The 54,378-nt window shown below is 66.9% G+C and carries 60 protein-coding genes and 2 tRNA genes (1 of these 62 running past the window's edge); 21 read left to right on the plus strand and 41 right to left on the minus strand.

Annotated elements, in window-relative coordinates; genetic code table 11:
• Window positions 1-19: 19 nt before the first annotated feature.
• The 3 genes from ACLB0R_RS13020 to dnaN form a co-directional block, all read right to left on the minus strand.
• On the minus strand, window positions 20-613 hold the full coding sequence (locus ACLB0R_RS13020; RefSeq protein ID WP_416643274.1) for a response regulator: 594 nt from the start codon (window positions 611-613) through the stop codon (window positions 20-22).
• An 86-nt stretch (window positions 614-699) separates the two neighbouring features.
• Entirely contained in the window at window positions 700-1,467 is a 768-nt protein-coding gene (locus tag ACLB0R_RS13025) for a Coq4 family protein (RefSeq protein WP_416643273.1), read from the minus strand.
• Window positions 1,468-1,706: 239 nt separating this feature from the next.
• A complete protein-coding gene (gene dnaN / locus ACLB0R_RS13030; RefSeq protein WP_416643272.1) occupies window positions 1,707-2,819 on the minus strand; it encodes a DNA polymerase III subunit beta in 1,113 nt (370 codons plus the stop codon).
• 258 nt (window positions 2,820-3,077) lie between these two features.
• On the opposite strand from dnaN, the gene ACLB0R_RS13035 reads away from it, so the two are divergent.
• Both ACLB0R_RS13035 and ACLB0R_RS13040 read left to right on the plus strand, forming a co-directional pair.
• Window positions 3,078-3,722: a histidine phosphatase family protein gene (locus tag ACLB0R_RS13035; protein ID WP_416643271.1), complete on the plus strand. Its 645-nt coding sequence runs from the start codon at window positions 3,078-3,080 to the stop codon at window positions 3,720-3,722.
• Complete coding sequence (locus ACLB0R_RS13040; protein ID WP_416643270.1) at window positions 3,719-4,207, plus strand: hypothetical protein; 489 nt, start codon at window positions 3,719-3,721, stop codon at window positions 4,205-4,207. Before ACLB0R_RS13035 ends, ACLB0R_RS13040 begins: the two co-directional genes overlap by 4 nt.
• Before the next feature lie 134 nt (window positions 4,208-4,341).
• Here the strand turns inward: ACLB0R_RS13040 and ACLB0R_RS13045 are convergent, their stop codons facing one another.
• From ACLB0R_RS13045 to rpsU, 3 genes are all read right to left on the minus strand, one after another.
• Window positions 4,342-4,962, minus strand: a complete 621-nt coding sequence (locus ACLB0R_RS13045) for an FKBP-type peptidyl-prolyl cis-trans isomerase (protein ID WP_416643269.1) — start codon at window positions 4,960-4,962, stop codon at window positions 4,342-4,344.
• Window positions 4,963-4,964: 2 nt separating this feature from the next.
• A complete protein-coding gene (locus ACLB0R_RS13050) occupies window positions 4,965-5,591 on the minus strand; it encodes an FKBP-type peptidyl-prolyl cis-trans isomerase (protein WP_416643268.1) in 627 nt (208 codons plus the stop codon).
• Window positions 5,592-5,807: 216 nt separating this feature from the next.
• Complete coding sequence (gene rpsU, locus ACLB0R_RS13055; protein ID WP_010162663.1) at window positions 5,808-6,014, minus strand: 30S ribosomal protein S21; 207 nt, start codon at window positions 6,012-6,014, stop codon at window positions 5,808-5,810.
• A gap of 143 nt (window positions 6,015-6,157) precedes the next feature.
• Between rpsU and cysS the strand changes: the two genes are divergently transcribed.
• From cysS to wecC, 5 genes are all read left to right on the plus strand, one after another.
• Window positions 6,158-7,588: a cysteine--tRNA ligase gene (gene cysS, locus ACLB0R_RS13060; RefSeq protein WP_416643267.1), complete on the plus strand. Its 1,431-nt coding sequence runs from the start codon at window positions 6,158-6,160 to the stop codon at window positions 7,586-7,588.
• Between the two features lie 203 nt (window positions 7,589-7,791).
• A complete protein-coding gene (locus tag ACLB0R_RS13065; protein WP_416643266.1) occupies window positions 7,792-8,802 on the plus strand; it encodes a phytanoyl-CoA dioxygenase family protein in 1,011 nt (336 codons plus the stop codon).
• A complete protein-coding gene (locus ACLB0R_RS13070; RefSeq protein WP_416643265.1) occupies window positions 8,799-9,734 on the plus strand; it encodes a D-2-hydroxyacid dehydrogenase in 936 nt (311 codons plus the stop codon). The genes ACLB0R_RS13065 and ACLB0R_RS13070 overlap by 4 nt, the downstream gene beginning before the upstream one ends.
• Before the next feature lie 196 nt (window positions 9,735-9,930).
• Window positions 9,931-11,520 (plus strand): class II 3-deoxy-7-phosphoheptulonate synthase, encoded by a 1,590-nt coding sequence (locus tag ACLB0R_RS13075; protein ID WP_416643264.1) that lies wholly within the window; start codon window positions 9,931-9,933, stop codon window positions 11,518-11,520.
• A gap of 292 nt (window positions 11,521-11,812) precedes the next feature.
• Entirely contained in the window at window positions 11,813-13,129 is a 1,317-nt protein-coding gene (gene wecC / locus ACLB0R_RS13080) for a UDP-N-acetyl-D-mannosamine dehydrogenase (RefSeq protein WP_416643263.1), read from the plus strand.
• 138 nt (window positions 13,130-13,267) lie between these two features.
• On the opposite strand, the gene ACLB0R_RS13085 is transcribed toward wecC, so the two are convergent.
• Window positions 13,268-14,602: a metallophosphoesterase gene (locus ACLB0R_RS13085; protein WP_416643262.1), complete on the minus strand. Its 1,335-nt coding sequence runs from the start codon at window positions 14,600-14,602 to the stop codon at window positions 13,268-13,270.
• A gap of 119 nt (window positions 14,603-14,721) precedes the next feature.
• Here ACLB0R_RS13085 and ACLB0R_RS13090 point away from each other — a divergent pair, with 119 nt between their 5' ends.
• Window positions 14,722-15,858, plus strand: a complete 1,137-nt coding sequence (locus tag ACLB0R_RS13090; protein ID WP_416643261.1) for an aminotransferase — start codon at window positions 14,722-14,724, stop codon at window positions 15,856-15,858.
• A 143-nt stretch (window positions 15,859-16,001) separates the two neighbouring features.
• Here ACLB0R_RS13090 and ACLB0R_RS13095 read toward each other — a convergent pair whose 3' ends face one another.
• The gene (locus ACLB0R_RS13095; RefSeq protein ID WP_416643260.1) at window positions 16,002-16,772 is read right to left on the minus strand and encodes an alpha/beta hydrolase; all 771 of its coding nucleotides are present in this window, start codon (window positions 16,770-16,772) and stop codon (window positions 16,002-16,004) included.
• Between the two features lie 141 nt (window positions 16,773-16,913).
• On the opposite strand from ACLB0R_RS13095, the gene ACLB0R_RS13100 reads away from it, so the two are divergent.
• Entirely contained in the window at window positions 16,914-17,240 is a 327-nt protein-coding gene (locus ACLB0R_RS13100) for a PilZ domain-containing protein (protein ID WP_416643259.1), read from the plus strand.
• Window positions 17,241-17,305: 65 nt separating this feature from the next.
• On the opposite strand, the gene mtnA is transcribed toward ACLB0R_RS13100, so the two are convergent.
• The 4 genes from mtnA to mtnB form a co-directional block, all read right to left on the minus strand.
• Window positions 17,306-18,337, minus strand: a complete 1,032-nt coding sequence (mtnA, locus tag ACLB0R_RS13105; protein WP_416643258.1) for an S-methyl-5-thioribose-1-phosphate isomerase — start codon at window positions 18,335-18,337, stop codon at window positions 17,306-17,308.
• The gene (gene mtnC / locus ACLB0R_RS13110) at window positions 18,334-18,972 is read right to left on the minus strand and encodes an acireductone synthase (protein ID WP_416643257.1); all 639 of its coding nucleotides are present in this window, start codon (window positions 18,970-18,972) and stop codon (window positions 18,334-18,336) included. Before mtnC ends, mtnA begins: the two co-directional genes overlap by 4 nt.
• A gap of 139 nt (window positions 18,973-19,111) precedes the next feature.
• Window positions 19,112-19,663 (minus strand): 1,2-dihydroxy-3-keto-5-methylthiopentene dioxygenase, encoded by a 552-nt coding sequence (locus tag ACLB0R_RS13115; protein WP_416643256.1) that lies wholly within the window; start codon window positions 19,661-19,663, stop codon window positions 19,112-19,114.
• On the minus strand, window positions 19,660-20,286 hold the full coding sequence (gene mtnB / locus ACLB0R_RS13120; RefSeq protein WP_416643255.1) for a methylthioribulose 1-phosphate dehydratase: 627 nt from the start codon (window positions 20,284-20,286) through the stop codon (window positions 19,660-19,662). Before mtnB ends, ACLB0R_RS13115 begins: the two co-directional genes overlap by 4 nt.
• A gap of 89 nt (window positions 20,287-20,375) precedes the next feature.
• On the opposite strand from mtnB, the gene ACLB0R_RS13125 reads away from it, so the two are divergent.
• A tRNA-Glu gene (locus tag ACLB0R_RS13125) sits at window positions 20,376-20,451 on the plus strand.
• Between the two features lie 47 nt (window positions 20,452-20,498).
• On the opposite strand, the gene ACLB0R_RS13130 is transcribed toward ACLB0R_RS13125, so the two are convergent.
• The 10 genes from ACLB0R_RS13130 to hisG form a co-directional block, all read right to left on the minus strand.
• Window positions 20,499-20,574 (minus strand) — tRNA-Phe (locus ACLB0R_RS13130).
• 31 nt (window positions 20,575-20,605) lie between these two features.
• Entirely contained in the window at window positions 20,606-20,794 is a 189-nt protein-coding gene (locus ACLB0R_RS13135; RefSeq protein WP_416643254.1) for a DNA gyrase inhibitor YacG, read from the minus strand.
• A gap of 5 nt (window positions 20,795-20,799) precedes the next feature.
• A complete protein-coding gene (locus ACLB0R_RS13140; protein WP_416643253.1) occupies window positions 20,800-21,774 on the minus strand; it encodes a ribonuclease in 975 nt (324 codons plus the stop codon).
• The gene (locus ACLB0R_RS13145) at window positions 21,771-22,373 is read right to left on the minus strand and encodes a Maf family protein (RefSeq protein WP_416643941.1); all 603 of its coding nucleotides are present in this window, start codon (window positions 22,371-22,373) and stop codon (window positions 21,771-21,773) included. Before ACLB0R_RS13145 ends, ACLB0R_RS13140 begins: the two co-directional genes overlap by 4 nt.
• On the minus strand, window positions 22,370-22,615 hold the full coding sequence (gene infA, locus ACLB0R_RS13150; RefSeq protein WP_416643252.1) for a translation initiation factor IF-1: 246 nt from the start codon (window positions 22,613-22,615) through the stop codon (window positions 22,370-22,372). Before infA ends, ACLB0R_RS13145 begins: the two co-directional genes overlap by 4 nt.
• A 441-nt stretch (window positions 22,616-23,056) precedes the next feature.
• Window positions 23,057-25,225, minus strand: coding sequence for a sodium-translocating pyrophosphatase (locus tag ACLB0R_RS13155; protein WP_416643251.1), 2,169 nt, complete (start codon window positions 25,223-25,225; stop codon window positions 23,057-23,059).
• Between the two features lie 311 nt (window positions 25,226-25,536).
• Window positions 25,537-26,442, minus strand: coding sequence for a thiamine-phosphate kinase (gene thiL / locus ACLB0R_RS13160; protein WP_416643250.1), 906 nt, complete (start codon window positions 26,440-26,442; stop codon window positions 25,537-25,539).
• Complete coding sequence (gene nusB, locus ACLB0R_RS13165) at window positions 26,443-26,910, minus strand: transcription antitermination factor NusB (RefSeq protein ID WP_416643249.1); 468 nt, start codon at window positions 26,908-26,910, stop codon at window positions 26,443-26,445.
• A 186-nt stretch (window positions 26,911-27,096) separates the two neighbouring features.
• A complete protein-coding gene (gene hisD / locus ACLB0R_RS13170) occupies window positions 27,097-28,392 on the minus strand; it encodes a histidinol dehydrogenase (protein ID WP_416643248.1) in 1,296 nt (431 codons plus the stop codon).
• Window position 28,393: 1 nt separating this feature from the next.
• Window positions 28,394-29,041: an ATP phosphoribosyltransferase gene (gene hisG / locus ACLB0R_RS13175; protein ID WP_416643247.1), complete on the minus strand. Its 648-nt coding sequence runs from the start codon at window positions 29,039-29,041 to the stop codon at window positions 28,394-28,396.
• Window positions 29,042-29,249: 208 nt separating this feature from the next.
• Here hisG and ACLB0R_RS13180 point away from each other — a divergent pair, with 208 nt between their 5' ends.
• Together ACLB0R_RS13180 and ACLB0R_RS13185 are read left to right on the plus strand one after the other, a co-directional pair.
• A complete protein-coding gene (locus ACLB0R_RS13180; RefSeq protein ID WP_416643246.1) occupies window positions 29,250-30,350 on the plus strand; it encodes a DUF2332 domain-containing protein in 1,101 nt (366 codons plus the stop codon).
• 107 nt (window positions 30,351-30,457) lie between these two features.
• Window positions 30,458-30,814 (plus strand): endonuclease domain-containing protein, encoded by a 357-nt coding sequence (locus tag ACLB0R_RS13185; RefSeq protein ID WP_416643245.1) that lies wholly within the window; start codon window positions 30,458-30,460, stop codon window positions 30,812-30,814.
• Here the strand turns inward: ACLB0R_RS13185 and ACLB0R_RS13190 are convergent.
• From ACLB0R_RS13190 to ACLB0R_RS13210, 5 genes are read right to left on the minus strand one after another with little or no spacing between them, the layout of a single operon-like run.
• Entirely contained in the window at window positions 30,811-31,698 is an 888-nt protein-coding gene (locus tag ACLB0R_RS13190) for an alpha/beta fold hydrolase (RefSeq protein ID WP_416643244.1), read from the minus strand. The two genes, ACLB0R_RS13185 and ACLB0R_RS13190, sit on opposite strands and share 4 nt — an antisense overlap.
• A gap of 32 nt (window positions 31,699-31,730) precedes the next feature.
• On the minus strand, window positions 31,731-32,978 hold the full coding sequence (locus ACLB0R_RS13195; RefSeq protein ID WP_416643243.1) for an MFS transporter: 1,248 nt from the start codon (window positions 32,976-32,978) through the stop codon (window positions 31,731-31,733).
• Window positions 32,979-33,028: 50 nt separating this feature from the next.
• Entirely contained in the window at window positions 33,029-33,934 is a 906-nt protein-coding gene (locus ACLB0R_RS13200; RefSeq protein WP_416643242.1) for a pirin family protein, read from the minus strand.
• Window positions 33,931-34,389, minus strand: coding sequence for an NUDIX hydrolase (locus ACLB0R_RS13205; RefSeq protein ID WP_416643241.1), 459 nt, complete (start codon window positions 34,387-34,389; stop codon window positions 33,931-33,933). The genes ACLB0R_RS13200 and ACLB0R_RS13205 overlap by 4 nt, the downstream gene beginning before the upstream one ends.
• The gene (locus ACLB0R_RS13210; RefSeq protein WP_416643240.1) at window positions 34,389-34,688 is read right to left on the minus strand and encodes a BolA family protein; all 300 of its coding nucleotides are present in this window, start codon (window positions 34,686-34,688) and stop codon (window positions 34,389-34,391) included. Before ACLB0R_RS13210 ends, ACLB0R_RS13205 begins: the two co-directional genes overlap by 1 nt.
• A gap of 40 nt (window positions 34,689-34,728) precedes the next feature.
• Here ACLB0R_RS13210 and ACLB0R_RS13215 point away from each other — a divergent pair, with 40 nt between their 5' ends.
• Together ACLB0R_RS13215 and ACLB0R_RS13220 are read left to right on the plus strand one after the other, a co-directional pair.
• Window positions 34,729-35,340, plus strand: a complete 612-nt coding sequence (locus tag ACLB0R_RS13215) for a J domain-containing protein (RefSeq protein WP_416643239.1) — start codon at window positions 34,729-34,731, stop codon at window positions 35,338-35,340.
• Window positions 35,341-35,434: 94 nt separating this feature from the next.
• Window positions 35,435-36,067: a hypothetical protein gene (locus ACLB0R_RS13220; protein ID WP_416643238.1), complete on the plus strand. Its 633-nt coding sequence runs from the start codon at window positions 35,435-35,437 to the stop codon at window positions 36,065-36,067.
• A 100-nt stretch (window positions 36,068-36,167) separates the two neighbouring features.
• On the opposite strand, the gene ACLB0R_RS13225 is transcribed toward ACLB0R_RS13220, so the two are convergent.
• Genes ACLB0R_RS13225 through ACLB0R_RS13245 form a run of 5 tightly spaced genes read right to left on the minus strand, consistent with a single transcriptional unit; the run spans window position 36,168 to window position 39,063 of the window.
• Entirely contained in the window at window positions 36,168-36,824 is a 657-nt protein-coding gene (locus ACLB0R_RS13225) for a glutathione S-transferase family protein (protein ID WP_416643237.1), read from the minus strand.
• Window positions 36,824-37,492 (minus strand): dihydrofolate reductase family protein, encoded by a 669-nt coding sequence (locus ACLB0R_RS13230; protein ID WP_416643236.1) that lies wholly within the window; start codon window positions 37,490-37,492, stop codon window positions 36,824-36,826. Before ACLB0R_RS13230 ends, ACLB0R_RS13225 begins: the two co-directional genes overlap by 1 nt.
• Window positions 37,493-37,501: 9 nt before the next feature.
• Entirely contained in the window at window positions 37,502-38,278 is a 777-nt protein-coding gene (locus ACLB0R_RS13235) for a VOC family protein (protein ID WP_416643235.1), read from the minus strand.
• The gene (locus tag ACLB0R_RS13240) at window positions 38,278-38,634 is read right to left on the minus strand and encodes a DUF1428 domain-containing protein (protein WP_416643234.1); all 357 of its coding nucleotides are present in this window, start codon (window positions 38,632-38,634) and stop codon (window positions 38,278-38,280) included. Before ACLB0R_RS13240 ends, ACLB0R_RS13235 begins: the two co-directional genes overlap by 1 nt.
• A 3-nt stretch (window positions 38,635-38,637) precedes the next feature.
• The gene (locus ACLB0R_RS13245; protein ID WP_416643233.1) at window positions 38,638-39,063 is read right to left on the minus strand and encodes a VOC family protein; all 426 of its coding nucleotides are present in this window, start codon (window positions 39,061-39,063) and stop codon (window positions 38,638-38,640) included.
• 173 nt (window positions 39,064-39,236) lie between these two features.
• Here ACLB0R_RS13245 and cobS point away from each other — a divergent pair, with 173 nt between their 5' ends.
• From cobS to ACLB0R_RS13270, 5 genes are read left to right on the plus strand one after another with little or no spacing between them, the layout of a single operon-like run.
• The gene (gene cobS, locus ACLB0R_RS13250) at window positions 39,237-40,238 is read left to right on the plus strand and encodes a cobaltochelatase subunit CobS (RefSeq protein ID WP_416643940.1); all 1,002 of its coding nucleotides are present in this window, start codon (window positions 39,237-39,239) and stop codon (window positions 40,236-40,238) included.
• Between the two features lie 28 nt (window positions 40,239-40,266).
• Window positions 40,267-41,145 carry an FkbM family methyltransferase gene (locus ACLB0R_RS13255; RefSeq protein WP_416643232.1) on the plus strand — a complete coding sequence of 293 codons (879 nt, stop codon included), beginning with the start codon at window positions 40,267-40,269 and terminating at the stop codon, window positions 41,143-41,145.
• 2 nt (window positions 41,146-41,147) lie between these two features.
• On the plus strand, window positions 41,148-42,980 hold the full coding sequence (gene cobT, locus ACLB0R_RS13260) for a cobaltochelatase subunit CobT (protein WP_416643939.1): 1,833 nt from the start codon (window positions 41,148-41,150) through the stop codon (window positions 42,978-42,980).
• Window positions 42,981-42,988: 8 nt separating this feature from the next.
• Entirely contained in the window at window positions 42,989-43,483 is a 495-nt protein-coding gene (locus ACLB0R_RS13265; protein WP_416643231.1) for a hypothetical protein, read from the plus strand.
• Window positions 43,434-43,730, plus strand: a complete 297-nt coding sequence (locus ACLB0R_RS13270) for a ribbon-helix-helix domain-containing protein (RefSeq protein ID WP_416643230.1) — start codon at window positions 43,434-43,436, stop codon at window positions 43,728-43,730. The genes ACLB0R_RS13265 and ACLB0R_RS13270 overlap by 50 nt, the downstream gene beginning before the upstream one ends.
• On the opposite strand, the gene ACLB0R_RS13275 is transcribed toward ACLB0R_RS13270, so the two are convergent.
• From ACLB0R_RS13275 to ACLB0R_RS13300, 6 genes are all read right to left on the minus strand, one after another.
• A complete protein-coding gene (locus ACLB0R_RS13275) occupies window positions 43,727-44,536 on the minus strand; it encodes an aspartyl/asparaginyl beta-hydroxylase domain-containing protein (protein WP_416643229.1) in 810 nt (269 codons plus the stop codon). The genes ACLB0R_RS13270 and ACLB0R_RS13275 overlap by 4 nt on opposite strands.
• A 73-nt stretch (window positions 44,537-44,609) precedes the next feature.
• Entirely contained in the window at window positions 44,610-45,677 is a 1,068-nt protein-coding gene (folP, locus tag ACLB0R_RS13280; RefSeq protein WP_416643228.1) for a dihydropteroate synthase, read from the minus strand.
• A 112-nt stretch (window positions 45,678-45,789) separates the two neighbouring features.
• A complete protein-coding gene (locus tag ACLB0R_RS13285; RefSeq protein ID WP_416643938.1) occupies window positions 45,790-46,929 on the minus strand; it encodes a site-specific DNA-methyltransferase in 1,140 nt (379 codons plus the stop codon).
• A 210-nt stretch (window positions 46,930-47,139) separates the two neighbouring features.
• The gene (locus ACLB0R_RS13290; RefSeq protein ID WP_416643227.1) at window positions 47,140-47,742 is read right to left on the minus strand and encodes a ribonuclease HII; all 603 of its coding nucleotides are present in this window, start codon (window positions 47,740-47,742) and stop codon (window positions 47,140-47,142) included.
• Window positions 47,735-48,973, minus strand: coding sequence for a bifunctional hydroxymethylpyrimidine kinase/phosphomethylpyrimidine kinase (locus tag ACLB0R_RS13295; protein ID WP_416643226.1), 1,239 nt, complete (start codon window positions 48,971-48,973; stop codon window positions 47,735-47,737). The genes ACLB0R_RS13290 and ACLB0R_RS13295 overlap by 8 nt, the downstream gene beginning before the upstream one ends.
• A gap of 186 nt (window positions 48,974-49,159) precedes the next feature.
• Window positions 49,160-49,384 (minus strand): DUF1272 domain-containing protein, encoded by a 225-nt coding sequence (locus ACLB0R_RS13300; protein WP_416643225.1) that lies wholly within the window; start codon window positions 49,382-49,384, stop codon window positions 49,160-49,162.
• A 113-nt stretch (window positions 49,385-49,497) separates the two neighbouring features.
• Between ACLB0R_RS13300 and ACLB0R_RS13305 the strand changes: the two genes are divergently transcribed.
• On the plus strand, window positions 49,498-50,730 hold the full coding sequence (locus tag ACLB0R_RS13305; RefSeq protein WP_416643224.1) for a hypothetical protein: 1,233 nt from the start codon (window positions 49,498-49,500) through the stop codon (window positions 50,728-50,730).
• A 16-nt stretch (window positions 50,731-50,746) separates the two neighbouring features.
• On the opposite strand, the gene glmM is transcribed toward ACLB0R_RS13305, so the two are convergent.
• The gene (gene glmM, locus ACLB0R_RS13310) at window positions 50,747-52,087 is read right to left on the minus strand and encodes a phosphoglucosamine mutase (RefSeq protein ID WP_416643223.1); all 1,341 of its coding nucleotides are present in this window, start codon (window positions 52,085-52,087) and stop codon (window positions 50,747-50,749) included.
• A 69-nt stretch (window positions 52,088-52,156) separates the two neighbouring features.
• Here glmM and ACLB0R_RS13315 point away from each other — a divergent pair, with 69 nt between their 5' ends.
• Window positions 52,157-53,404 (plus strand): dicarboxylate/amino acid:cation symporter, encoded by a 1,248-nt coding sequence (locus ACLB0R_RS13315; protein ID WP_416643222.1) that lies wholly within the window; start codon window positions 52,157-52,159, stop codon window positions 53,402-53,404.
• 98 nt (window positions 53,405-53,502) lie between these two features.
• On the opposite strand, the gene ACLB0R_RS13320 is transcribed toward ACLB0R_RS13315, so the two are convergent.
• Both ACLB0R_RS13320 and ACLB0R_RS13325 read right to left on the minus strand, forming a co-directional pair.
• Window positions 53,503-54,192, minus strand: a complete 690-nt coding sequence (locus ACLB0R_RS13320) for an NnrU family protein (RefSeq protein ID WP_416643221.1) — start codon at window positions 54,190-54,192, stop codon at window positions 53,503-53,505.
• A gap of 11 nt (window positions 54,193-54,203) precedes the next feature.
• A protein-coding gene (locus tag ACLB0R_RS13325; RefSeq protein WP_416643220.1) for a peptide MFS transporter crosses the window boundary here: on the minus strand, window positions 54,204-54,378 show its end. Its footprint extends 1,631 nt past the window's final position; 175 of the gene's 1,806 nt are visible here — the last part of the coding sequence; its start codon lies off the right edge, out of view; its stop codon occupies window positions 54,204-54,206.

The raw sequence follows: 54,378 nt of genomic DNA on the forward strand, positions 1-54,378 counted from the left end.
CAATCTACCCTGCCGCCGCTTACGCCCCCGCGCCCAGCCGCTCGAGCTGATCGTTCAGCGACTGGATCGACGCAATCAACCGCAGCCGTTCGGCGCGGGTTTCGGCGAGTTCGGCGCGCGCTTCACCCAATTCCATCGCGCGCGCGGCAATGCGCGCATCGAGCGTGGCGTTGGAGCGTTTGAGCGCGGCAATGCGGCGCGCGCGCTCGACGACGCGATCGATCCGCGCGGCGAGCACCGAGAAATCGAATGGCTTGGCGATGTGATCGTCCGCGCCCGCCGCCAGTGCCTCGACCACCGCTTGCGGGTCACTGCGCCCGGTGATCATGATGACGGGCAGATCGGCGGTCTCGCGGCTCCCGCGAATTTCAGCGAGCATCTGCAGCCCGGAAGTTTCGGGCATCACCATGTCGACGATCGCCAGATCGAACCCTCGCCCGGCCAGCCGCTCGAGCCCTTCGCGCGCGTTGTCCGACAGCACGATGGTGTAGCCCAGATGCGTCAGCCGCCGGCCGATGACTTCGAGATTGGTGCGACTGTCATCGACGACCAGAATCGTCGGCATCGCCCGCGAGCGGGGCAGATCGTCAAACAGCTCGTCAACAAGGGCCAAGGCGTGTCGCTCCGGATGCACAAGACTATGCCCCGGACCTAGCGCACTGCCCCCTCACATCTGGTTAACGGCGCCGTAACCGCGGCTCAGGCGGGCTGGCTGACCCGCGAGGCCGGTGTCCAGTCGGTCAGCATCGCGGCTTGCGCGCGGCGATAAAGCACGGGCTCGCTGATCCCCAGCCGGCGGCGTGCCGCGTCATAGGGCTCGTTCAGCAGCGCGTGATAATCCTCGACCGGCAGCCACTTGGCCTTGCGACCGTTGCGATAGCCTTCCCACACCGCGCGGGCGAAATCGAGCCGGCGAAAAACGAAGAGGCTCTTGATCGAGGCAGCAGCCGCGATCCACGCCCAGCCGAGCCCGCCGACCTGCGCGAAGCTGAACGCCACCAACGCCGCTTCGCCCAGCGGCTCATCGGCCTGATAGCCGGTCAGCGTGTGCCAGATGTCATGCGTGTCGCGGATGCGGCGGCCGAACCAGACATAGGGGTGGAGCACGTCCTCATCCTTGTCGAGCGTCTCGCGGCTGACCTGCTCGAGCCCGGCGGCGGAATAGCCGGTGCGGTTGAGGAAATCGCGATAGGCAGCGCCGACCGTGCCGGGCGCGAACGAGGCGACATAATCGCGGTCGCTCAGCGTGCGCGCCAGCTCTTCGCGCTCGTACATCAGCTTGCCGCCTTCATGCGTGGCGAGCATCCGCGCCGCATTCTTGGTCAGATTGCCGGCGTTGAGCGCGCGCATGATGAGGAAGACCTGCGCGGTATCATCGGGATCGGCGAGCAACTTGCGCATCGCGTTGATCGCGGTCTTCCAGTCGCGGCGGCCGGTCGTGCCGGGGAGAGGAGGCATGCTGGGCATCGGAGCGATTCCTTACTGACAGGAGTGTTAGTAAGGAATCGGGTGGCGGGAGTCAAGAGACCAGTATTCCTCTCCCCTTGCGGGAGAGGATACGGAGACTTGCGAGCTTGCTCGCTAGTCGTAGTTGGAGAGGGGTGATTCCCGAACTATCGACGGCGGGAGCCCCCTCACCAAGCTCCGCTAGGCGCTGACGCGCCAAGCTGCGCTATCCTCTCCCACAAGGGGAGAGGAATAAAATGTCAAACCCGCATCGGCATGATGACGTAGAGGGCCGGCGCCTTGTCATTCTCGCGGATCAGCGTCGGGGCGGCGGCGTCGGCGAGGTGGACCTCGACCAGATCGCCTTCCACCTGCGCGAGGATTTCGAGCAGATAGCGGCTGTTGAAGCCGATCTCGAACGGCTGCGCGGCATAATCGCCGGGCACGTCTTCGGACGCAGTGCCGTTTTCCGGGCTCGTCACCGACAGCGTCACCCGGTCGCGATCGAGCGCCAGCTTCACCGCGCGGGTCTTTTCGGTGGCGATGGTCGAGACGCGGTCGACGCCTTCTTCCAGGCTTTTGGGGTCGATCTTGAGGATCTTGTCATTGCCGGTCGGGATAACGCGCGAATAATCGGGGAATGTGCCGTCGATCAGCTTGGACGTGAGCAGTGCTTGGCCGAGATCGAAGCGAATCTTGCTCGCCGACAGCGACACGCCGACCGAGCCGTCGATTTCCTCGAGCAGCTTGCGCAATTCGCCGACGCATTTGCGCGGCACGATCACGTCGGGCATGCCGTCGGCGCCGTCGGGGCGCTTGACCGTGACGCGGGCGAGGCGATGGCCGTCGGTCGCGGCGGCCTTCAGCACCGGCATCGGATCGTCCGACACGTGCAGGAAAATGCCGTTCAGATAATAACGCGTTTCCTCGGTCGAGATCGCGAAGCGCGTCTTGTCGATGATCTGCTTGAGCGTCTCGGCGGGCAGTTCGAAGCTGATCGGCAGCTCGCCCTCGGCAATCACCGGGAAATCGTCGCGCGGCAGCGTCGCCAGGCTGAACTTGGCGCGGCCGGCCATGATCGTCATCCGCCCTTCCGCCGCCGACAGCTGCACCTGGCTGCCTTCGGGCAGCTTACGGACGATGTCGAACAAAGTGTGCGCGGAAACCGTGGTCGCACCCGGCGTTTCCACGCTGGCGGCGACATGCTCGTTGATCTGCAGATCGAGATCGGTCGCCATCAGCTTGAGCGTGCCATCGGCAGCGGCATCGATCAGGACGTTGGAGAGGATCGGGATGGTGTTGCGCCGCTCGACCACCGACTGGACGTGGCTGAGCCCCTTCAACAGCGTTCCGCGTTCGATCGTCGCCTTCATTCCAATCCCCCGGGCGCGCCGGACGCCCTTAGACTTCTGCGCCGCACCGGCTGTCGCCGGGGACAAGACACCATCTTCCTTCCTTAACGTGAAAAAGGGCCGGGGCAAGCGCTGCGACGGTGGATTTGCGGATGCCGCCAACGAGAATTGCCCGCCGGGGTGGCATCGGCCCGCTGCCCGGCCTTTACCGGCGCACGCCCTGCCCGCCGACTGCCGAAAGCCGTTGCTTTTCCCCCGCGCGACCGTGAAACAGCAGCGATGCGGCAGAGCGGACAACGGCAGGGGCGCGACTTCATCGCGCGGCACGGGGAGACGGTGTTCAACGCCGCGCGCCGGCTGCAAGGCGAGGCGGCGCACACGCCGCTGACCCGCGCGGGATTTGCCCAGGCCGACGAGATGGGCGCGGCGCTGGCAGCGCTGCTCGGCCAATCGCCGGCCTTGGCGTTATGGGCGTCCCCCACTGGCCGCGCGCTGCAGACGCTGGCGGTGATCGCCGAGCATCTGGCGCTCGACTGGCACGCCGCGCGCACCGATGCGCGGCTGGTCGAAATCGGCATGGGGAGCTGGGGCGGGCGCTATTATAGCGACGTGATCGCCGAGGTCGGCCCGGTCGTCCATCCCGGCACCGGCTTGTTGACGCCCGCCCCCGATGGCGAGGATTATCGGTCGATCGCCGCGCGGGTGAGCGGCTGGCTCGCCGATACCGAAGATGATCCCGGCGATCGCCTCACCATCATGCACGGCATTTCGTCGCGCGTGCTGCGCGGGGTGATGACGGGGGCGGCGGTCGATCCGCTGGTCGAGGCGCCGGTGGCGGCGGGGTTGCCGCAGGGATCGGTGGTGATGATCGAGCGCGGGGTCGAGACGGTCGTCCATCGCGGCAGCGGATACGCACCGGCATGAGGCGCGCGGCTCGCCTTGCTGCGGCGCTGATCGCGCTGGCCGCTGCGCCGCTGGCCGCCAAGGACTCGCTGGGCGTCTATGATCGCTGGGGCGCGTTTCGCGATGCGAGCCCGTTGCGTTGCTATGCGATCTCGGCGCCGGTGCAGGCGCCCGGTGGCGGCAGCTGGCGACCCTTTGCGGCGATCGGCACCTGGCCGGGGCAAGGCGCGCGGGGCCAGGTCCATATTCGGCTGAGCCATGACCGCGATCCGCGGGCGCGCGTGACGCTGTCGGTCGGGGACCGGCGGTTCGATCTGGTCGCGGGCAATGCCGATGCCTGGGCGCCCGATGCGCGCACCGACGCCGCGATCATCGCCGCGATGCGCGCCGGCCGCAGCATGAGCGTCGAAACGCTGGGCCGCGCCGGGCCGTTCGCCGATGTCTATTCGCTGCGGGGGGCTGCGACGGCGATCGATGCGGCGACGTTGGGGTGTGTGGGGCGGTAGGTCGCCTGCTTCCACTCAACGTCACCCCGGGCTTGACCCGGGGTCCCGCTGAAATACCACGGCCAGAAGAAGCGGGACCCCGGGTCAAGCCCGGGGTGACGCAAAAAATCGTACCTTATTAGTCAGAACGAGTGTCACTGCCCCGCCGGCTGCTGCCCCGGCACCGCGCTGCCGGGCGCCGCTGCACCCGGCAACCCCGCGCCACCCGCCGCCATCTTGGCCTGCATCGCGCGAATCTCCGCTTCCGACTTGAAGTCGATCAGGCTGACGTCGAACACCAGCACCGAATTGGCCGGAATGGGCCCGGCTGCCTTGTCGCCATAGCCAAGGCTTGGCTTGATCCACAGGCGATATTTGCCGCCGCGCTGCATCAGCTTCAGCCCTTCGGAAAAACCCGGCACGACGCCCGTCACCGGGAATGGCGTCGGCTGTTCCGACTTGTCGAAGCTGGTGCCGTTGGTGAGCTTGCCATCATAGGTGATCAGCGTGACATCGCCATCGGTCGGGGTCGGACCCTTACCCGGCTGCAGCACCTTGTATTGCAACCCCGACGGCGTCTCCTTGACTGCCGGATCGCTCGACTTGTTGTGCGCCAGATACGTATCCGGCCGCGCCTGATACGCCGCATAGGCACGACCCGCTTGCTGCGCGAGCAGGGTGAGGACGATGCCGCCGATCGCGCCGGCGAGCAGCAACAGCCAGGCGGGGCGGGGCGTGGATGTCGCGGCGGCGGGCTTGGGGGGAGTCGTTGCCATGATCATTGTCCTGCCGGCGGCGGGGGCGGAGCGGCACCACGGGGAGCGCCGCCGGCGCCACCCTGCTGCTGTTGCATCTGCTGCATTTGCTGCGCCTGGAGCTGGCGATAGACGCCCTGATCGATGAAGCCGGCCATCTGCACGTCAAAGATCAGCAGCGAATTGGGCGGCACCTTGGGGCTGGGCGATGCGACGCCATAGGCAAGATCGGGCTTGATCCAGAAGCGATAGACCGAGCCCTTGGGCATCAGCTTCAAGCCTTCGCTGAAGCCCTTGATCGCGCCACCCGAGAGCGGGAACGGCACGACCTGCTGCGAACGATCGAATTCGGTGCCGTCGCGCAAATGCCCGGCATAGAGCACGCCCGCAACATCGGTATCGCCGGGCGTCTTGGTGTCGTCGCCCTTTTTCAGCACCTTGTACTGCAGGCCCGACGGCGTTTCGACAACGCCGGGGAGCGTGCGGTTATAGGCGAGGAAATCCTCGTTCGTCCCCTTGGCGCCGATCACCGGCGCGGCGCCGATCATCGCCAGCCACGCGGCGATCGCGACCGCCGCGGCAATGCCCAGCCACAGCAGCGACAATATCCCGCGCCGCGTCGGCGGAATGGGAACGGCGGTTACCGACATGCAAGATCACCCGAGGCTGAAGAACTGGAACGACCGGGGCTTAGCGGGGCTGCGGGAGCGCTGCAACCATGGCGAGCGCGGTTGCCGACATCTCGCACGGATGGGGTGCCACAAATGACCGCGCCGCCCGCCCCCGATTCGGGACGGACGGCGATCGATGCCATTAGCGAGACTTTGGGAAACGACTCGAACCCGGCCGCGAACGGACGGCAGCGCTTAGCGGGCGCCGTCGCGCTCCATCCGCTTGCGCTCCAGCTTGCGGGCGCGGCGGACAGCGGCGGCACGCTCGCGCGCGCGCTTTTCCGAGGGCTTTTCGTAATGGCGGCGCAGCTTCATCTCGCGATACACGCCTTCACGCTGCAGCTTCTTCTTCAGGGCCCGCAGCGCCTGATCGACGTTATTGTCGCGCACGATGATTTGCATAAACCCGCCAGTCTCCAATCAATAGAAATCGCTCGCCGCGAGCCATTACTCGCGCCGCAAGCGCGGGCCGTTAGCAGCGCGCGGGTGATTCTGCAAGCATCTCGCCGTTGCGCAAGGCGAGCGGGCCGCTATGAACGCCCGCGATGACCCAAGGCGTGCCGCTCCACCTGTTCAACAGCCTGACCCGATCGATCGAGCCGTTCACGCCGATCGATCCCGAGCTGGTGCGCGTCTATACCTGCGGGCCGACGGTCTATAACTACCAGCATATCGGCAATATGCGCGCGTTCCTGTTCGCCGACACGCTGGGCCGGGTGCTGCGGTGGAAGGGTTATAACCTCCGCCATGTGATCAACATCACCGATGTCGGGCATTTGACCAGCGACGCCGATGCGGGCGACGACAAAATGGAAGCCGCCGCGCGCGCGCAAGCCAAGTCGATCTGGGAAATCGCCGCGCATTATACCGACGCGTTCAAGACGGATGTCGAGCGGCTCAACATCACCCCGCCTTATGTTTGGTCGGTCGCCACCGATCACATCGAGGAGATGATCGCGTTCGCGCAGAAGATCGAGCGCGATTGCTACCGGATCGAGGGCGGGCTGTATTTCGACACCTCGAAGGTGCCGAACTATGGCGCGCTGGCGCGGAGCACAACCGACGAGGGCGAAAGCCGCATCGACCCGGTCGACGGCAAGCGCCACCCCCAGGATTTCGCGATCTGGCGCACCTCACCGCCGGGCGAGCAGCGGCAGATGGAATGGGACTCGCCCTGGGGCAAAGGCGCGCCGGGCTGGCATCTCGAATGCTCGGTGATGAGCCTGAAGCATCTCGGCCACCCGTTCGACATCCACACTGGCGGCATCGACCATCGCGAGATCCACCACCCCAACGAAATCGCGCAGAACCAGGCCTATTGCGCGTGCGACGATACCGGCGCGCGGTTCTGGATGCACAATAATTTCCTGGTGGATCGCGGCGGGAAGATGTCGAAATCGACGGGGGAGTTTCTGCGGCTGCAGACGTTGGTCGATGCGGGCTTCCATCCGCTCGCTTATCGATTGATGTGCCTGCAGGCGCATTATCGCAGCGAGCTGGAGTTTTCGTGGGACAATCTCGCGGCGGCGAGTGTGCGGTTAAAGCGGTTGGTGATGGCGGTGGCGAGCCTGCGCGCGAGCAACGATGGCACGGCCAAGGGCGACGCGCAGCCCTATCTCGATCAGCTCGACGCCGCCGTGGCCGACGATCTCAACACCGCGCGCGCGCTGCCGGTGCTCGAGGACATGCTCGGTGACAAAAAGCTGTCGCCCGCGATCCGCTTGGCCGCGCTGACCGCGTTCGATGGCGTGCTGGGCCTGTCGATCGCGACACTGGATCGCGCCGACCTCCGCGTCCGCCCCGCCGCCGCGACGCTCACCGAAGCCGAGATCGAAGCCCGCCTCGCCGAGCGCCGAGAAGCGCGCGCGGCGAAGAACTTCGCCCGGTCGGACGCGATCCGCGACGCGCTCACTGCCGCCGGGGTCGAGGTGATGGACGGCGATCCGCTGGGGTGGGATTGGAAGCCCATTTTCTAACCGTCATGCCGGACTTGTTCCGGCATCCACCTCATAACAGGCAATGACGTCACCAACGGCGCGGTGGACCCGGGAACAAGTCCGGGGTGACCGTGATGGGTTTCGTGTTACCAGATCGCACATAACCGCCCCCTTGCTCTCCCCCGCCAGCCGGGCATGATGCAGGCTGACCGCGCGCAGACGCGACCCGCTGGAGAAATGCCATGGCCACCGCTTCGCTTGTCGATCGCGACACCGTCGACACTACCGACCCCATCGCCATTTGGCGGCGCGACGGCGCGGTCGTGCTCGATCGGTTTTTCACCGCCGAAGAAATCACCCCGGTCGAGGCCGATTGCGACGCGCTGTTCGCGGCGCGGCGGCGCTCGACCGAGGCGGTCGTCAAAAAGCCCGATGGCAGCGTCGGCGTGTTCGACCCCGCGCAATTCCGCAACTACGAACATCTGCCCTTTGCTGCTTCTTCCGCGATCAACCTGCTGGGGCTGAACCCGCGCCTGATCGGCTTTGCCAAGGCCGCCCTGGGAGTCGATGACGTGCGGCTCTACCAATGCGACGCCTGGGCGAAATTCACCGGTGACGCCGATTACGACCAGCCGTTCCATTGCGATTTCAAGAACCACACGCTGACCGTGCCCGGCGACGACCCCGCCGACCAAACGATCAACTTCATGATTTTCGTGACCGATGTGACCGACGATTTAGGCGCCATCCATTACGTTCCCAATCCCGCCGCCACTAAAGTCATCGGTCCGCTGCGCCCAGTGCTGCCCGAGGAGCTTGACGGCGCCGGGGGCCTGAACCGTGCGGCGCTCTCGATGGACCAGCAGCAGCCGACCGCCTTTGCCCACCCGCTGCAGCAAGCGTTGAAGGACATCGAGCAATCAGGCGCGGCGCCGGCGGGATCGATCTTCGCTTATGGCATCGACGTTTATCATCGCGGCACCAACCTGACGCGGCCGGGCGGGCATCGCTACACCCTCACCGCCAGTTTCAAGGCGGCGGGGAACGAGCAGATTGCCTGGACTGCCTGGCCGTTCCATTTCCTCAAGCCCTGGAAGAACGTCATCAACCATGCCACGCCCGAGCAGCTGGCGTGCCTGGGCATTCCGCGCCCGGGCGATCCGTTCTGGACCGAGACGACGCTGGCGCGCACCCAGATGCGCTGGCCGGGCTGGGACATGAGCGCCTATCGCGCGGCACTGCCGGCAGCATGAAAGCCGTTCTCCCCGCGCTCGCCCGGCCGCTGATCGAGCCGCAACTGCCGCCGGGCCTCGACGTCGCGTGGTTCATGAGCGCTGACCAGGCGATGGCGGAGATCGCGGACGCTGATATCGCCTGGGTCGACACGCAGCAGCCCGCGTTGACCGGCGCGGCGGTCGCGGCGGGGAAGCGGCTGAAATGGGTGAGCACCATCTATGCCGGGCTCGACCATTTCCCGCTCGCGCAATTGAAGGCGCAAGGGACGGTGCTGACCAACGGCGTCGGCATCAACGCGCTCGCGGTTGCCGAATATGCGGTGATGGGCGTGCTGGTCGCCGCCAAGCGCTTCGATGAAGTCGTCCGCATCGCTGACCGCCACGAATGGACGATTTCCGCGCCCGGCCAGACCGAATTGTTCGAGACGCGCGCGCTGATCATCGGCATGGGCGCGATCGGGCGGTTGATCGGCGAGCGGCTGGCGGCGTTCGGTGTCGCGGTGACGGGGGTGACGCGATCGGGCCGCGACGGATCGCTGACGCCCGATCAATGGCGCGCGCGGCTCGGCGAGTTCGACTGGGTGGTGCTCGCCGCGCCTTCGACCGGCGAGACCAAGGCGATGATCGGCGCCGATGAGCTGGCGACGATGAAGCCCGGCGCCTGGCTGATCAACATCGCGCGCGGCGACATGGTCGATCAGGACGCGCTGATCGAGGCACTGACCAAGCGGCGGATCGGCGGCGCGTTTCTCGACGTGGTCCATCCCGAGCCGCTGCCGCCCGAGCATCCGCTGTGGACCGCGCCCAACGTCATCCACACCATGCATTTGTCAGGCCGCAGCCAGACCAAGATGTTCCAGCGGGCAGCGGCGCTGTTCCTGCGTAACATCAAGGCGTTCGTCGCCGGCGCGCCGATGGAGAATGTGGTGGATTTAGACGCGGGGTACTAAGCATCCGCCCTCACCGTCACCCCGGGCTTGACCCGGGGTCCAGCTTCTTCTGGCGACGGTCGAAAGGCAGCTGGACCCCGGATCAAGTCCGGGATGACGCGATTTTGTAAAAGACCATTCGCCATTTACCCCAACAGGGAAATATCCTCATCCTACGACTTGCCTTCCTTACCCCATCGGCGTAATGGCCGCCGCCATGACGACGTTAGCAGGCCAGAAAATCCGCCGGTTCCGCGAAGAGCGGGGCTTGTCGCGCGCCGCGTTCGGGGCGTGGTATTCGACACCGGGATCGACCGTGCAAGGCTGGGAAGACGAGGGCAAGCGCGCCAATGCCGCGATCGTCAACCAGATCGCCGCCAACGGCATCGCCCACCACGCCGATTGGTATGTCGCGATCCCCGCCGCGAACAATGACAGCGCCAAGAGCTGGACGCCGGGCAGCTGGGCAGCGTTCGAAGCGCTGCAAATGCCGCACTACCCCGACGTCGCCGCGCTCAATGCCGCGACCGACACGCTGCGCAGCTATCCCCCGCTCGTCTTCGCCGGCGAAGCGCGTGAGCTGACGGCGGACTTGGGCCGCGTCGTCGACGGCAAGGCCTTCCTGCTCCAGGGCGGCGATTGCGCGGAGAGCTTTGCCGAATTTCACCCCAATAACATCCGCGACACCTTCCGCGTCATTCTGCAGATGGCGGTGGTGCTTACCTTCGCGTCGAAGCTGCCGACGGTGAAGGTCGGGCGGATGGCGGGGCAATTCGCCAAGCCGCGCTCGGCCGATACCGAAGTGCAGGATGGCGTCGAGCTGCCGAGCTATCGCGGCGACAATGTCAACGACATCGCGTTTACCCCCGCCGGCCGCACCCCCGATCCGCAGCGGATGATCCAGGGCTATGCGCAATCGGCCGCCACGCTCAACCTGCTGCGCGCGTTCGCGACCGGCGGTTATGCGAACCTGCACCAGGTCCATAAATGGACGCTCGATTTCATGGGCCGCTCGCCCTGGGCCGACAAATTCGCCGATGTCGCGGACCGGATCGGCGAAGCGCTCGACTTCATGGCGGCGTGCGGCATCAGCCCGGATACCGTGCCGCAGCTGAAGGGCACCAGCTTCTACACCAGCCATGAAGCGCTGCTGCTGCCCTACGAACAGGCGATGACGCGGCAGGATTCGCTGACCGGCGACTGGTACGACACCAGCGCCCACATGCTGTGGATCGGCGACCGCACGCGCTTCGAAGGATCGGGGCATGTCGAATTCCTGCGCGGCATCGGCAACCCCATCGGCATGAAATGCGGGCCGAGCCTCGAGCCCGACGCGCTGCTGCGCCTGCTCGACACGCTCAACCCGGCGCGCGTGCCCGGGCGGATGACGCTGATCACGCGCTATGGCTATGACAAGATCGAGAACGGCCTGCCGCCGCTGATCCGCGCAGTGAAGCGCGAGGGCCATCCCGTGCTGTGGAGCTGCGACCCGATGCACGGCAACGTCGTCAAAGCGGCCAATGGCTATAAGACGCGGCCGTTCGACCGCATCTTGGCGGAAGTGCGCGGCTTCTTCGCGGTGCATCGCGCCGAGGGCACGATCGCCGGCGGCATCCATGCCGAGATGACCGGTCAGAATGTGACCGAATGCACCGGCGGCGCGGTCGACGTGACCGAGCAGTCGCTTGGCGATCGCTACCACACGCATTGCGATCCGCGGTTGAATGCGGGGCAGAGCCTGGAGCTGGCGTTCCTGCTGGCGGAGATGCTCAACAGCGAAATGGCGGCGAGAAGGAAGGCGGCGTGAGGGTCGGCGCTCGCTCCTCTCCCTTGAGGGGAGAGGATAGCGCAGCTTGCCAGCTTGCTGGCTAGCGTAGCTTGGAGAGGGTGGACCCGCGACGTCGATAGCCCGGGATACCCCCTCTCCCAACTCCGACTAAGCCTTTGCTAGCGCAAAGACTAAGTCTGCGTATCCCTCTCCCGCAAGGGGAGAGGGCTTGGATCCCTCACCAATCCCTCCACGCCCGCCCCATCGTTTCCGGAATATTTACGCCGCTCCGCCATGGTCCGCGTCGGTGCAGCGCACGGGAAGGGCATCGATGCTGGCGGCAGGCGAATTGAAGGTCGTGGTGATGGGGCTGGGCTATATCGGCCTGCCCACGGCCGCGCTCATCGCGCGTACGGGCATCGAAGTGGTCGGCGTCGATGTGACGCAGGCGATCGTCGACACGGTCAATTCGGGCAAGGTCCATATCGAGGAAGTCGATCTCGACGGGCTGGTGTCCGGCGTGGTTGCTCGCGGCACGCTGCGCGCCTCGACCCTGATCGAGCAGGCCGATGTCTTCGTGATCGCGGTGCCGACGCCGTTCGGCGACAACCACACGCCCAATATCGGCTATGTGCTGCAAGCCGCGACCACCGTCGCCGCCGCGCTCAAACCGGGCGACACGGTGATCCTCGAATCGACCTCGCCCGTCGGCACGACCGAGAAGGTGCGCGATCTGCTCGGCCAGCTCCGCCCCGATCTCAAAATGCCCGGCCAGACCGGGGAGACGCCTGACATCGCCATCGCTTATTGCCCCGAGCGCGTGCTGCCTGGCCGCATCCTGGTCGAGCTGATCGAGAATGACCGCGTGATCGGCGGCATTACGCCGCGCTGCGCGCGCAAGGCGCTGTCTTTCTATCGCCGCTTCGTGCGCGGCGCGTGCGTGACGACCACCGCGCCGACCGCCGAGATGACCAAGCTGACCGAAAACGCCTTTCGCGACGTCAACATCGCCTTTGCCAACGAGCTGAGCCTGGTCGCCGAGCGGATGGGCGTGAATGTGTGGGACGTGATCCGCTTGGCGAACCGGCATCCTCGCGTGAACATCCTGTCGCCGGGGCCGGGCGTCGGCGGGCATTGCATCGCGGTCGATCCCTGGTTTTTGGTGAGCGCCGCGCCGGAACAGACGCCGCTGATCCGCACCGCGCGGCAAGTGAATGACGGCAAGACCGATCACGTCATCGCCAAGGCCGCCGAGCTGATCGAGCGCTTTCCCGGCCTGCCGGTCGCGTGCCTGGGCCTGGCGTTCAAAGCCAATATCGACGATTTCCGCGAAAGCCCGGCGCTGAAGGTGGCGGCCGAGCTGGCGCATCGCTTTGGCGACCGCATCAGCATCGTCGAGCCTTATGCCCGCGCCTTGCCGGGCGAGTTCGACGGCACCGGCGCGCGGTTGATCGACCTGGACGACGCGATCGAAACGAGCGGGATGCTGATCGTGCTGGTCGATCACGAGCTGTTCAAATCGGTGCCGTTCGACGAGCGCGCGCGCAAGATCGTTTATGATACGCGCGGGATCTGGCCCGATCAGCCCGCGCCCGCGCCGGCCTGGCCGGTCGAGCGCCGACGCGCGGCGGGGCCTAGCGCGGCGTAGCTTCGCCTAATTTTATCGCACCCGTCATCCCCGCGCAGGCGGGGATCCATTATCCCTGACCCCAGCACGATTGATATCGCTAGCCTGAATGGATTCCCGCCTGCGCGGGAATGACGGATACTATTGAGGCGGCGGGGCCTAGCGCCGCTTGATCAGCCGCGTCAGTAGTGGCTTGCCGTCCCAATCGCGCGCGGTGAAGCGCCAGGCGCCGTGCGGCTGCCGGTCGAGCGTCGCGAAGCCGAACACGCCGTAGCGTGTTTCCAGATCGGCAAGCGTCAGCCCATCGGGCAATGCGGGCGCGGCGGCGGCGGTGCCGGGTGCGGGCGGCTCATCCTCCTCGGTGCCGGAGAAGCCGGTGATGATTTGCGTCGGGAAGCCTTTCACCGCCGCGACCTGCAGCAGATGGATGTGCCCCGACAGCACCGCCGCGACATGCGGCAAGGGCGGCAGCGGCGTCGACGACTGGAACGCCCCCGCAACCGAGGGATAGCCGACTTTCAAGCCCTTCTTGCCGCTCTCGGTGATCGCGCCGAAGGGATAATGATCGGTCATGAAATTGGTATCGCCGGCGCGCGCCATTGCCTGGCCCGCCGCCGCATCGGCCTGATAGGCGGCGAGCGTTGCCGGGTCGGCAATCGCTTTCTCACCGATCTTGGCGAAATCGAACACGATCAGCCGGGCGTGATTGCCAAGCTCGACGGCATAAGGCGGCGCGCGGTCGCCCGCCCCATCATTGGCGGCGGCGAGGCAATCGCGGCCCGGCAACAGCGCATGCGGATCGAGCAGGATCCACCAGCCCTGGCCGGCGCGCGCGCATTCCTCGTGATTGCCGCGATCGACCACCCAGGGGGCGGCGGCGAGCAAGGAGGCGGCGGGCGTGAAGAAATCGGCATCCCACGCATCCCAGCCATAGCCCCAGGGCGAGCCCGCACAGCCGGCATTGCCTTCAGCGCACGCATTTTCGCGATAATGATAATCGCCGACGTGCAGCACGACATCGGGCCGCGCTGCGGCCGCCGCCTGCGCGACACGCGCGAACGGCCAGTGCTTGGGGTCGTTGCATGCCTGATAAGCGTTGGAACTGGTCTTCAGCCGGCAACCGGTGTCGCCGATCAACACGATGCGCTGGACCAGCGGGCGTGGCAGCGGCAGGCGCTGGCCGGCAATCGTCGCGTGGCGGGCATGGTTGGGCAGCGGCGCTTCGCAGACGCGGATGGCAAAGGCGGATGGATGGCTCTCCGCCGAGCCCGACGAGCTCGGTCGCTGCGGCAAGGTCGCCGGCGCGAAACGCTGCGTCATCGCAACGGCGTGGCCGTCGACCTGCAGCGCCGGACAGCGATCGGCATCGGTGATCGCGCGGGCGATTGCGCCATCGGGCGCCATCAGCACATAGGCTTGCGTCCGTGCCTCGGCAGGCGCTGAGGTAAGCGCCGCCAGCAACGCCATCACCATTGCCTCGACTCGTCCGCGCATCGCCCTGCCCTCCCCGGTTCGCGCTTGCCCTAGCGCGACGCGGCGCATCGGCAAGCGCTTTTGCCAACGCCACGATCTGGGCTAGGCAAGGCCGCCACCATTTCGCGAACGAGCACCCGATGAACCCCGTTTACGCTGCCCTGGGCACCACGATTTTCGAGCATATGTCGGGCCTGGCGCGGCAATTCGGCGCGGTCAATCTGGGGCAGGGCTTCCCCGACGGCGCCGAGCCGGGCGATGTCCTGGAGGCCGCCGCGCGCGCGCTGACCGAGCACCCCAATCAATATCCGCCGATGGCCGGCCTGCCCGAGCTGCGCGCGGCGGTGGCAGCGCATTATGCCGCGACGCAGGGGCTGGACCTGACGGCGGACGAAGTGATCGTCACTTCCGGCGCCACCGAGGCGCTGGCGGCGGCCATCTTCGCGCTGGTGACGCCGGGCGATGCGGTGGCGATGTTCCAGCCGCTCTACGACGCCTATCTGCCGCTCGTCCGTCGCGCCGGCGGGGTGCCGCGCCTGATCGGCCTGCAGCCGCCCGACTGGCGGATCACCGCCGAGGCGCTGGCCGCTGCGGATGGCGCGCGGCTGATCATCGTCAACGATCCCCTCAACCCTACTGCGACCGTGATGTCCGCCGAGGAACGCCGCCTGATCGCCGAGTTCTGCGCCCGCAACGACGCGATCGCGATCTGCGACGATGTTTGGGAACAAGTGATGTTCGATGGCCGCACCCATCATCCGCTGATGGCCGAGCCCGGCATGCGCGCGCGCTGCGTGAAGATCGGCTCGGCGGGCAAGATGTTCTCGCTGACCGGGTGGAAAGTCGGCTGGCTGTGCGCGGCGCCGGCACTCTCCAGCGTGCTCGCCAAGGCGCACCAGTTCCTCACCTTCACGACGCCGCCCAATCTGCAGCGCGCGGTCGCTTATGGGCTGGGCACCGACCGGACGCGCTTCGCGGCGATGACCGCGAGCTTCCAGCGCTCGCGCGACCGGCTGGCGAGCGGGCTGAGCGCGCTCGGCTATGCGGTGCTGCCGAGCCAGGCGACCTATTTCCTGTCGATCGACTTGGCCGCGAGCGGCATCGCCATGCCCGATCATGCCTATTGCGACTGGCTGGTGCGCGAAGCCGGCGTCGCGACGATCCCGGTTTCCGCCTTTTATGCCGAAGCGCCCGTCACCAGCATCGTGCGGCTATGCTTTGCCAAGGCCGACGCGACGCTCGACGCCGCGCTGGAGCGCATGCAGCGCCGGCCTTGATCTCGAGCGGTTTGCAATCACGTTGACGCGTGTCTTTATCCTTCCCCGGCGAGGGCCGGGGTCCAGCATCAAGACGGCAGCAACTGGGCCCCGGCCTTCGCCGGGGAAGCGTGTTCAGGGCGATCTCGACTTGCTCTAGCGGCTTACTTCGCCGCGCCCTTCGCCGCTTTCTCGATCAACGCCGCCGCCTGCTCTGGATGCGCGACGAACGCGACATGGCTGCCCGGCGTCTCTTCGGTCGTCGAGCCCGCGCGCTTGGCGTACATCCGCTCGAGATCGGGCGGGATGATGCGATCATCCTTGGAGACGAGATACCAGCTCGGCTTCTCGTGCCACGCGGCATGCTTGATCGTCGCGCCGCCATTGGCCGCCCCCACCGGCACTTGCGAATCGGCCATGAACTCACGGTCGGCTTGCGGCACGTCGGGCGCGAAGGCCGCCAGGAACGCGTCGCGGTTGAGGAACAGGAAGCCATCTGCCGATGCGGTGACGGGCGGCGCCCCGGTCAGATATTTGAACAGCGGTTCGTCATTCTCGGGCGCGAAGGCGGCGATATAGACGAGGCCCGCCACCTTGGGGTCATTGCCCGCATCGGTGATGATCGCGCCGCCATAGGAATGGCCGACGAGAATGACCGGCCCATCCATCAGTGCGATGGTGCGCTTGGTGGCAGCAACATCATCCGCCAGGGTCGCATCGGGGTTGGCGACGACGCGGACGGTGTACCCATCCTTGCGGAGAATGTCATAAACCCCGCGCCAGCCCGATCCATCTGCCCAGGCGCCGTGGACCAGCACGATATTGTGGATCGGTGTCGGCGCTTTCGGCGCGGCCTGCGTCGCGCCGGGCGTTGCCGCTGCCAGCGTGGCGGACATGATGGCGGCGCCCAACGCCTTGGCCGGGTTGATGTTCATTGCCATTTCCTCCCGTTGCGGCCCTGAAGCAAAGCCGAATACTGGCAATATATGACAATAGTTCGTTCGCCACCATCCGGCTAAAGCGCCATGTCCGCACGCGTTAACCAAACATTTGCTTTATTACGATAGGCTTGGGGCATGTTGGACTTGGCATGCGACATATCCGCCATGCCGCCGCTCGATGCCCGGCGGCACACCCGGTACGCCACGTTGCGCGGTGCATCGGTCCGGTCGAGCGCGAGCAATGTAGCGCCGGGTTCGATCCTCGACTTGTCTGTATCGGGCTGCCGGCTTGCAACGCAGGCGACCTTCGACAAAGGCACGCGCGTCTGCATCCGCATCGAGGGCATGCACAGCCTGTGGGGCACGGTGATGTGGCAGGACGGCACCGATGTCGGCGTCTCCTTCGAAAAGCCGATGCACCCCGCCGTCGTCGAGCATATCGCGACCGTCACGCCGCATTGATTGCTGTTTCAGCTTCGCTGAAACAGGTTCCGGCACCGGCCCGCTATCAGCATTAGCGGATCAAATTAAAGCCGTTCGGATACACCCTTTTCAGTAATATACCGCGTCACCAGCCGCGCCGGCGTGATGTCGAACGCCGGGTTGGCCGCGCCGGACGCTGTGATCCGCGCCGGGCCGCCTTGCGCGGCGACATGGATCACCTCGTCGGCGGAGCGCTCTTCGATCGGCACGTCCAGGCCGGTCGGCGTCGTCGCGTCGAAGGTGGTGGTGGGCAGCGCGACGTAGAAGGGCACGCCATTGTCATGCGCGGCGAGCGCTTTCAGATAGGTGCCGATCTTGTTGCACACATCGCCATTGGCGGTCACCCGATCGGTGCCGACGATCACCATGTCGACCTGGCCTTTCATCATCAGCAGGCCGCCGGCATTGTCGACGATCACGGTGTGCGGCACGCCATGCTCGGCAAGCTCGAACGCGGTGAGCAGCGCGCCCTGGTTGCGCGGGCGCGTCTCGTCGACCCAGACATGCACCGGAATGCCGGCGTCGTGCGCCGCATAAATCGGCGCGGTCGCGGTGCCATAATCGACCGTCGCGAGCCAGCCGGCGTTGCAGTGCGTCAGGATGTTGACCGGGCGGCCGGGGTTAGCCTCGTGGAGCGCGCGGATCAGTGGCAGGCCATGCTCGCCGATGCGGCGCGACATATCGGCGTCTTCATCGGTGATCGCGTCGGCGCGGGCGAAAGCGGCCGCGGCGCGCTCGGCGGGCGGCAGCGGACGGACGGTGGCAAGAACCTCATCGAGCGCCCAGCGCAAATTGACTGCGGTCGGCCGGGTTTCGAGCAGCAACGCATAATCGCGCGCGATCGCGTCGTCCGACGGATCGGCGGCGATTGCCAGCGCCATGCCATAAGCCGCCGTCGCCCCGATCAGCGGCGCGCCGCGCGTCCACATGTCGCGGATCGCGGTCGCGGCTTCGCCGGCGGTGCGCAGCTCGACCCACGTCACTTTCCACGGCAGATCGCGCTGATCGAGGATGCGCGCGCCCTGCCCGTCATCGGTGCGCGCGATCGAGCGATGGTGGACGCCGTTGATCTTCAAACCTTAACCTCGTCAAAACTCGTAATGTCTGCCGCGCCGCCATCCCGCGCAATCAGCAGCGCCTGCATTCCCGCCGCGCGCGCCGCGTCGATCTCGGCCTGCACATCGGAGAGGAACAGGATATCGCCCGCCGGCAAGCCAATCGCCTCGGCAATCTTGGCATAGGATGCCGCCTCGCGCTTGCCGCCGGTCGTCGTGTCGAACCAGCCCGAGAAAAGCGGCGTCAGGTCGCCATGATCGGTGTGCCCGAACAGCAATTTCTGCGCGAACACCGAGCCCGAGGAATAGACGTAGAGCCGCAGCCCGGCCGCATGCCAGCGCCGCAGCCCCGCCACCGCGTCATCGTAGAAATGGCTGGTGAAGGCGCCCGATTTGAACCCGCCTTCCCAGATCATCCCCTGGATCGCCTTGAGCGGCGTGATCTTGCGATCCTCGTCGATCCAGCGCTTGAGCGTCTCAACAGGATCGCCCGGCTCGATCGCCTGCACCTCGGCCAGGATCGGCGCGGTTTCCGCCGGGTGCGCCGCGACATAATCGGCCAGCCGCTCGCGCGCATAAGGGAACAACACATCGGCGACGAACGAAATGCTCGAGGTGGTGCCCTCGATATCGGTCAGAACGGCACGGATCGTCATTTCACTCGTTCGCATTCCGTCAACTTGGTCCTCCGTTCGTCCCGAGCGAAGTCGAGGGGCGTGCGACGTAGAAACCGCAATGTGTCTCGACTTCGCTCGACACGAACGGTTGGGGATGAGAGGTCAGTCCCGATCAACCTTAGGCGGCGACAGGCTCGAGCCGCGGATAGCGTTGCGCGATATCGTCGCCGGTAAAGGTCGCCACCCAGCCATCGGGATTGACGAACAGCCGCAGCACCGTGAAGTTCGGTTCAGCACCGGTATCGAACCAATGCCGCGTCCCTGCCGGCACCGAGATCAGGTCGCCACGCTCGCACAACACGTTGAACACCCGGTCGCCGATGTGGAGCGTGAACAGCCCCTTGCCCTCGACGAAGAAGCGCACTTCGTCCTCGGCATGGGTGTGCTCGGACAGGAATTTGGCGCGCAGCGCCTCGCGGTTGGGATTGTCGGGCGCGACCGACAGCGCGTCGATCGACTGATAGCCGCCTTGCGCCTTCAGCCGATCGATCTCGGGCTTGTACGCCGCCAGGATGTCCGCCTCGCTCGCGCCCGGCGCCAGATCGCGCGTGGCCCAGCGCTCGAACACCACGCCGACGCCCTCCAGATGCGCGGCGATCGCCTCGCCATCCTCCGTATCGACAAGCAATTCGGGCGCGGCGGCGTCGGTGAACATCTGCAAGCGGCTCATGCGCGGCTCCTGACTTTCAGTTCGTGCAGCTCGACTTCGGCGAGCCATTCCACTCCCTCGATGACGCGTTCGGCCTCGTCGATGTCGCGGCCCCAGCCATATAGCCCATGGCTGCGGATGACGTAAGCCGATGTTGCGTGCGGCCCGCGCAACCGGTCGCCGAGCGCTGCCTCGATTGCGCGCATATCCTGCGAATTGTCGACGATCGGCAGCGTCACGCTGGTTTCGTGCGTGGTGATGCCGGGCAGCACCTTGAGCATCTCATGCCCGCTGATCGTCCACGCGTCAGCGCCCGCCATCAGCCGGGCCAGCGCGACGCCGGCGGTCGCATGGCTGTGGAGCACGGCGCCAACCTCAGGGAAATCGCGATAGAGCATCATGTGCAGCCAGGTTTCGGCCGAGGGCTTCTTGCCGTCGAGCGAATTGCCCTCGGCATCGACGACCATGATGCCGTCCTCATCGAGCCGGCCCTTGTGGCGCCCCGATACCGTGATCGCGAAGGTGCCGTCATCAAGCCGTGCCGAGTAATTGCCCGCCGTCGCCGGCGCCCATTGGCGGCGATCGAACCGCTGCCCCACCGCAATCAGCCCCGCCTTGGCGGCGGCCAGAGTGATACCCGTCATGGCCGCCGCGCATAGCCACCCCGCCGCAGCCCGGCAAGCACGCCTTGACGCTGCGCGCCCTCAAGCCTAAGTCGCCGCCTCCACCGCGCGGCCCCTTCGTCTAGCGGTCTAGGACGTCGCCCTCTCACGGCGAAAACACGGGTTCGAGTCCCGTAGGGGTCACCAGGGGCGCGGTTCGCCGAGCAGCGCCCGAACCAAGATTGCCGGAAAAATGGTGCCCAGGGGCGGGATCGAACCACCGACACTGCGATTTTCAGTCGCATGCTCTACCAACTGAGCTACCTGGGCGTCACCGGCGATTGCGGCGAGAGGCGGCCTCTTAGTCGCGGTTATCGCCGCTGTCCAGCCCGTCGGGCGCTGGCATTTCCTCAGCGTCGCGCACCGGCACGCGATAGCCTTCGCCAAGCCAGCGCAGCAGATCGCGATCGCGGCAGCCCTGGCTGCAAAAGGGGCGAAACGCGGGCGCGGCAGGCGCGTCGCAAATGGGGCAAGGCGATTGGCGAGTCATAAAGCTCATCGATGGGTGTAGGACAGACCCATATCGGTAACCGGCGCGGCATTTCCAGTGCGGCGCGCCAATGCCGCGAGCAGATCCGGCCGCTGGTCGTTGAGCCAGCGCGCCACCGGCGCGGGTGCCGGGCGGACGGATGGGCCAGGCGGCAGCTCGCGCTCCCAACGGCGGAGCAGGGCACGGGCGGCAGCGCCGGGGCCGCGCACGTGCTCGGGCAGCGACGGTCGTGAGCGGGGCCGGATGAGCTGGAGGAAGCCGAAGCCGTTCACCGCGGTCCTTTCGAACGGCCCCGCCTCGGCCAGTGCCGCATCGAGCGCCGCCGCGACCGCCTGCCGTGCCCCCTTGCCGGCCAGCGTGGGGAAGTCGATGCCGATCGAGCCCCCGATGCCGAGCCGGATCACCGCTTCGCCCACTGCCTTCGCCGCCGCCACGGCCAGCGCTTCCGCTGCGCCATCGCCGTCGACATCGAACAGCGCCATCGCCGGGGTGATCGCCAGCCGCAGCACGCCGCCGGGGAAGGCGATGTCACCGCTCGCGGCTTCCTCCAGCACTTCCGACCAGCCCGCTTCTTCGAGCAGGTCCGGCCCGTGGGCGGTGACGCGCTCGACCGGCACGCCGCTCGCCGCCACCCGCTCGATCAACGTCGCGCCCGGCCTCAGCGCAGCGCCTTCAGTCGCAACGACCACCTTGGGCAGCTTGCGGCGCGGACCCTCGCTCAGCGCCATCCGCACCACTTCGACCCGCAGCCGCTGGCCCAGCGTCATCCCCTGTGGCATCCGGTCGAGCATCGCCTCGCCGCCGCTCGCCAGCGTCACCTTCGGCAAGCGCCCGCCTTCCGTCAGCACCGCGTCCAGCACCGCGCCGACCAGCGGCCCGGCATCATCGGGCTCGATCCGCGCCTTGATGATCCGCCCGTCGATCACCAGCGCGGCGCGCTGTTCGCCAATCCCGTCCTCGACCAGCCAGCGCTGGCTCACAACACCCCTGCCGCCACCAGCAGCGCCCGGGTTTCATAGAGCGGCAACCCGACCACGCCCGAATGGCTGCCCGCCAGAAACCGCACGAACGCCTCGGCGCGGCCCTGAATGGCATAGCCGCCCGCCTTGCCCATCCCCTCGCCGCTGGCGACGTACCAGTCGATCTCGGCGGCGCTCAGCGGCTTGAACGCGACGACGCTGTCGCTCACCCGCGCCCGCACGCGCCCGTCGGCATCGACCACGCACACCGCCGACCAGACATGGTGGCGCCTCCCCGAGAGCAGCGTCAGCATCGCGCGCCAATCGGCTTCGTCGGCGGGCTTGCCCAGGATGCGCCGGCCGACCGCGACGGTCGTATCGCCCGCCAGCACCACTTCGCCCGGCGCCCGCTCGACCGCCGCCGCCTTGGCCTTGGCCTTGGCCAGCCGGTCGACATAGAGCCGGGGCAGCTCGCCTTTCAGCGGCGTCTCGTCGATGTCAGGGCTCGCCAGCCGGGCCGGCGCAACGCCGAGCCGGGCGAGCAGCTCAAGCCGGCGCGGCGAGGTCGAGGCAAGCACGAGCGCGCGGCCCCCAGGCGCCGCAACGCCCGCCAAGCTCAGTATCCCGGCGGCCCGCTGCGGCCGGGCATGAAGCGATAAGTGATGCGGCCCTTGGTGAGATCATAAGGCGTGAGCTCGACCAGCACTTCGTCGCCGACCAGCACGCGGATGCGGTTCTTGCGCATCTTGCCGGCGGTGTGGCCCAGAATTTCGTGATCATTTTCCAGGCGGACGCGGAACATGGCGTTGGGGAGCAATTCCACCACCTGCCCCCGCATTTCGAGCAATTCTTCCTTGGCCAAACAACTACCTCTGTGTTGGGCGCGTTTAAGCGGCCCTGAGCAAATGATGCGCGCGCATAGCGGAATGGCTGGGGAAAGGAAAGGGCGCGGGGCCAAACCCTCCCCAGGGCGCGCGCAGCGACCCCGGCTGCCGACCGGCCGCGCGGCGCGATGCGCGGGGCCGAAGTTGACGAAGTTGACACTACGTCCCCCCTTTGTTGCCCATTCCCGCGCGCGGCGACCGACCGGCGCGGGGAGCGCGGAAGGGGCTTGGCGGGAGCGCAAGCGGATGGGGTAGCAATCGACATGGCGGCGGGCAGCATGACAGCGGCGATGGGGGTAGGACAGCGGCGTAAGATACCCGCGCCCTGGCAGAGCCACAGCGCCGCCGGTCAGGTTCGGCGAGAGCGAGCTCGCCGACCTGCCGGCCGGAGCGGCGATGACCGTTGGCTAAGCTGGCGCTTAGCCTCCGACGCCACTCGCCGCCGCCAGCGCCGCCAGCAGCAGCAGCGCGACGATGTTGGTGATCTTGATCATTGGGTTCACCGCTGGCCCCGCCGTGTCTTTATAGGGGTCGCCGACCGTGTCGCCGGTCACCGCGGCCTTGTGCGCCTCGCTGCCCTTGCCGCCATGGTGGCCGTCTTCGATGTATTTCTTGGCATTGTCCCATGCGCCGCCGCCCGACGTCATCGAGAGCGCGACGAACAGGCCGGAGACGATGACGCCCAAGAGCATCGCACCGAGTGCCGCGAAGCCCGCTGCCTGGTCCTTCACCGCGGTAATGACGAAGTAGAGGATGATCGGCGAGAGCACCGGCAACAGGCTGGGCACGATCATCTCGCGGATCGCCGCCTTGGTGACGAGGTCGACGGTGCGGGCATAATTGGGCCGGCTGGTGCCCGCCATGATGCCGGGGTTGGTGCGGAACTGCTCGCGCACTTCTTCCACCACGCTGCCCGCCGCGCGGCCGACCGCGGTCATGCCGAACGCACCGAACAGATAAGGCAACAGCGCGCCCAACAGCAGCCCGACGATGACATAGGGGTTGCTCAGCGAGAAATCGACCGCGAGACTGGGGAAATCGCGGGCGAGATCGGTCGTGTACGCGCCGAACAGCACCAGCGCCGCCAGGCCCGCCGAGCCGATCGCATAGCCCTTGGTCACGGCCTTGGTGGTGTTGCCGACCGCGTCGAGCGCGTCGGTGCGGGTGCGCACGTCGTCCGGCAGGCCGGCCATTTCGGCGATGCCGCCGGCATTGTCGGTCACCGGGCCGTACGCATCGAGCGCGACGACCATGCCGGCCAGCGCCAGCATCGCGGTCGCCGCAAAGGCAATGCCGATGATGCCGGCGATCTGATACGCCGCGATCACCGCGATGCAGATGACGAGCGTGGGGAGCGCAGTCGCCTCAAGGCTGACCGCGAGACCCTGGATGACGTTGGTGCCATGGCCGGTTTCGGACGCCTTGGCGATGCTGCGCACCGGGCGATAATTGGTGCCGGTATAATATTCGGTGATCCACACCAGCAGGCCGGTCACCACTAAGCCGATCAGCATGCAGTAGAACAGCGCCAAGCCGGTGACGGTGGTGGTGCCGGTCGATGCCGCCGCCTGCGAGGCGACTGCACCCGGCGCACCGTCAAGGAACGCGCCGCCGCCGATCGCCGTCGTCATGTCGCCCAGCGTGTACTGCGTGGCGAAATAGAGCGCCGGGATCGAGAGCCCGACCGAAGTCCAGAAGCCCTTGTAGAGCGCGCCCATGATGTTGTTGCTGCTGCCCAGCCGGACCAGATAGGTGCCGATGATCGAGGTGATGATGCACACCCCGCCGACGATGAGCGGCAGGCTCATCAGCTTGAGCAGTTCGTCCGCCGACGCCTGGATGAGAAGCGCGATGGAGACCATCGTGACGCCGAGGGTGACGACGTACGTCTCGAACAAATCGGCCGCCATGCCGGCGCAATCGCCGACATTGTCGCCGACGTTATCGGCGATGACGGCGGGGTTGCGGGGATCGTCTTCCGGAATGCCGGCTTCGACCTTGCCGACGAGATCGGCGCCGACATCGGCCGCCTTGGTGAAGATGCCGCCGCCCAGGCGCGCGAAGATCGAGATGAGCGACGCGCCGAACGCCAGCGCGGTGAGCGCCTGGACGATCACGCGATCATTAGGGGCGTGGCCGGCGATGCTGACCAGATACCAGAAGAACACGCTGATCGCGAGCAGGCCCAGCCCCGCGACGAGCATGCCCGTCACCGCACCCGAGCGGAACGCCAGCGTGAGGCCGCCCTGCAGCGAGGTGCGCGCGGCTTCCGCGGTGCGGACATTGGCGCGGACCGAGATGTTCATGCCGACATAGCCCGCCACGCCCGAGAGCACCGCGCCGATCAGGAACCCGACCGTGGAGAGCGCGCCCAGCGTGAAGAACAGGATCGCCGCGACGATGACGCCGACGATCGCGATGGTGCGATATTGCCGGCCGAGATAGGCCTTGGCGCCTTCCTGAATGGCGGCGGCGATATCCTGCATCTTCTCATTGCCGGCCGATGCGCCCAGCACCTGGCTCGAGGTGATGAAGCCATAGACCACGGCGATGATGCCGCAGAGCATGGCCGCATAAACGATCAACATTGCCCTTCCCCCGATTGTCGTGAGCCCGCCGTGACAACGGCGCGCCGATTAGGATTGTGCGCCTCCTATAAGCGACCGACTCGCCAGCGCAAGCGCTGTGGGGCGCAGGAACTGCGATGCATCTAACCCTCTCCCCTTGCGGGAGAGGGATACGGAGACTTGGCAGCTTGCTGCCTAGTCGTAGTTGGGAGAGGGGGAATCCCAACCTATCGACCGCGGGAGTCCCCCTCACCAAGCTGCGCTAGGCGCTTACAGCGCCAAGCTGCGCTATCCTCTCCCGCAAGGGGAGAGGAATGAGGGTGTCGCCGGGATCAATGCTGAAAGCCCAGCGTGGCGGGAAGCGGCACGGCCTCGTCGCCATCGGTGAGTGTCAGCCCCGCGCCGGGCGCGAAGGCACCGATGCGGGTGGCGGGCACCGGTGGGCGCGCGCGCGGGTGCAACGCAAACAGTAGTTCGTAATCGTCACCTGCGGTCGCCGCCGCCATACGGTCACCGCTCCACGCCATGTAGCCGGGTGACAGCGGTATCCGCGCAAGGTCGATGGTGACCGCCAAGCCGCTTGCGGCTGCCATGCGCGCTGCATCGATCAACAGGCCGTCGGACACGTCCATCATTGCATGGACCTGTGGCGCCAATGCGCGCCCCTCGTTCAGCAAGGGCCTGGGCCGACGATATTCGTAAAGCAGATTGGCACTGATGTGCGGCGCCACACCAGCGGGCCCTTTGGCGCCGCGCGCAACCGCCAGACCGGCGCCTGCATCACCGATGGTCCCCGTTACCCATAGCGCGTCCCCCGCTTGCGCACCGCTGCGCGGTCGGGGAAAATCAGATTGGCCGATCGCGGTCAACGTCAGCACGCGGGGGGCGCTGGCCGGAAGTGACACCGTGTCCCCACCGATCAGCGGAGCGCGGAAGGTCGTCAGTGCCTCGCGCAGCCCGGCGAGAAATCCGCGATCCCACCCCGCCTCGCTCAACGGATAACTCAGCATCACGCCTTCGGGCACTGCGCCCTTGGCAGCGAGATCGGAGAGGTTCACCGCCACCAGCTTCCACGCGACATCGCCCGCCGGATCGGTGGGGAGGAAATGCACGCCCTCGACAATGGTATCGCTGGTGAGAACCAAATCCCCCAGCCGCGCCGCATCATCCGCCAACCCAAGCGCGCCGGGGTGGAGCGGCAGGGTGCGGAGCGCGGACAGGAACTCGGTTTCGGTCACCTACTCCCGCACATCCTTCGCAATCGCATCCAGCAGCCCGTTCACAAACCCCGCCTCGCGGCGCTCGTAGAATGCATGCGCCACGTCGACATATTCGGTGATCGCGGCGCCGATCGGCACGTCGGCGCGGGCGATGAGCTCATAGGTGCCGGCGCGCAGGATCGCTTTCATCGGCTTGTCGAGCCGCTCCAGGCTCCAGCCATCGGCGAGGCGCGCGGCGATGGCGGTGTCGATGTCCGCCAGGCGCGCGAGCGTGCCCTTCACGACATCGTTGAAGAAATCGACGTCGGCCTCGGCGAACTGCGCGTCCTCGATCTCGGCGCCGAGCCGGTGGTGGTGGAATTCGGTGAGCAGCTGCGCGACCGGCGTCGCTTCCATGTCATGCTGGTAGAGCGCCTGAACAGCGGCGAGGCGAGCGGCGGCGCGGGCCTTGCTGCGCGCGGCGGTGCGGGTGGTGGAGCGAGTCATGGGCGAGGGTCCATAGGAGTAATTGGTGCGAAATCCCACCCTGGTCAAAAGGGGTGCACTATCCCCTCTCAAAACCAACCGTCACCCCGGACTTGTTCCGGGGTCCACCGGGCATGAGGCACTGTAGTCGATGAGGCGCGGTGGATGCCGGAACAAGTCCGGCATGACGTTCAGCGTGGGCGTAGGTCAGTCATTGCGCCCCAGCCGCACCGCGACCGATTTGGCGTGGGCGGGGAGCCCCTCTGCCTTGGCAAGCGCCACGGCGGCGGGGCCGATCTGCGCGAGACTTGCTTCGTCGAGGGCGAGGAAGCTGGTCCGCTTCATGAAATCGAGCACCGACAGCCCGCTCGAAAAACGCGCACGGCGGCCGGTGGGGAGGACGTGGTTGGGGCCGGCGACATAATCGCCGACCGCCTCGGGCGTATGGCGGCCGAGGAAAACGCTACCGGCGTGGCGAACGCGGTCGAACAGGGCTTGCGGATCGGCGACGGCGAGTTCGAGATGCTCAGGCGCGAGGCGATCGACCAGCGGCATCGCCTCGTCGAGCGTGGCGACAGCGATGATCGCGCCGTTCGCCGCCCACGCCGCGCGGGCGACGGCTTCGGTGGCGAGTTGGCCGAGCTGCACTTCCACCGCCGCCGCCACGCGATCGGCGAACGCCGCATCGTCGGTGAACAGGATCGACTGGCTGGTCGGGTCATGCTCGGACTGGCTGAGCAGATCCGCCGCGATCCAGTCGGGATTGTTGGCCCCGTCCGCGACCACGACGATCTCGCTCGGCCCCGCTACCATGTCGATGCCGACTACGCCGTAAAGCTGGCGCTTGGCCTCCGCGACCCAGGCATTGCCGGGGCCGGTAACGACATCGACCGGGGCGATCTTGTCCGTGCCATAGGCCAGCGCCGCGATCGCCTGCGCGCCGCCGATGCGCCATACCTCGTCCACGCCGGCGATATGCGCGGCGGCAAGCACCAGCGGGTTGATCTCGCCCTTGGGCGTCGGCGTCACCATCACCAGCCGCTCGACGCCGGCGACCTTGGCGGGGAGCGCGTTCATCAGCACCGAGCTCGGATAAGCGGCGCGGCCACCGGGGACATAGACGCCCGCCGCCTCGACCGCTCGCCAGCGCGCGCCAAGGCGGACGCCCGCGGCATCGACCGCGTCGCTGTCGGCCGGGCGCTGCTGGTCGTGATACGCGCGGATGCGGGTGGCGGCGAGATCGAGCGCGGCGCGCAGATCGGGCTCCAGCGCTTCATAAGCGGCGCGGCACTCGGCGAGGTCGATCCGCCAGCCGGTCGCGTTCAGGTCGTGGCCGTCGAAGCGTTGCGTCAGCTCATGCAGCGCCGCATCGCCTTTGTTGCGCACCCGCGCGACGATCGCCGCCACATCGCGCGCGACATCCGCGTCCGCCTCGCGCCGCGCATTGACGAGTGCGGTGAATGCACTGGCGAAATCGGGTTGGTGGGTGGAGAGACGGATCATGTCACGCCACTGCCTTCCGGAACGCATCGACCAGCGGCACGACTTCGGCGCGGGTCTTGAAGGCGGCGCGGTTGACGATCAGGCGGCTGGTCACCTCGGCGATGACTTCCACCTCGACCAGGCCATTTTCCTTGAGCGTCCGGCCCGACGAGACGAGATCGACGATGCGCGGGGCGAGGCCCAAGGTCGGCGCCAGCTCCATCGCGCCGTTGAGCTTGACGCATTCGGCCTGCACGCCGCGGGCGGCGAAGTACGCGCTGGTGATGTGGGGGTATTTGGTCGCGATGCGGACATGGCTCCACCCGCGCGGATCGTCACCGGCGGCCATATCGGCGGGCTCGGCGACCGAAATGCGGCAGCGGCCGATGCCAAGATCGACCGGCGCGTACAGCTCCGAATAATCGAATTCCATCAGCACGTCCGACCCGACAATGCCGATCTGCGCAGCGCCATGGGCGACGAAGGTGGCGACGTCGAAGGCGCGGACGCGAATCAGTTCGATGTCGGGCCGATTGGTGGTGAAGCGCAGCGCGCGGCTGTCTTCATCGGCGAACGCCGGCTCAGGCGCGATGCCGACCGCAGCCAAGAGCGGCAACGCTTCGGCCAGGATGCGGCCCTTGGGGACAGCGATGATGATCGGATCGGCCATGGGAGTGCGCGCTTTACTCAGGCGCCGCCACGGGCGCAACACGGGCGGATGACCGGCGCAAAATCCTCCCCCACCGGGGGAGGTGGCACGCGAAGCGTGACGGAGGGGGTGGAAACCCGAACGTGGCTCATCGCGTCCTACCCCCTCCGACGCCTTCGGCGCCACCTCCCCCTTGTGGGGGAGGATTAAAAGGAAAAGGAGCTACAGCGTGAGCGAAGACACGGTCCGCGGCGCGTTTTTGATCCAGCAGCATTATTGCGACAGCAATGCCGCGCCGATTTACGGCCGGATGTGCGCAGGCGTAGCGGCGGGGCTGACCCGCGACACGGCACTCGGCGCGCGCATTCTCGACTGGCCGGGCGAGCCGACCCGCGATGCGCTGCCGTTGCGGTTCTTCGGGGGGCTGCATGCGCTGGTGCAGGCCGGCAGGGATGCCGAGCTGGCGCGCGTCTATGCGGGCGCGGTGACCAACCTCGGCGAGATCGCGGCGATCATCAATGCGGTGCTTGCCCGGCATGGAGCCTTCCTGTCGCCCTGGCTTGATGGACCGCCCCAGACCAACGAGCCGGGCCGATCGGGCGCGCTGATCGTAGGGCTGATGGAGATCGCCCGCCGCCACGGCCCGAAGATCGAGCTGCTCGAAATCGGCTCGAGCGCAGGCCTCAACCTGCTGATCGACCGCTATCGCTTCGATCTGGGCGGCGCGGTGGTCGGACCCGACTCGCCCGTCACCATCCGCCCGGAATGGCGCGGGCCGGTGCCGGCGATCACGCCGATCGAGTTCGTCTCGGTGCGCGGCTGCGACATCGCGCCGATGGACGCGACCGACCCGGCGGTGGGCGCGCGGCTCGCCGCTTATGTCTGGCCCGAGACGCCCGAGCGGCTGGCGCGCGTGAAGCTGGCGATCGAGATGATGCGCGCTCAGGGCGTCGATCTGGTGCGCGCCGATGCGGCCGACTGGGTCGAAGCGCGGCTCGCCGAGCCGCAGCCGGCGGGCGTGACGCGGGTGCTGATGCACTCGGTTGTCTGGCAGTATCTCCCCGAGCCGACCGCCGAGCGCATCCGCACCGCGATGAAGGCGGCCGGCTCGCGCGCCACGGCGGATCGCCCGCTCGGCTGGGTGATGATGGAGCCCGACCGCGCGCTGGGCATGCAGGTCATCCGCGCGCGCAGCTGGCCGGGCGATGGCGACTGGCAGGTGATCGCCACCGCGCACGCGCACGGCACCTGGGTCGATACCAACGCCACACGCGAGGGATCTCCGCCGCCGATCGAGTTGCCGGGGGCAGCGGCGATCAAAGTCTTGTAAATCCTCCCCCACAGGGGGAGGGGGACCATGCGCAGCATGGTGGAGGGGGAAAGGTGGAGATCAGCGGACCAGCCAACACCATCAAACGCGCTAAGCAATTGCGGCGCATGATGTCATTGCCGGAAGTGCTGCTGTGGCGCGAGCTGCGCACGCGACCGAGCGGATTCAAGTTTCGCCGACAGCATCCGGCGGGGCCTTATGTGATCGATTTCTATTGCGACGCGGCTCGTCTCGCGATCGAGCTCGACGGCGAGGCGCATGAACGCGGCGATCAACCGCTACGCGACACGCGGCGGGATGTCTGGCTTGAAGCCGTAGGTGTTCAGACGTTGAGGATTCCGGCTCGCGATGTGATGGAAAATATGGATGCTGTCGTCCGGCTGATCGTTGCGGCGGCGGGATTGCGGCGCGGCCCCCACCACCAGCCTGCGGCTGGTCCCCCTCCCCCGGTGGGGGAGGATTAGGTTAGCCATTGCCCGATCGCTTCGTTAACCGCCTCCGGCACTTCCCATGTCACGAAATGGCCGGCATCGACCTTGACCAGCGTGAGATCGGGGACGAGCGCCTCGATGCCTTCGAGCTGGCTCGGCCTTAGCGCGGTGTCGGCCAGGCCCCAGATCATCAGCACGGGCATCTGCATCGGCGGGAAGGGGCGCGACAGGAAGGCGGGGCGCGGCGGGTCTTCGTCCATCGCCGGCACGATGATGCTGCTCGCGCGATACCAGTTGTACATGCCCGTCAGCGCGCCCGGCTGCGACCATTGGTCGATATAGACGGCGCGCTCGGCATTGAACTTGTCGCGATCGGCATGGCCGACAAAGGTTTTGTCGAAATAGGCCTCGATGCCGATCTCGGCGATGTGCGCCTCCAGCCCCGGGTTGCGGAACGCGGTGATATACTGGCTCGACGCGCGCTGATCGGGGTCGTCGAACAGCGTCCTCTGGAAGATATAGGGGTGCGGCGCGTTGAGGATGATCAGCTGCGCGACCCGATCAGGATGGTTGATCGCGGTCATCCACGCCGCCGCGCCGCCCCAGTCATGCCCGACCAACGTGAAGCGATCGATGCCGAAATGGTCGGCCAACGCCAGCACATCGGCGACGATATTGGCGGTCGCATAGGCCGCGACGCCCTCGGGCTTGGACGAGCGCGCATAGCCGCGCTGATCGGGCGCGAGAACGAAGTGGCTTTGCGCGAGGAAGGGGATCTGGTGCCGCCAGGTGCGGTGCGATTCGGGGAAGCCGTGGAGCAGGATGATCGGCGGGTTGGCGGGGTCACCCGCGACGACGACGTCGAGCTCGACACCGGTGGCAAGGGCGATGCGCTGCTGGGGGAAGGGATCTGTCATGGCGGTCAGCATCGCCCGTCCCGCCGCCGACTTCAAGCTAGCAATGGCTTGGCCGCGCGCCAGTCGATCCGTTCGATCCGGCCGATGAGCACGCCCCAGGCGATCACGCCGAGCACCGCGAAGCCCCCCGCCACGGCAAAGGCCGCCGGATAGCCGCCAGCATGATCGACCAGCCAGCCGGTCAGGATCGGGCCGATAATGCCCGAGGCATTACCGAGGAAATTCTGGAACCCAATCCAGGTGCCGGCGGCCTCTGGCCCCGCGATCGTCTGGCCGGTGGCGAACACGTTGCTGGCGCCGATGCCGTTGGCGATCCCCGCCAGCGCCAGCGCGCCGATCGCGACGCGCGGATCGCCCAGCACGATCAGCGCCATGCACAAAGCAACGAGCGCATTGCTGGTGACGAGCATCGTCTTGCGCGCGCGATTGGCGGTCCATCCCGTCTGCATCCAACGGTCGGCGAGCGACCCGGCGATCATCGCGGCAACGCCCTGGAGGAGGTAGATCACCCCGCCCAGCGACGCCATCTCAGCCAGCGTGAAGCCCTGCGTCTTGACGAGATAAAGCGGCAGCCACGACAGCATGAAATAGAAGCTGTAATTGGTGCAGAAATGGCCAAGCGCCGCCGCCCAGGCCTGGGGCCGCGCCAGCACCGCGCTGAGCGGCTGGCTCGCACCGGCGACGGCATGCGCGCGCGGGGCGCGGCGATCGAGCATAAGCCACGGCACCAGCCACAAGAGCGACACCGCGCCGAACAGCACGAAGCTCAAGCGCCAGCCCGACGCCGCCATCACCAGCCCGCCGACGAAAATACCGAAGGCCGGGCCAAACGACAGGCCGATCGCCGTCGCGCCATTGCCGCGCCCATAGAGTTCGGGCGGCAGATGATCGGCGAAGAGCTTGGAGCTTGCCGGGAAAGCGACGCTCTCGCCGATGCCGAGCAGCAGGCGCAGCGCGAGCAGCACGGCGAAGCTCTGCGCGAACGCGGTCGCGATGGTGGCGAGCGCCCAGATCGCCAGCCCGACCGCGATCACCCGATAAGCGCAGAAGCGCTGCGCCAGCCAGCCCGCGACGAGCTGCGCGGGCACATAGGTCCAGAAAAACGCCGAGACGAGAATACCGAAATCGGTGTTGGAGAGCTTGAGCTCGCCTTTGATCAGCGGCCCGGCGGTGGCGAGATTGCCGCGATCGACATAGTTGATGAAAATGAGCAGGCCGAGCAGGGCGATGACCGCGCGAACATGCCCCGCCATCGGCCGCGCTGGTGCAATCGTCGCCATCAACCCCTCCCCTCTGCGCCATGGCTTGCATTGGCGCGAGAGCCTGTCAATCAATCGCTCCGCGTGCGCACCACTTCGGGGATCGGGATGAATTCCTGATCGTCGCCGGGCACTTTGGGGAAGGCTTGCGCTTTCCAGTCTTCCTTGGCCTGGTTGATGCGCTCGCGGCTGGAGCTGACGAAATTCCACCAGACGTGACGCGGGGTGCTGAACGCCTCGCCCCCGCACAGCATGACGCGGCCGCCGCTTGCCGAGCGCAATGTCGCGGCGTGGCCGGGGGCGAGGATGTAGAGCGTCTGCGGTGCCATCTTCAGCCCGTCGATGCTCGCCTCGCCGAGCGCGAGATAGACGGCGCGCTCATCGGCGCCCGCGTCGATCGGCACGGCGCTTTCGGGGTCGAGCAGGATGTCGGCGTAGATGGTGTGCGCGTACGTCGTCGTCGGCGCCGACGCACCCCACAGCGCGCCCATGATAACGCGCGCTTTCGCGCCGCCGAAATCGAGCGTCGGCAAGGCATCGCGACCGACATGCTCGAACGCCGGATCGCGCTCCTCATCGGCCTCGGGCAGCGCGAGCCAGGTCTGGATACCCGACAGCTCGGGGCCGCGGCTGCGCTCCGACTGCGGCGAGCGTTCGGAATGGACGATGCCGTGCCCCGCCGTCATCAGATTGACCGCGCCGGGCTCGATCGTCGCGAGAGTGCCGAGCGAATCGCGATGGTCGATCGCTCCGGCGAAGAGATATGTCACGGTCGCCAGGTTGATATGCGGGTGCGGGCGGACATCGATGCCTTCCCCCGTCGGCAACCGCGCCGGGCCCATCTGGTCGAAGAAGATGAACGGCCCGACCATGGTGTGCGGCTTGGACGGCAGCGTGCGCGCGACCTTGAAGCCGCCGAGATCATGCGTGACGGGCGTGATGGCGCGCAGGATGAAATCGTCAGGCGGTTGGGTCACGGGGCAGCCTCCATCAGCGCATCGAGCATCGCGATGATGTCGCGCGGGTAGATCGTCTCGGGCCAGTCGGCGAGCTCGGCGCGGGTGAACCAGCGCCAGTCCTGCATCACCCGGCGCTCCAGCTCGGTATGACCGTGGGTGGCGATGTCGGTGGTCGGCGTGCGGATGAGGAAATAGCGCTCGTCGCCGATCACGGGCACGCCTTCCAGCGTGGTAAAGGCGACTTCGCGTCGCGCCACTTCCGGCCCGGGATCGAGCGACAGGCCGGTTTCTTCGAACAGCTCGCGCCGCGCTGCGTCTTCGAAACTCTCGCCCGGATCGACCGCGCCGCCGGCGGTGCACCAGAAGGGCGCGCGATCGTCAGGCGTGAAGCGGAACAGGAGCAGGCGCCCGGCCGAGTCGATCAACAGCAGCCGCGCGGCGGGGCGCGGCGCGCGGGGCGCGCGATCGGCCATTATGCCTCGCCGGGGGCCGTCGCGCGGATGGCGAGCGCGTGCAACGTGCCCGCCATCAGATCGCCAAGCGCCTGGTTGACCAGCCGCTGGCGATTGACGCGCGATTGCCCGGCGAAAGCCGCGCTCTCGATGACGACGGTAAAGTGCGATTCGCCTGATCCGTCATCGCCCATATGGCCGGCATGGTGCGCGCTGTCGTTGATCACCTCGAGCCGGGTGGGGCTCAGCGCGGCGGTGAGGCGCGCGGTAATCTCGGCGGCGACGGGGCCGATAGCAGAGGCGGTGGCAGTGTCCGGCATCGCGCCTATATAGCTGGTTTTTGGATTTCGGGGAGACCGCGTGGCGAGCGAGCATGCGAAGAAAGACCGGCCGGGCGCGCGGTTTCATGGCCGGGTGGCGGGCACTGGCCACCAATGCGCATGGCCAGGCTGCGACCAGCCGGGCGAATTCCGCGCGCCGCCGGCCGAAGGCGGGCTCGCGAGCGACCGGCCGCCGGAATACCAGTGGTTCTGCCTCGACCATGTCCGCGAATTCAACGCGCGCTACAACTTCTTCGCCGGCATGAGCGCCGACGAAATCGCTGCGGCGCAGCGCCCCTATGCCGGCTGGGAGCGCGAGACGCGCGCCTTTGCGAGCGCCGGTGCCGATCGCCCGCCGGTCTGGGCCGATTTCAGCGATCCCCTCGATGCGATCGGTACACGCTTTCGGGCGCGGGTGGCGGAAGAGCGCCTGCGCCGCGACGGCAAGCCGCTCTCCGACGCCGATCGCCGGTCGCTGAAGGTGCTGGGCCTCGACACTGACGCCGACCGCCGCGCGCTACGCTCGCGCTATTCGGAGCTGGTCCGCCAATATCACCCCGACCGAAACGGCGGCGACCGCAGCCACGAAGCGCGGCTGCGCGCGGTGATCGATGCGTATCAGGCGCTGCGGAAATCGCCGGCTTTTGCTTGAGGGGGCGAAGTAATTGCGGGATTGCTGTCCGCCCGGTTTTGGATCAAGCCGAAGAGGAGTCGAATAATCGGCTGCGATGGGATAGGAGTTCCGAATGATAGCCTTTGCCCTGATCGCGCTGCTGAGCGGCAATTTCCCACGCCAAGCCGAGCCAACAAGCGATCCAGCAAATTGGATCATGGCATCGGACATCCCTTCATCGGAATGGTCACGCGCGACGGTGACCAGCTACGATCTCACGCTGGATAGCGCCGGGAAGCCGATTGCTTGCACAATCACCAACCCCAGCGGATCTGATACTATTGATGGTGTCGTTTGCGCTTCGTTGATGAAAAGGGCCCACTACAGGCCAGCAAAGGATGCGGCAGGAAGTCCGGTACCGTCGGTCATACGGGATCATGTGCAATGGAGGCCGGACGCTTCCGGTTCGAATCAGTATCTTAGCGACAAGCCAGACATAATCATCTCAGACAATGCGGCATCGTCGAAAACACGTTTTGACCTCGTGAAGGTCGTCGAGATCATGAGTGTTTCGGGCGCGGTCGAAAGTTGCGCGGTATTCAAGTCGTCCAAAAATGAAAAATTGGACGGCGAAGCGTGCGCTGCGGTGTCACGGCCAGATATTTCCAAACCAATCCTTGACGTATCGAAAATGCCGACAAGAGGGGTGCGTGCCTTCAACGTTGGATTTATAGCCGGAGTTGATAACCAAATTCTGGTTCGCTGATCTGTCCACCCGCTTTTCGAGAGCGGCCTCATAACCACTTCTTGAGAACGGAGGCGGAGCGGCTGAACGTCGGCTTTTGGGACGAAACCGCCTCCCACCCTCAATCCCGATCCGGCGCCCCCAGCGGGAAAAACGCGCGGTACGGTCGCGCTTCGTCCACCACGCGCGCCACGCTCGGCCGGGCGAGCAGCCGCGCGCGATAGCTCTTCAGCACGCCATAGTCGCCCGGGATCGGCTCGACCCAGTCGGCGTAGAACAACGCCGGCGCCGCCGCGCAATCGGCGAGCGTGAAGGCGTCGCCGCAGGCCCAGTGCCGGCCGGCCAGCGCCTCGTCCAGCCAGGCATAGCTGCGGTGCAGCCCGTCGCGCGCGCGGGCGACGCCGTGGGGATCGCGATTGGCGTCTGCCGGGCGCAGCGCGTCGGCAACCGGCGCCTGCATCGGGGCCATCACATAATTGTCGAAGATGCGGTCCATCATCCGCACCTCGACCGCCAGCCGGGGATCGGCGGGGATCAGCCGCACCGGGCCGGGATGGATCGCATCGAGATACTCGACGATCGCGGTCGCCTCCATCACTTGGCGATCGCCATCGACGAGCAGCGGGAATTTGGCGATCGGCCAGCGGCGGTGGAATTCGGCGCTGGTTTCCGGCTGGTCGGGCCCGAGGCGGCGGAAGGTGAAGGGCGTGTCGTTCTCGTACAGCGCGATCAGCGCTTTCCAAGTGTAGGACGAGAAAGGGTGGCCGAACAGGTCCATTACCAAATACCTTGCTGCATGCGGCGCTGGCGATCGGCCTCGCGCGCGCTGGTGCTGGGGGTGGGGAACTCGCCGGTCGCCGGGATGGCGCCGCCGGGAGCATAAGTGGCGATGATCGTGCCCTTGTCGGTGACGCGATGGTCGGTCAGTTGCAGCGCGGCGGCAGGCGTGCCCTCGCCGAACAGCCGCTTGCCGTGCCCGATGGTGACGGGGAAGATCATCAGGATCAGCCGGTCGATCAGCCCAGCGGCGAGCAGCGGCGGGTAGAGCGTGCTCGACCCCTGGATGATGAGATCGGGGCCGGGGCTCGCCTTCAGCGCCGCCACATCCTCCACCTTGCGCAACCGATGGCTGTTCGCCCAGTCGAGCGGCGCGTCGCCGCGCGTCAGCACATGCTTGCCGGCGCGGGTAAAGGCCTCGCCCATCGCCACTGCCTCGCCTTCGACATAGGGCCAATAGGCGGCGAAGATATCGTAAGTGCGCCGACCGAGCAGCAGGTCATACTCGCCGGCGAACAACCCGCCGATCGTCTCGAAAATGCCGGGATCGCTGAACCGGAACAGCCAGCCGCCCTCGGTAAAGCCGCCGGTATAATCCTCGGTCGGCCCGCCGGGGGCCTGGATGACACCGTCGAGCGAGATGAACGCGGCGCCGGTGAGCTTACGCATGCGCCATGCTCACAACGCCCCGACCACGCCAAACGTCGCGCCCTGCGGATCCTGCGCAATGACGATATGCTGGCCGCCGGGGATTTCGTGCGGGCCGATCGTCACGGTGCCGCCTGCCGCGCCGATCTTGCCGACGGTTTCGGAGACGCTCGGCACATGCCAGTAGAACAGCCAGTGGCTCGGCACGTCGGGCTGCGTGACCGCGCCGCCGATGCGGGTGCCGTGGTGATCGATGAACGCGTAATCGCCCATCGGCATCGCCATCGTTTCGTTATTCTCATGCCCGAACAGCGCGCCGTAAAAGCCCAGCGCTGCCTTGTGATCGGCCGAGCTGAGCTCGTTCCACGCGACATGGCCGACGCGCTCGGGCGCGAACGCCGTGCTCGTCGCGTCGGGATCATTGGCGGGCGGGATCGGGCGCATGACGTAGAACAGCGCGCCGTGCGGATCGGTCACCATCGCGAAACGGCCGACGCCGGGAAAGTCGTGCGGTGGCAGGATGACGCCCCCGCCGCGCGTCTTCAGCTCGGCCACCGTCGCATCGACATCGTCGACGCCGATATAGCCGACCCAGGCCGGCCGCGCGCCCGCCGCCGCCATCTCGTCGGTGATCTTGAGCACGCCGCCGACCAGCCCGTCGGGCGCTACGAGCATGCGATACTCCATGTCGCCCGAAGGTTCGGGCTCGATCGAAAAGGGCATGACCTGATCGTAGAATGCCTTGGCGGCATCCTGATCGGGAGTCATCAGCTCGTACCAGATGAAGCTGCCATGCGGGTTGGCCATTAGTCCCCTCCTACCTGATGGATCACATCGAAACCGCCGAAAATCATGCGTTTGCCGTCGAACGGCGGCTTGGTGCCGGCCATGGCGGGGTTGCTTTCCAGCCGCTGCCACGCCGCGTCGCGCGTCGCCTTGTCGGGCCATTCGACCCAGGAGAAGACGATAGTCTCGTCTTCGGTTGCCGCTACCGCGCGATAGAAATCGGTTTGCTGGCCGTGCGGCACGTCCTGGCCCCAGCCCTCGATGATCCGCGTCGCGCCTTCGCTGACGAACAGCGCGTCCATCTGTCGGGCGAAAGCGAGATACGCGTCCTTGTCGGCGGTCTTCACCGCGATGACGATGCCATCGATATAGGCCATGGCTTATCCTTTGTTGAGCGGGCTGCCGATCGACCAGCGGAACCCATAGGGATCGACAAGCTGGCCGTAGCGATCGCCCCAGAACATATCGTCGGGCGGCATCGTCGCGGTGGCGCCGGCGGCGACGGCGCGGGCGTACCAGGCATCGGCATCGTCGACTTGCAAGTGCAGCGTCTGGCCGCGCGGCGGGCCGCTGTCCTGATCGGCAGGGCCGACATATTCGGGGAATTCGTCGTGCAGCATCAGCGAGGCGCCGTTGACGTGGAGATGCGCGTGCATCAGGCGCTTGCCATCCTCGGCGACCATCCGCGCCTGCTCGGTGGCGCCGAACGCCTTGATGTAGAAATCGATCGCTTCGCTCGCGCGCGCGTCGCCGATCTGCAAATGCGGCGTCAGGCCCGTGGTCGGGCCCTGCGGGTTATCGGTCATGTGCGCCTCTCCCAGTGACCGGCCGCCTCTGTCCCTCGCGACTCGGTCGACTGCTTATAGGCGCTTTCGGGCGTGCTGAAACGGGCGCGCGACAAACCGCTGCCGCGCGAAGACATCTCGACTTTCATCATCGCTAGGCGTTAGGGGTCGCCGCGCAAGAAAGGCCGATGACGATGAGCGATATTCCCAACACGCAGCCCAACAGCCGCGAGACGACGATCCTCGATTCCCCCGACCGCACCGTGAAGGTGCGCGAGGCGTTCGGCATCGATGTCGATTGGGAAGTGCCCGCGTTCAGCGAAGCGGACGAGCGCGTGCCCGATCTCGACCCGGCTTATGTGTTCGACGCCGACACGACGCTCGCCATCCTGGCAGGGTTCGCCCACAACCGCCGCGTCATGGTGCAGGGCTATCACGGCACCGGCAAATCGAGCCATATCGAGCAAGTCGCGGCGCGGCTGAAATGGCCGTGCATCCGCATCAATCTGGACGCGCATATCAGCCGCATCGACTTGATCGGCCGCGACGCGATCGTGCTGCGCGATGGCCAGCAGGTGACGGAATTCCGCGAAGGCCTGCTGCCCTGGGCGCTGCAGACGCCGACCGCTTTGGTGTTCGACGAATATGATGCGGGCCGGCCCGACGTGATGTTCGTCATCCAGCGCGTGCTGGAGACGGAGGGCAAGCTGACGCTGCTCGACCAGAACCGGGTGATCCGCCCCAACCCGTGGTTCCGCTTGTTCGCGACCGCCAATACCGTCGGCCTTGGTGACACCAGCGGGCTCTACCACGGCACCCAGCAGATCAATCAGGGCCAGATGGATCGCTGGTCGATTGTCGTCGGCCTCAATTATCTGCCCGCCGCAGTCGAGGCGCAGATCGTGCTCGCCAAGTCGGGCGAGTATGATTCGCCGGGCGGCAAGGAGACGGTCGACAATATGGTGCGCGTGGCGGACCTGACCCGGCGCGGCTTCATCAATGGCGATATCTCGACGGTGATGAGCCCGCGCACCGTGATCACCTGGGCGGAGAACGCGATGATCTTCAAGGACGTCGGCTTCGCGTTCCGGCTCTCGTTCCTCAACAAATGCGACGAGGCGGAACGCGCGCTGGTGGCGGAATATTATCAGCGCGTGTTCGGCAAGGATTTGCCTGAGAGCGTGGCGAAAGGGTGAGCCTGGGCCCGCGCCGAGATCGCTCGTCATGACCATCATCGGCTTGCTGCGGTGGATTGTGCGGCATCCGCTCAATCGCGCGCGCAAGGCCGATGCGGTGATGCGCTTTGTGCGCTGGCAGTTGGCAAGCCGCCTGATCGCGCAACCGATCGCGCTCCCATTCGTCGGCGAGACGCGGCTGCTCGTGTCGCGCGGCATGACGGGTGCCACCGGCAACTGGTATTGCGGGCTGCATGAGGATGCCGAGATGGGCTTCGTGCTCCACGCACTGCGCCCGGCCGATCTGTTCGCCGATATCGGCGCGAATGTCGGCAGCTACACCGTGCTTGCCGCCGGCGCGGTGGGCGCATCGGTGATCGCGGCCGAGCCGGTGCCGGCGACTTATGCGCGGCTGCAGGCCAACATCCGCTTGAATGACCTTAGCAGCCGGGTCGATGCGCAATGCTGCGGGGTTTCCGATTGTGAAGGAGCGCTGCTGTTCACCGCCGACCTCGACACGATGAACCGCATTGCCCTGCCCGACGAGCAACGCCCGACGATCAGCGTGCCGGTTGTGCCGCTCGACGCGTTATGCGGGGCGCGGCGGCCGGCGATCGTGAAAATCGATGTCGAGGGGCATGAGGCGGCGGTGCTCGATGGCGGAACCACCGTGCTCCAGTCCGCCGACTGCCTGGCGGTGCTGATGGAAACCAACGGATCGGGCGAGAAATTCGGCGTCAGCGACGATCAATTGCTGGCGCGCATAGTCGCGTTCGGTTTCCAGCCCTGTATTTACGACGCGGTGCATCGCCGGCTATCGAGAGTGGAGCGCGGCGGCGCCAACACGATCTTCGTGCGCGACGTCGAGCAGATGGCGGCCCGATGCGCCGCCGCCCCGCGGTACCAGCTAGTGAACGGCTCGATCTGACCATGGCCACCGATACTCCCCTCGATCGCTTCAAAGCCGTGCTTGGCGGCACCGCGCGCGCGCTGGCGGACGAGCCGGAGATTGAGCTGGCCTATACCGCTGACGCGCCGGTGCAGTCGGGCAAGCACATCAAGGTGCCGATGCCCGCACGCACGCTGCCCGCCGATCAGGTGGCGGAGGCGCGGGGGTTCGCCGATGGCTTTGCGCTGCGGTTGAAGCACCATAACCAGGCGATGCACCTGAAGGCGGCGCCGCACGAAGCGGTGGCACGCGCGGTGTTCGACGCGGCGGAGACGGCGCGAGTCGAGGCGCTGGGATCGCGCGGATACCAAGGGATCAGCGATAATCTCGGCCACGCGCTCGAGATGCGGCTGAAGTCCGATCCGATCAGCCGCGCGCGCGCCGCCGATGAAGTGCCGCTCTCCACGGCGGTCGCGCTGATGGTGCGCGAGCGGCTGACCGGGCTCGCCGCCCCGGAAGGCGCGCGGGAGGGGCTCGATCTCGTCCGCGAGTGGATCGAGGACAAGGCGGGCGCCGATCTCGATGCGCTTGGCTTGGTCATCGACGATCAGCAGGCGTTCGCCAAGCTTGCCGCCAAGCTGCTCGAGGATCTCGACCTCGTCGAGGGCGATCAGCTGCCCGACGAATCCGACGAGGGCGGCAGCGACGACGAAGGCACCGACGAAGACAGCCAGGACGAGGGCGAGGAAAGCGACGAGGCCGGCGAGCAGGGCCAGGGCGAAGTCGAGGCGCGCGGCGAGCAGCGCGACAGCGACGATGCCGAGGGCGAAGGCCAGGAGCGCGGCGAGGAAAGCTTCGACGATGCCGATGGCGAGCCCGGCGACGAGGGAGACGAAGGCATGCTGCCCGTCCGCCCCAACCGGCCGCTCGCCGACCTGACGCCGCAGTTCGATTACAAGGCGTTCACCACCCAGTTCGACGAAGTCGTCGCCGCGACCGAGCTGTGCGATGCCGAGGAGCTGGCGCGGCTGCGTGCCTATCTCGACCAGCAGCTCATCCATTTGCAGGGCGCCGTCACCAAGCTCGCCAATCGGCTGCAGCGGCGGCTGATGGCGCAGCAGAACCGCAGCTGGGATTTCGACCAGGATGAGGGGCTGCTCGACGCGGCGCGGCTGGCGCGCGTCGTGATCAACCCGATGCAGTCGCTCAGTTACAAGATCGAGCGCGACACCGAGTTCAAGGACACGGTGGTCACGCTGCTGATCGACAATTCGGGCTCAATGCGCGGGCGGCCGATTTCGATCGCGGCGATCAGCGCTGACATATTGGCGCGCACGCTGGAGCGGTGCGGGGTGAAGACCGAAATCCTCGGCTTCACCACCCGCGCCTGGAAAGGCGGGCAAGCACGCGAGGCGTGGCTGGCGGCGGGGCGCCCGCCCCAGCCCGGCCGCCTCAACGACGTCCGCCATATCATCTACAAACAGGCCGACGAGCCGTGGCGCCGCGCCAAGCCCTCGCTCGGCTTGATGATGCGCGAAGGGCTGCTCAAGGAGAATATCGACGGCGAGGCGCTGCTCTGGGCGCACAACCGGCTGATCGGGCGTGGCGAGGACCGCAAGATATTGATGGTGATCTCGGACGGCGCGCCGGTCGATGATTCGACGCTATCGGTCAACTCGGGCAGCTATCTGGAGCGCCATCTGCGCCAGGTGATCGGCTGGATCGAAAGCCGCTCGCCGGTCGAACTGATCGCAATCGGCATCGGCCATGACGTAACGCGCTATTACAGCCGGGCGGTAACGATCATGGACGCCGAACAACTGGGCGGCACGCTGATCGAACAGCTTGCGGCGCTGTTCGATGTGGGGCGGTGAGAGGCTTAGTGGAAAATCGTGTAATCACGGCGTCGCGTTCAAAGTCCTTATTGTTGCTGGTTACCAGCCTGGCGTTTGTGATCAGCAGCGCCTTTGTGGTGCGCTCCTCGCGAGAGCCAGCCTACCTGATCCTGTGGCTCACAATTGCTTTCTTTGCCCTCTGCGGACTGGTCGCGCTTGCAACGCTGATTAGACCGCACCGGCTGACGCTCGACAGCGCGGGATTTACCGTCAGCGGCGGACTAATGATCAGGCCCTATAGAATTGGCTGGGCCGCAGTTGATCGGTTTGTCGTTTATTCCTTGCCGCGCGGTGGCAAAATGGTCGGATGGCATCTGCGTCACAAAGCGGATGGCGGTGGGCTGAGGGCGCTAGCAGAGCAGCTGACGGGGGTTGACGGTGCGCTTCCCAAAGGATGGCCCGGAACGCCGGAGACGCTCGCCGCCGAGCTTAATGCCTATCGAACCGCCGCCGTCGGCGGCACGATGCTCTTTGAGCATTAACCCGCCCCCCGACGGCTTCGTGGGGCCAGTAAAGCGGTCGATCACGATTGCCGGGCATGAGACGTCGATCACGCTGGAGCCGTTGTTCTGGTCAGCGCTGGAGGCGGCGGCGCGGGGGCATGACTTGCCGCTCAACGCGCTCGTGGCGGAAATCGATGCGCTGCGCATCACCGCGCCGGCCCCGCCTAATCTGGCAAGCGCGCTCAGAAGCTGGGTGCTCGCCGAGGTGCAGGCGCGCGGCGACTAGCCGACCTTGCGGCTGCTCCAGTCCTGCAGGCCGCGGCGCGCATCCTGGACGAAGCGCGACTGGCGGACGCCGTAGAGGAACGCCTCGCCCACCAGCTTGCCAAGCCAGCGCACCGGGCGGCGGAACTGGATGAGCAGCACGATCCGCACTTCGTCGGTGTCGTTCACCACTTCGTGATTATAGCAATCGTCGAACACAAAGGCCTTGCCTTCCTGCCACTCGGTCCATTGATCGACGACGCGCATCCGGCAATTGGCGCTGTCGCGCGGCACCTGGATGCCGAGATGCGAAACGAGAATCGCGCGGGTGACCCCGGTGTGCGCCGGGATGCGGGTGTGCGGCACCAGCACCGAGAACAACGCGGTGTTGAGGCCGGGCACTTTGCTCACCAGCGCGGCGGTCTTGGGGCAGGCCGCGCAATTTTCGGGCACGCTATAGCCATAGCCATAGAGGAAGAATGACCGCCACCGGCCGGCCGGCGCGATGCGGCGATGGTCAGGCGAAATCTCGGCGAGCGGCGGAATGGCGGACAAATCGCCGAGCACGCTGTAGGCCTCGTCACGGATCGTTTCCCAATTGGCTTCCAGCTCGGCGATCCAGGGGAAATCGGCATTGTTGAAGAATAGCGGCGTGCCGAGCTTCGACGATTTGGCGATGATGGTGTTGATACGCGGCTGTGCCCATTTGCCGAATTTGAGCAGCAGGCTGTTCTTGGGCATCAGCGCCTTGCTCGGCGGCGGCGCGTCCGCTGGCACGATGGCGGCATCGTCGACGGTGAGCCGGGGCGGCGTGCTAATCTCGGTCATCCAATCGTCCGCTTGGGAGTAGAAGCTTGTCGCCCCCGCGTTATCGCGCGGGCGAACGCGATGCCAGCGCGATTTAGCGCGCGACCAACGCCTGATCGCGCAAACCGCGCCAAACGCGGACAGCCTGCACGGTTTCGGCGACATCATGCACGCGAAGGATCTGCGCGCCCTGCTCGACGCCCTTGAGCGCGAGCGTGATCGAACCGCCGAGCCGCTCCGCCGGCGGGGCCTCATTGGCGAGCGCGCCGATCATCCGCTTGCGGCTGGCGCCGAGCATGATCGGGCAGCCCAGGCCGTGGAGCATCGCCAGGCCGTTGATGAGGGTGAGATTGTCCTGAATGCCCTTGCCGAAGCCGATACCGGGATCGACGATGATCTTCGCCCGGTCGATGCCGGCGGCGACCACGGCCGCAATCCGCGCTTCGAGCCAATCGAACACCTCAGTGAGGACGTTCGTGTAGCCGTTGCCGCCGTGCGGGCCCCTGGCGGGATCGGGCGAGTGCATCAGCACGACCGGGCAGCGGGCTTTGGCGACGACTTCCAGCGCGCGATCATCCCAGAGCAGCGCCGACACGTCGTTGACGATCGCAGCGCCGGCGGCAAGCGCGGCTTCCATCACCGCGGCCTTGCGGGTGTCGATCGAGACGAGCGCGCCGGCGGCGTTGAGCGCCGCGCAGACGGGCTGAATCCGGGCGATCTCGTCGCCTTCCCAGGTCGGCGCGGCGCCGGGGCGCGTCGACTCGCCGCCGAGATCGACCAGCGCGGCGCCGGCGATCGTCATGTCGACCCCGGCGGCGGTGGCGGCTTGCGGATCGTCGTGGAGCTGGCCACCGTCCGAGAAACTGTCGGGTGTCACGTTGAGGATGCCGGCGATCTGCGGCTGATCGAAGCGGAGTGTGCGCGCGCCGAGGGTTAGCGGCGGGCGCGGCGCGGTGATGCGGGCGTGGAGTTGCGCGGCGCGTTCTTCGCTGGCGCCGAGCGTGCGCTCGAACTCGGCAATGGGGACGACGCGACGCTCGCTCCCCTCGATCACTTCATACGCCGCGAACCATTGCAGCCCGCCGGCAAGCCGCGCGACCTCGCCATCGCGACCGACCGGGCTATCGACGAACTGGGTGGGGCGGAGGTGCAGAGGGGTCATTCAGTCCTCAACCGTCATGCCGGACTTGTTCCGGCATCCACGGCGCAGCAGTAACTGCCATATCTTTGCGGCGAGGTGGACCCCGGCACGAGGCCGGGGTGACGGTTTGTGATCAAGGCATCGTCGCCAGCAGATAGGTCTGCCGTAGCGCGTCGATCGGCTTCAGCCCATCCGCATCCTCATAATGCCAGAAGGTCCAGCCATTGCACGCCGGCGCGCCTTGCAGCACCGCGCCGAGCTTGTGGATCGAGCCCGTTTCGCCGCTCACGCTTTCCAGGCTACCATCGGCGCGTACGAGCGCGCGGTGGCGGCGCTTGGCGTCGGTAAGCACGCGGCCGGGGCGGAGATAATCATTCTCGACCAATGTGCCGAAGGCGACGCGCGGTGCCGCCTTGGGGCTCTGCATCGTGCGTACGGCGGATTCGTCGAGCGGCAGCGCGGCGGCGATGCGCGCTTCGGCTGCTTCGATATAGACGTCCTCGCGTTCGATGCCGATCCAGCGCCGGCCGAGCCTTTTGGCGACGGCGCCGGTGGTGCCGGTGCCGAAAAACGGATCGAGCACTACGTCGCCCGGCTGGGTGCAGGCGAGCAGGATGCGGTAGATCAGAGCTTCGGGCTTTTGCGTCGGGTGGACCTTGGCGCCGTCCTTCTTCAGCCGTTCCTGGCCGCCGCAGATCGGGAATTCCCAGTCGCTGCGCATCTGCAGCTCATCGTTCAGCGTCTTCATGCTGCGATAATTGAAGGTGTATTTGGCCTTCTCGCCCATCGCTGCCCAGATCAGCGTTTCATGCGCGTTGGTGAAGCGCGTGCCCTTGAAATTGGGCATCGGGTTGGCCTTCACCCAGACGATGTCGTTCAGGATCCAGAAGCCGAGATCCTGCACCGCCGAGCCGACCTTGAAGATGTTGTGATAGCTGCCGATCACCCAGAGCGTGCCATCGGGCTTCAGCACGCGGCGCGCTTCGGCGAGCCAGGCGCGGGTGAAGCGATCATAAGCGGCGAGGCTGTCGAACTTGTCCCAATCATCGGTCACCGCGTCGACCGCGCTGCCGTCGGGCCGGTGGAGATCGCCGCCGAGCTGGAGATTGTACGGCGGATCGGCGAAGATCATGTCGACCGATTTCGCCGGCAGCGCGCGCATCGCCGCGATGCAGTCTCCGCGCAAAATGGTGTCGAGCGGCAGCGGCGCGGGTGGCGCGGCGGCACGATCGGCAGCGGCGCCGGCCTTGCGGACTTTCTCGATAACCCCCACCAACCGCCCCCATTCGATCGTTGCGCTATGGATCAGCGCGAAAGCACGGACTCCCGTCAAGCAGGGAATGGTTAACGAAAAGCCTTGCTAAGCCGTTAACACATCAGAACATTTAGGCATTCATCCACATCTTGAGTCGCAAACTTATCCACAGCCGCCATTAGTTGGGGTGTGGCGCGAAAGACTCGCTTTTTCGCCAATCAGCGCCAATCACCGACAGACAGCGGCAACGGGCGCAAAACTGCGGCGATGGTGGGGGCTCGGGCCATGTTGTCGCAGCGCGGCCAGGTGCTGAGCGCTGCCATAGCCCTTGTTCGACGCCCAGCCATAATGCGGGTGATCGGCGTGTGCGGCGAGCATCAGCGTGTCGCGGTGGTGTTTGGCGACGATGCTCGCCGCCGCGATCGACAGGCTGAGCGCGTCGCCGCCGATAATCGCGCGCGCGGGATAGGGCCAGCGCGGGCAGCGATTGCCGTCGACGAGCACCATCGCCGGGGGCGTGCCGATCGCCGCTGCCAGCGCATCGACCGCGCGGTGCATGGCGAGCATCGTCGCCCACAGGATGTTGAGCCGGTCGATCTCCTCGACGCTGGCGATGCCGATGCCGACATGCGCGCACCCCATCAGCGCATCGTGGAGGCGCGCGCGGCGAGCGGCGGTGAGCGCCTTCGAATCGTCGATCCCCTCGGGCACCGCGCCGCGATCGAGCAGCACCGCGGCGGCGACCACCGGCCCGGCGAGCGGGCCACGGCCGGCCTCGTCCACGCCCACCACCGGCGCGGGGTGCTGCGCTTCATGCGCGAAGTCAGGCATCGGCGCCCGGCAGCCGCCAGGGCGGATAGCGGCGGTTTTCGTCGGCCTGGTAGAGGCAGAGGGGGTTGCCGGCGGGATCGCGCAGCCGGGCCTCGCGCCACAGCCAGCTCTGGTCGGTGGGCAGGCTGTCGAACGCAATCCCTGCGGCGCGCAGCCGGGCGACCTCGGCATCCAAATCCTCGCATTCGAAGTAGAGGGTGGCCGGGCCATGATCGCGCTCGATCGACAGCGTCGCGCCGCCGGGCGCCTCGAAGCGGGCATAATGGCCGTCCTCGGTCGAGACGATTTCGGTGAGGCCGAGCGTGCGGTAGAAAGCAGCGGAGGCGGCGTAATCGGCCATCGGCAGCGTTGCCTGGTTGAAGCGCATTTCGCTGCCGAGATCGAGCCGGACCGATTGCTGCCCCATCGGCCCATGCCCCGCGCCCAGCCCCGGCGCATCGCGCAGCGCCAGCCGGACGAATTGGCGCGCGCGGGCGATAGCAGTGGGTAGCGGCTTGCCGCGCGCGAGATAGGTCGCGATCGCGCTCGCCAATGTGCAGCCGGTGCCGTGGGTATGGCGCGTGGCGATGCGCTCACTTTCCCAGCGGCGCCCCTCGCCCGAGCCATCGACCAGCCGATCGACAAGGCGATCGCCCTCGCCATGCCCGCCTTTGACCAGCAGCGCCGTGCCATGCGCCAACACCGCCGCCTCGCCGCCGAGCGCGGCCAGCTCGGGCAGGTTGGGCGTGGTGACGGTGGCGATCGCCATCAGCCGGGCGAACGCGGCGATGGTGTCTGCGTCCGCCAGCGCCGCGCCGCTGGTCGCGACCATGACGGGGTCGAAAACGATGGGGATGGCCGCTGCCGTTGAACCACCGCTTCCCCGGCGCAGGCCGGGGTCCAATTGCCCGGCGCTCGATGCTGGGCCCCGGCCTTCGTCGGGGAAGCGAGAAGCGAGAGATAACTCCTCCAGCACATCCGCCACCGCATGCGCCGTCTCGGCCGAGCCCAACATGCCGATCTTGACCGCATCGACGCCGATGTCGCTCCATACCGATCTGATCTGCGCGACCACCATCTCGGCAGGCACCGGCATCACCGCCTGCACGCCAACCGTATTCTGCGCGGTGATCGCGGTGACCGCCGTCATCGCATGGCCGCCGAGCATCGTGACGGTCTTGATATCGGCCTGCAGCCCCGCGCCGCCGCCCGAATCCGAGCCGGCGATGATCAGGATGCGTGGCGTCGTCATCGCGGCACCATTCCGGCGCCGAAGTTGACGAAGTTTACACTACGTACCGCATGGTTTGCCCACCCCCGCCGACAAAGCCCGCCGCGAACTTGGCGGCGCAGCGGCGCGGGCAGCGATATCGGCCAGGGATGGCGCATCCCGCCAGTATCGCACGGCCTTGACGGGTAGGACAGCACGACCCAGCCCCTAGCCCTTGAACTTGCGCTCGGTGCTCGCCGGGTATTTCTTGAGCCAGGCGCCAACGCGCGTCGGCCGGTCGAGCAGCTCGCCGCCGCAATTGGGGCAGCGCTCATCGAGCGCGTCGGCGCAATCCGCGCAGAAGGTGCATTCGAGCGAGCAGATGAACGCGCCGGGATCATCGGCGGGCAGGTCGGTGCCGCAGCGTTCGCAATCGGGGCGCATCTCGAGCATGGCGGCGGTTTAGGGCGCGCGAGCCGATAGCGGAAGGGGCGTTTTGGTGCACCCGCGCTCGTGCCGTCGATGCGGCGCTTGTGCGGGGACCAAGCGACGGATATCGTTGGGGAATGTTAACCATCCGCGCCACCGCTGCCGCTGCCGGCTCCTTCATGCTTGCCATGGCCGCGCCGCTCCCCGCCGCCCAACCGGCAAGCGAGCCCGCGCCCCCCGGCCGCGTCGAGTTGGTCGAGCCGGTCGAGCAGGTGGCGGCGAGCACGATCACCGGCTATTTGAAAGTCAAACTCGCTAATTTGGCGCGGATCAATCCGGCCAATCCTGCCGCGGACAGCGACGACAACCAGACGCTGAGCCTGTTCGGCCGTGAAGATCTAATTGCGGCGACGAGTGCTATCTATCGACCGACCAAGTGCGTTCCGCTGCCATCCGCGCCTGATGTGCTCGACGACATCGCGCGGCGCGCCGCTGACACCTCGGTCGTCATTATCAACGAAAGCCACGAGCACTCGGATCATCGCGGTTTTACCGCCGAAGTTGCTCATCGATTGCGGCCGCTGGGCTATGACGCGCTGGCGATCGAAACGCTGGTCAACGATTCCCCGGACGTGCCGGAGCAGTTTCGCGCTCCGTTCGTGCGTCAGCCAGCGCTGCCTTATCTGACGGATGATGACGGTTATTACAGCACAGAAGCCGGCTTCGGCCGGTTGGGCCGTGCCGCGAAGGCGCTTGGCTATCACCTTATTGCCTATGAGATTGTCATTTCCGGCCCGCCAGTCGCCAAGTTGACCCGAGCACAGAGCATCGCGGAGCGCGAGGAAGCCCAGGCGACGACGCTGGCCGCCTTCCTCAAAGCCAATCCCGGCACCAAGCTCTTGGTCCATGTCGGCTATTCCCACGCGATGGAAGTGCCGACCAAGGATGGCATCACCTGGATGGCAGCGCGCCTGAAGGCCAAGACCGGCATCGACCCGCTGACGATTTCGCAGACGACGTGTCGCGGCGGGAGCGATACCACCCATCTCGCCGAACTGCCCGCCGATGAGCCCAAGGGCGCGTTCGATCTGGTCGTCGATCACCCAACCGCGCGCTTCGTGCAAGGGCGTCCGGCCTGGCGGGTTGCGGCTGGCGACCAGCCCGTTGCCATCCCGGCGGCCCTGGTCCCCAAGCAGGGCTGGCGGGTCATCGAGGCGCGACCGGTGGGTGAGCCCGATGCGTCGGTGCCGATAGACCGCGTCGCCATCCGAGCGGGGAACACCGTCGCGCTGATGCTGCCGCCGGGCCGCTATGCGCTCCGCGTGATTGATGTCGCCCGGCCAAAAACGGCGGCGAAATCGCGCCGCTGATCCGGAACGACGAAGCCTAAGCCGCCGCTTCCACCACCGCCGCGCAGATGCGATCGACGACTGCTTCCACCTGTTTCGCGTCATCCCCTTCCGCCATCACGCGGATGACGGGTTCGGTGCCAGACGGGCGGATGACGAGGCGGCCGGCGCCGTTGAGCTCGGCCTCGGCGGCGTCGATCACCGCTTTCACCCGCGCGTCCTCGAGCGGCTTGCCGCCCTTGAAGCGGACGTTCTTGAGGAGCTGCGGCACGGGATCGAAGCGGTGGAGCACTTCGCTCGCTGGCGCGCCCGCCTCGACCAGCTCGGCGAGCACTTGCAGCGCCGCGACGAGGCCGTCGCCGGTCGTCGCGTAATCGGAGAGGATGATGTGCCCCGATTGCTCGCCGCCGACGTTGAAGCCGCGCTCGCGCATCGCTTCGAGCACATAGCGGTCGCCGACCTTGGTGCGGTGGAGCGCGATGCCCTGATCGAACAGATAGCGCTCCAGCCCCAGGTTGGACATGACGGTCGCGACCAGCGCCGCGCCCTTCAGCCGGCCGCGCCGCGCCCAGCCCCCGGCGATCGTCGCCATCAGCTGGTCGCCATCGACGACCTTGCCATTTTCATCGACGACAATCAGCCGGTCGGCGTCCCCATCGAGCGCGATGCCGATATGCGCGCCGCTCGCCACCACCGTCTCGCACAAGGTCTGCGGCGCGGTCGAGCCAACGCCATCGTTGATGTTCTTGCCGTTGGGGGTGACGCCGATCGCGACGACATCGGCGCCCAATTCCCACAGCGCGGAGGGCGCGACCTGATACGCCGCGCCATTGGCGCAATCGACGACGATGCGCAGGCCATCGAGGCTGAGATGCGGCGGGAATGTCGATTTCGCCGAGTTGATGTAGCGGCCGCGCGCATCCTCGACACGGCGCGCCCGGCCGATTTCGGCGGACGGCGCCAGCGGCACTTCGCCGTCGATCAGCGCCTCGATCGCCATCTCGTCGGCATCGGAGAGCTTGTAGCCATCGGGCCCGAAGAGCTTGATGCCGTTGTCGGCATAGGGGTTATGGCTGGCGGAGATCATCACGCCCATGTCGGCGCGCATCGATTGGGTGAGCATCGCGACCGCCGGCGTCGGCATCGGGCCGACCAGCACCACATCCATGCCGACCGACGTAAAGCCCGCAACCATCGCGTTTTCGAGCATATAGCCTGAGAGGCGCGTATCCTTGCCGATCACGACGCGGTGGCGGTGGTCGCCGCGGCGGAAATGCGCACCCGCCGCCATGCCGACCTTCATCGCCATTTCGGCGGTCATCGGCGCGATGTTGGTGGCGCCTCTGATACCATCAGTGCCGAAATATTTTCTTGCCATGCGCCGCCCGCCGTTCCGCTATGAGCTGTGGTTGACGGTCATTAGCGCCAAGCGGAGGGAATTTCGAGCATGTCGCAAGCCTTGCGGGTATTGGCGGCGCTGATTGCAGGACTGGCGGCAGGAATTGCCGCCGCGCTTGCCGGCGGCGATTGGGCAGCCGGCGCGCTGGCGATCGCGCAACCGATCGGCACCGCCTGGCTCAACGGTTTGCAGATGACGGTGGTGCCGCTCGTCGTCGCGCTGATCGTGACCGGGATTGCCGAGACGGCGGATGCGAGCCGCGCTGGGCGTCTCGCGGGCCGCGCGATGGTGCTGTATCTGATCGTGCTGTGGTCGGGCACGATCATGTCGGCGCTGGTGACGCCGCAACTGCTCGAGTTCTGGCCGATCGACCCGGCGGCCGCGCACGCGCTGACCAGCGCGATCGCCGGGGTGGCACCGGTCGGCGCGGTGCCGGGCTTCGGCGACATTATCGGCGCGATGGTGCCGAGCAACGCCGTCGCGGCGGCGGCGAACAGTGCCTTCCTGCCGCTCGTCGTGTTCACCCTCGCTTTCGCCTTTGCGATCACCCGGCTGGAGGCGACCAAGCGCGAGCTGCTCGTCGGCTTTTTCCGCGCGCTGGGCGATGCGATGCTGGTGGTGATCGGCTGGGTGCTGTGGCTGGCGCCGTTGGGCGTCGCGGCGCTGGCGGTGCAGGTCGGCGCCAAGGCGGGGACGGCGGCGTTCGGCGCGCTGCTCCATTATGTGCTGGTGGTCAGCGCGATCGGCGCGGTGGTGTGGCTGGCGGCTTACCCCATCGCGCTCATCGGCGGGCGCGTGTCGCTCGGACGGTTCCTGAAGGCGAGCGGGCCGTCGCAGGTCGTTGCGATCAGCACGCAATCGTCGCTCGCTTCGCTGCCGGCGATGCTGCGCGGGGCGGAAGCGCTCGGCGTGCCCGATAGCGCGAGTGGCATCACTTTGCCGCTCGCGGTCGCGATGTTCCGCGCGACCGGGCCGGCGATGAACCTGGCGGTGGCGATCTATGTCGCGCGGCTGACCGGGGTGCCGCTGAGCGCGGCATCGATCATCGCGGGCATCGTGGTTGCCGCCACGACGACGCTGGGCGCGGTCAGCCTGCCGGGGTCGATCAGCTATATCAGCTCGATCGCGCCGATCGCCGCGGCGATGGGCGTGCCGATCGCGCCGCTGGGGCTGCTGGTGGCGATCGAGACGTTCCCCGATCTGGTCCGCACGCTGGGCAATGTGACGATGGATTTGGCGACGACGACGGTGCTGGGGCGGACTCGAGGAGCCGAAGCTGCCGCCACAGCCCGTTGATCGTCATCCCAGCGAAAGCTGGGATCGCTGGGAAGTATACCCCTGTCGCCAGCGGCCCCAGCTTTCGCTGGGGCGACGGGAAGGGTTGGGGCGATGATCTAGCTCAACCACCGCCAAATGCCCGCCGGAACGCCCACCGAGGGAATATGCGCCCAGGTCGCGCCCAGCCACACCACGATCGCGCCGGCCCAGTCATGCGGGCGGAAGCCGCCGAGCTTGACCTTGCCGGCCGCAACCGCGCCGAACGGCAGCCAGCTCGTCCGCGCTTCCCACGCGCGCCACATCTCGGGCTGGAGCGCTTCCTTCTTGGCGTCCTGCAAGCGCGAGCCGACCAGCGCCAGCACCAGGATCGCTACCGAGACGATCAAATTGGCGGCGTTGGGCATGATCGCGATGTGGCACAGCGCCCAGAGCGCGAACGCCCACATCATCGGGTGGCGGGTGATGGTGAACACGCCGCGCGGGGTGGGCGCGGATTTGGGCGCGGGGCCGGGCAGCGCCGGATTGCCGATCAGCGATCCCATCAGCAACAAGCTCGCCAGCAGCATGACGAGCGTGACGGTGATCCAGAGGCCATCGCCCACATCCCACCACGGATCGGTGACCGGCGCGCGCTTATAGGCATGCGCCATCCAGCCAAGCGTGCCGAGCGCGACGACGGCGTAGACGAGCATGAACCCCAGCGCGCCGAGCGCCTTCACCAACGGCGCGCGCAGCGGGTGCGACAGCAGGAAATGCGTGCCGACAAAAGCCGCCGACGCCAGCGCCAGCGTGGTTAGTCCGTCCATTGCTTCCCCCCTTATTTTACCCCGTGCATCCACTTCCTGAGCGGCCACGACAGCACCAGCAGCACGACGCCCGCCCCGATCGCGATCCACGCGATGGTGGTGAAGGTGGCGGTATAGGTGTCGAGACTGACCTTCAGATTGGTGACCTGGCCGCCGACCGTATCCACGCTGGCAAACTGCGCGACG

The organism is Sphingomonas sp. GlSt437 (genome assembly GCF_048015635.2).
In the GTDB taxonomy this organism is placed as follows: Bacteria; Pseudomonadota; Alphaproteobacteria; order Sphingomonadales; family Sphingomonadaceae; genus Sphingomonas.

Coding starts and splice junctions, on each gene's coding strand:
- ACLB0R_RS13025 (WP_416643273.1), bottom strand. CDS start 1,467: ATGCCCAGCATGCCTCCTCTCCCCGGCACGACCGGCCGCCGCGACTGG.
- dnaN (WP_416643272.1), bottom strand. CDS start 2,819: ATGAAGGCGACGATCGAACGCGGAACGCTGTTGAAGGGGCTCAGCCAC.
- ACLB0R_RS13035 (WP_416643271.1), top strand. CDS start 3,078: ATGCGGCAGAGCGGACAACGGCAGGGGCGCGACTTCATCGCGCGGCAC.
- ACLB0R_RS13040 (WP_416643270.1), top strand. CDS start 3,719: ATGAGGCGCGCGGCTCGCCTTGCTGCGGCGCTGATCGCGCTGGCCGCT.
- ACLB0R_RS13045 (WP_416643269.1), bottom strand. CDS start 4,962: ATGGCAACGACTCCCCCCAAGCCCGCCGCCGCGACATCCACGCCCCGC.
- ACLB0R_RS13050 (WP_416643268.1), bottom strand. CDS start 5,591: ATGTCGGTAACCGCCGTTCCCATTCCGCCGACGCGGCGCGGGATATTG.
- rpsU (WP_010162663.1), bottom strand. CDS start 6,014: ATGCAAATCATCGTGCGCGACAATAACGTCGATCAGGCGCTGCGGGCC.
- cysS (WP_416643267.1), top strand. CDS start 6,158: ATGACCCAAGGCGTGCCGCTCCACCTGTTCAACAGCCTGACCCGATCG.
- ACLB0R_RS13065 (WP_416643266.1), top strand. CDS start 7,792: ATGGCCACCGCTTCGCTTGTCGATCGCGACACCGTCGACACTACCGAC.
- ACLB0R_RS13070 (WP_416643265.1), top strand. CDS start 8,799: ATGAAAGCCGTTCTCCCCGCGCTCGCCCGGCCGCTGATCGAGCCGCAA.
- ACLB0R_RS13075 (WP_416643264.1), top strand. CDS start 9,931: ATGACGACGTTAGCAGGCCAGAAAATCCGCCGGTTCCGCGAAGAGCGG.
- wecC (WP_416643263.1), top strand. CDS start 11,813: ATGCTGGCGGCAGGCGAATTGAAGGTCGTGGTGATGGGGCTGGGCTAT.
- ACLB0R_RS13085 (WP_416643262.1), bottom strand. CDS start 14,602: ATGCGCGGACGAGTCGAGGCAATGGTGATGGCGTTGCTGGCGGCGCTT.
- ACLB0R_RS13090 (WP_416643261.1), top strand. CDS start 14,722: ATGAACCCCGTTTACGCTGCCCTGGGCACCACGATTTTCGAGCATATG.
- ACLB0R_RS13095 (WP_416643260.1), bottom strand. CDS start 16,772: ATGAACATCAACCCGGCCAAGGCGTTGGGCGCCGCCATCATGTCCGCC.
- ACLB0R_RS13100 (WP_416643259.1), top strand. CDS start 16,914: ATGTTGGACTTGGCATGCGACATATCCGCCATGCCGCCGCTCGATGCC.
- mtnC (WP_416643257.1), bottom strand. CDS start 18,972: ATGACGATCCGTGCCGTTCTGACCGATATCGAGGGCACCACCTCGAGC.
- ACLB0R_RS13115 (WP_416643256.1), bottom strand. CDS start 19,663: ATGAGCCGCTTGCAGATGTTCACCGACGCCGCCGCGCCCGAATTGCTT.
- mtnB (WP_416643255.1), bottom strand. CDS start 20,286: ATGACGGGTATCACTCTGGCCGCCGCCAAGGCGGGGCTGATTGCGGTG.
- ACLB0R_RS13135 (WP_416643254.1), bottom strand. CDS start 20,794: ATGACTCGCCAATCGCCTTGCCCCATTTGCGACGCGCCTGCCGCGCCC.
- ACLB0R_RS13155 (WP_416643251.1), bottom strand. CDS start 25,225: ATGTTGATCGTTTATGCGGCCATGCTCTGCGGCATCATCGCCGTGGTC.
- nusB (WP_416643249.1), bottom strand. CDS start 26,910: ATGACTCGCTCCACCACCCGCACCGCCGCGCGCAGCAAGGCCCGCGCC.
- hisD (WP_416643248.1), bottom strand. CDS start 28,392: ATGATCCGTCTCTCCACCCACCAACCCGATTTCGCCAGTGCATTCACC.
- hisG (WP_416643247.1), bottom strand. CDS start 29,041: ATGGCCGATCCGATCATCATCGCTGTCCCCAAGGGCCGCATCCTGGCC.
- ACLB0R_RS13185 (WP_416643245.1), top strand. CDS start 30,458: ATGATGTCATTGCCGGAAGTGCTGCTGTGGCGCGAGCTGCGCACGCGA.
- ACLB0R_RS13190 (WP_416643244.1), bottom strand. CDS start 31,698: ATGACAGATCCCTTCCCCCAGCAGCGCATCGCCCTTGCCACCGGTGTC.
- ACLB0R_RS13195 (WP_416643243.1), bottom strand. CDS start 32,978: ATGGCGACGATTGCACCAGCGCGGCCGATGGCGGGGCATGTTCGCGCG.
- ACLB0R_RS13205 (WP_416643241.1), bottom strand. CDS start 34,389: ATGGCCGATCGCGCGCCCCGCGCGCCGCGCCCCGCCGCGCGGCTGCTG.
- ACLB0R_RS13210 (WP_416643240.1), bottom strand. CDS start 34,688: ATGCCGGACACTGCCACCGCCTCTGCTATCGGCCCCGTCGCCGCCGAG.
- ACLB0R_RS13220 (WP_416643238.1), top strand. CDS start 35,435: ATGATAGCCTTTGCCCTGATCGCGCTGCTGAGCGGCAATTTCCCACGC.
- ACLB0R_RS13225 (WP_416643237.1), bottom strand. CDS start 36,824: ATGGACCTGTTCGGCCACCCTTTCTCGTCCTACACTTGGAAAGCGCTG.
- ACLB0R_RS13230 (WP_416643236.1), bottom strand. CDS start 37,492: ATGCGTAAGCTCACCGGCGCCGCGTTCATCTCGCTCGACGGTGTCATC.
- ACLB0R_RS13235 (WP_416643235.1), bottom strand. CDS start 38,278: ATGGCCAACCCGCATGGCAGCTTCATCTGGTACGAGCTGATGACTCCC.
- ACLB0R_RS13240 (WP_416643234.1), bottom strand. CDS start 38,634: ATGGCCTATATCGATGGCATCGTCATCGCGGTGAAGACCGCCGACAAG.
- ACLB0R_RS13245 (WP_416643233.1), bottom strand. CDS start 39,063: ATGACCGATAACCCGCAGGGCCCGACCACGGGCCTGACGCCGCATTTG.
- cobS (WP_416643940.1), top strand. CDS start 39,237: ATGAGCGATATTCCCAACACGCAGCCCAACAGCCGCGAGACGACGATC.
- ACLB0R_RS13255 (WP_416643232.1), top strand. CDS start 40,267: ATGACCATCATCGGCTTGCTGCGGTGGATTGTGCGGCATCCGCTCAAT.
- cobT (WP_416643939.1), top strand. CDS start 41,148: ATGGCCACCGATACTCCCCTCGATCGCTTCAAAGCCGTGCTTGGCGGC.
- ACLB0R_RS13270 (WP_416643230.1), top strand. CDS start 43,434: ATGCCTATCGAACCGCCGCCGTCGGCGGCACGATGCTCTTTGAGCATT.
- ACLB0R_RS13275 (WP_416643229.1), bottom strand. CDS start 44,536: ATGACCGAGATTAGCACGCCGCCCCGGCTCACCGTCGACGATGCCGCC.
- folP (WP_416643228.1), bottom strand. CDS start 45,677: ATGACCCCTCTGCACCTCCGCCCCACCCAGTTCGTCGATAGCCCGGTC.
- ACLB0R_RS13290 (WP_416643227.1), bottom strand. CDS start 47,742: ATGCCTGACTTCGCGCATGAAGCGCAGCACCCCGCGCCGGTGGTGGGC.
- ACLB0R_RS13295 (WP_416643226.1), bottom strand. CDS start 48,973: ATGACGACGCCACGCATCCTGATCATCGCCGGCTCGGATTCGGGCGGC.
- ACLB0R_RS13300 (WP_416643225.1), bottom strand. CDS start 49,384: ATGCTCGAGATGCGCCCCGATTGCGAACGCTGCGGCACCGACCTGCCC.
- ACLB0R_RS13305 (WP_416643224.1), top strand. CDS start 49,498: ATGTTAACCATCCGCGCCACCGCTGCCGCTGCCGGCTCCTTCATGCTT.
- glmM (WP_416643223.1), bottom strand. CDS start 52,087: ATGGCAAGAAAATATTTCGGCACTGATGGTATCAGAGGCGCCACCAAC.
- ACLB0R_RS13315 (WP_416643222.1), top strand. CDS start 52,157: ATGTCGCAAGCCTTGCGGGTATTGGCGGCGCTGATTGCAGGACTGGCG.
- ACLB0R_RS13320 (WP_416643221.1), bottom strand. CDS start 54,192: ATGGACGGACTAACCACGCTGGCGCTGGCGTCGGCGGCTTTTGTCGGC.